Annotated in this window: 51 protein-coding genes, 1 tRNA gene and 1 pseudogene (1 of these 53 running past the window's edge); 32 read left to right on the top strand and 21 right to left on the bottom strand. The window is 72.2% G+C overall.

The window, feature by feature from the left end; genetic code table 11:
* Positions 1-291 precede the first annotated feature (291 nt).
* From ACZ4EF_RS30585 to ACZ4EF_RS30610, 6 genes are all read left to right on the top strand, one after another.
* Positions 292-1296 carry a helix-turn-helix domain-containing protein gene (locus ACZ4EF_RS30585; protein WP_391117364.1) on the top strand — a complete coding sequence of 335 codons (1005 nt, stop codon included), beginning with the start codon at positions 292-294 and terminating at the stop codon, positions 1294-1296.
* 490 nt (positions 1297-1786) lie between these two features.
* A complete protein-coding gene (locus ACZ4EF_RS30590; RefSeq protein ID WP_467507310.1) occupies positions 1787-3043 on the top strand; it encodes a uroporphyrinogen-III synthase in 1257 nt (418 codons plus the stop codon).
* A gap of 150 nt (positions 3044-3193) precedes the next feature.
* Positions 3194-3811, top strand: a complete 618-nt coding sequence (locus ACZ4EF_RS30595) for a CGNR zinc finger domain-containing protein (RefSeq protein WP_467507312.1) — start codon at positions 3194-3196, stop codon at positions 3809-3811.
* 161 nt (positions 3812-3972) lie between these two features.
* The gene (locus ACZ4EF_RS30600; RefSeq protein WP_391047162.1) at positions 3973-6237 is read left to right on the top strand and encodes a HelD family protein; all 2265 of its coding nucleotides are present in this window, start codon (positions 3973-3975) and stop codon (positions 6235-6237) included.
* A 430-nt stretch (positions 6238-6667) separates the two neighbouring features.
* Positions 6668-8113, top strand: a complete 1446-nt coding sequence (locus tag ACZ4EF_RS30605; protein ID WP_355342988.1) for an NAD-dependent malic enzyme — start codon at positions 6668-6670, stop codon at positions 8111-8113.
* A gap of 222 nt (positions 8114-8335) precedes the next feature.
* Positions 8336-8617 (top strand): HU family DNA-binding protein, encoded by a 282-nt coding sequence (locus tag ACZ4EF_RS30610; RefSeq protein WP_355342991.1) that lies wholly within the window; start codon positions 8336-8338, stop codon positions 8615-8617.
* 101 nt (positions 8618-8718) lie between these two features.
* Here ACZ4EF_RS30610 and murA read toward each other — a convergent pair whose 3' ends face one another.
* On the bottom strand, positions 8719-10068 hold the full coding sequence (gene murA, locus ACZ4EF_RS30615) for a UDP-N-acetylglucosamine 1-carboxyvinyltransferase (protein ID WP_355342994.1): 1350 nt from the start codon (positions 10066-10068) through the stop codon (positions 8719-8721).
* A 279-nt stretch (positions 10069-10347) separates the two neighbouring features.
* Between murA and ACZ4EF_RS30620 the strand changes: the two genes are divergently transcribed.
* The 7 genes from ACZ4EF_RS30620 to ACZ4EF_RS30650 all read left to right on the top strand — a co-directional run bounded on the left by ACZ4EF_RS30620 (position 10348) and on the right by ACZ4EF_RS30650 (position 19726).
* On the top strand, positions 10348-10926 hold the full coding sequence (locus ACZ4EF_RS30620) for a YqgE/AlgH family protein (RefSeq protein ID WP_188284071.1): 579 nt from the start codon (positions 10348-10350) through the stop codon (positions 10924-10926).
* A gap of 11 nt (positions 10927-10937) precedes the next feature.
* Positions 10938-11237 (top strand): DUF3039 domain-containing protein, encoded by a 300-nt coding sequence (locus tag ACZ4EF_RS30625; protein ID WP_093716639.1) that lies wholly within the window; start codon positions 10938-10940, stop codon positions 11235-11237.
* A gap of 36 nt (positions 11238-11273) precedes the next feature.
* Positions 11274-12545 (top strand): hypothetical protein, encoded by a 1272-nt coding sequence (locus ACZ4EF_RS30630; RefSeq protein ID WP_467507316.1) that lies wholly within the window; start codon positions 11274-11276, stop codon positions 12543-12545.
* A gap of 313 nt (positions 12546-12858) precedes the next feature.
* Complete coding sequence (locus ACZ4EF_RS30635; protein ID WP_401304942.1) at positions 12859-14490, top strand: beta-N-acetylhexosaminidase; 1632 nt, start codon at positions 12859-12861, stop codon at positions 14488-14490.
* 267 nt (positions 14491-14757) lie between these two features.
* Positions 14758-15630, top strand: a complete 873-nt coding sequence (locus ACZ4EF_RS30640; RefSeq protein ID WP_355343006.1) for an FAD binding domain-containing protein — start codon at positions 14758-14760, stop codon at positions 15628-15630.
* Positions 15627-17420 (top strand): (2Fe-2S)-binding protein, encoded by a 1794-nt coding sequence (locus tag ACZ4EF_RS30645; protein WP_467507319.1) that lies wholly within the window; start codon positions 15627-15629, stop codon positions 17418-17420. The genes ACZ4EF_RS30640 and ACZ4EF_RS30645 overlap by 4 nt, the downstream gene beginning before the upstream one ends.
* Positions 17417-19726, top strand: coding sequence for a xanthine dehydrogenase family protein molybdopterin-binding subunit (locus tag ACZ4EF_RS30650; protein WP_467507320.1), 2310 nt, complete (start codon positions 17417-17419; stop codon positions 19724-19726). Before ACZ4EF_RS30645 ends, ACZ4EF_RS30650 begins: the two co-directional genes overlap by 4 nt.
* Positions 19727-19920: 194 nt before the next feature.
* Here the strand turns inward: ACZ4EF_RS30650 and ACZ4EF_RS30655 are convergent, their stop codons facing one another.
* The 8 genes and pseudogenes from ACZ4EF_RS30655 to ACZ4EF_RS30690 all read right to left on the bottom strand — a co-directional run bounded on the left by ACZ4EF_RS30655 (position 19921) and on the right by ACZ4EF_RS30690 (position 25445).
* Positions 19921-20652 carry an isocitrate lyase/PEP mutase family protein gene (locus ACZ4EF_RS30655; RefSeq protein ID WP_391047149.1) on the bottom strand — a complete coding sequence of 244 codons (732 nt, stop codon included), beginning with the start codon at positions 20650-20652 and terminating at the stop codon, positions 19921-19923.
* 56 nt (positions 20653-20708) lie between these two features.
* Positions 20709-21155, bottom strand: coding sequence for a carboxymuconolactone decarboxylase family protein (locus tag ACZ4EF_RS30660; protein ID WP_402713181.1), 447 nt, complete (start codon positions 21153-21155; stop codon positions 20709-20711).
* Positions 21156-21264: 109 nt separating this feature from the next.
* Positions 21265-21948: an NADPH-dependent F420 reductase gene (locus ACZ4EF_RS30665; protein WP_467507323.1), complete on the bottom strand. Its 684-nt coding sequence runs from the start codon at positions 21946-21948 to the stop codon at positions 21265-21267.
* Positions 21949-22179: 231 nt separating this feature from the next.
* Positions 22180-23281, bottom strand: a pseudogene (locus ACZ4EF_RS30670) (methyltransferase domain-containing protein).
* Between the two features lie 226 nt (positions 23282-23507).
* A complete protein-coding gene (locus tag ACZ4EF_RS30675) occupies positions 23508-24383 on the bottom strand; it encodes a helix-turn-helix domain-containing protein (RefSeq protein ID WP_467507325.1) in 876 nt (291 codons plus the stop codon).
* Positions 24380-24907 carry a DUF6879 family protein gene (locus ACZ4EF_RS30680; protein ID WP_467507327.1) on the bottom strand — a complete coding sequence of 176 codons (528 nt, stop codon included), beginning with the start codon at positions 24905-24907 and terminating at the stop codon, positions 24380-24382. The genes ACZ4EF_RS30675 and ACZ4EF_RS30680 overlap by 4 nt, the downstream gene beginning before the upstream one ends.
* Entirely contained in the window at positions 24891-25082 is a 192-nt protein-coding gene (locus ACZ4EF_RS30685) for a hypothetical protein (RefSeq protein WP_355343280.1), read from the bottom strand. The genes ACZ4EF_RS30680 and ACZ4EF_RS30685 overlap by 17 nt, the downstream gene beginning before the upstream one ends.
* Before the next feature lie 288 nt (positions 25083-25370).
* A tRNA-Cys gene (locus tag ACZ4EF_RS30690) sits at positions 25371-25445 on the bottom strand.
* Positions 25446-25757: 312 nt separating this feature from the next.
* On the opposite strand from ACZ4EF_RS30690, the gene ACZ4EF_RS30695 reads away from it, so the two are divergent.
* The 4 genes from ACZ4EF_RS30695 to ACZ4EF_RS30710 all read left to right on the top strand — a co-directional run bounded on the left by ACZ4EF_RS30695 (position 25758) and on the right by ACZ4EF_RS30710 (position 31391).
* On the top strand, positions 25758-27170 hold the full coding sequence (locus ACZ4EF_RS30695; protein WP_467507361.1) for an MFS transporter: 1413 nt from the start codon (positions 25758-25760) through the stop codon (positions 27168-27170).
* A 180-nt stretch (positions 27171-27350) separates the two neighbouring features.
* Positions 27351-29141: a DEAD/DEAH box helicase gene (locus ACZ4EF_RS30700; RefSeq protein ID WP_467507329.1), complete on the top strand. Its 1791-nt coding sequence runs from the start codon at positions 27351-27353 to the stop codon at positions 29139-29141.
* Between the two features lie 242 nt (positions 29142-29383).
* Positions 29384-30124 (top strand): IclR family transcriptional regulator, encoded by a 741-nt coding sequence (locus ACZ4EF_RS30705; RefSeq protein WP_355343033.1) that lies wholly within the window; start codon positions 29384-29386, stop codon positions 30122-30124.
* 472 nt (positions 30125-30596) lie between these two features.
* Positions 30597-31391, top strand: coding sequence for a S16 family serine protease (locus tag ACZ4EF_RS30710; protein WP_355343036.1), 795 nt, complete (start codon positions 30597-30599; stop codon positions 31389-31391).
* A gap of 7 nt (positions 31392-31398) precedes the next feature.
* Here ACZ4EF_RS30710 and ACZ4EF_RS30715 read toward each other — a convergent pair whose 3' ends face one another.
* From ACZ4EF_RS30715 to ACZ4EF_RS30745, 7 genes are all read right to left on the bottom strand, one after another.
* Positions 31399-32724, bottom strand: coding sequence for an MFS transporter (locus tag ACZ4EF_RS30715; protein ID WP_355343039.1), 1326 nt, complete (start codon positions 32722-32724; stop codon positions 31399-31401).
* Positions 32725-32888: 164 nt separating this feature from the next.
* The gene (locus ACZ4EF_RS30720; RefSeq protein WP_188284047.1) at positions 32889-33500 is read right to left on the bottom strand and encodes a winged helix-turn-helix domain-containing protein; all 612 of its coding nucleotides are present in this window, start codon (positions 33498-33500) and stop codon (positions 32889-32891) included.
* Positions 33501-33645: 145 nt separating this feature from the next.
* A complete protein-coding gene (locus ACZ4EF_RS30725; protein WP_391163964.1) occupies positions 33646-34617 on the bottom strand; it encodes a glycine betaine ABC transporter substrate-binding protein in 972 nt (323 codons plus the stop codon).
* Positions 34614-35561 (bottom strand): ABC transporter permease, encoded by a 948-nt coding sequence (locus ACZ4EF_RS30730; RefSeq protein WP_391163963.1) that lies wholly within the window; start codon positions 35559-35561, stop codon positions 34614-34616. Before ACZ4EF_RS30730 ends, ACZ4EF_RS30725 begins: the two co-directional genes overlap by 4 nt.
* Positions 35558-36853 (bottom strand): betaine/proline/choline family ABC transporter ATP-binding protein, encoded by a 1296-nt coding sequence (locus tag ACZ4EF_RS30735; protein WP_467507333.1) that lies wholly within the window; start codon positions 36851-36853, stop codon positions 35558-35560. Before ACZ4EF_RS30735 ends, ACZ4EF_RS30730 begins: the two co-directional genes overlap by 4 nt.
* Positions 36846-37493: an ABC transporter permease gene (locus ACZ4EF_RS30740; protein ID WP_355343051.1), complete on the bottom strand. Its 648-nt coding sequence runs from the start codon at positions 37491-37493 to the stop codon at positions 36846-36848. The genes ACZ4EF_RS30735 and ACZ4EF_RS30740 overlap by 8 nt, the downstream gene beginning before the upstream one ends.
* A gap of 41 nt (positions 37494-37534) precedes the next feature.
* Positions 37535-38005: an Lrp/AsnC family transcriptional regulator gene (locus tag ACZ4EF_RS30745; protein WP_093716663.1), complete on the bottom strand. Its 471-nt coding sequence runs from the start codon at positions 38003-38005 to the stop codon at positions 37535-37537.
* A gap of 124 nt (positions 38006-38129) precedes the next feature.
* Here ACZ4EF_RS30745 and hppD point away from each other — a divergent pair, with 124 nt between their 5' ends.
* Both hppD and ACZ4EF_RS30755 read left to right on the top strand, forming a co-directional pair.
* Positions 38130-39245 (top strand): 4-hydroxyphenylpyruvate dioxygenase, encoded by a 1116-nt coding sequence (gene hppD, locus ACZ4EF_RS30750; protein WP_355343054.1) that lies wholly within the window; start codon positions 38130-38132, stop codon positions 39243-39245.
* Between the two features lie 67 nt (positions 39246-39312).
* Positions 39313-40683 (top strand): FAD-binding oxidoreductase, encoded by a 1371-nt coding sequence (locus ACZ4EF_RS30755; RefSeq protein WP_467507336.1) that lies wholly within the window; start codon positions 39313-39315, stop codon positions 40681-40683.
* A gap of 25 nt (positions 40684-40708) precedes the next feature.
* Here ACZ4EF_RS30755 and ACZ4EF_RS30760 read toward each other — a convergent pair whose 3' ends face one another.
* Positions 40709-41188, bottom strand: a complete 480-nt coding sequence (locus tag ACZ4EF_RS30760; protein ID WP_355343286.1) for an SsgA family sporulation/cell division regulator — start codon at positions 41186-41188, stop codon at positions 40709-40711.
* A 319-nt stretch (positions 41189-41507) separates the two neighbouring features.
* On the opposite strand from ACZ4EF_RS30760, the gene ACZ4EF_RS30765 reads away from it, so the two are divergent.
* From ACZ4EF_RS30765 to ACZ4EF_RS30775, 3 genes are all read left to right on the top strand, one after another.
* On the top strand, positions 41508-42695 hold the full coding sequence (locus ACZ4EF_RS30765) for an RDD family protein (RefSeq protein ID WP_467346901.1): 1188 nt from the start codon (positions 41508-41510) through the stop codon (positions 42693-42695).
* A gap of 114 nt (positions 42696-42809) precedes the next feature.
* Complete coding sequence (locus ACZ4EF_RS30770) at positions 42810-43562, top strand: RDD family protein (RefSeq protein ID WP_355343063.1); 753 nt, start codon at positions 42810-42812, stop codon at positions 43560-43562.
* Between the two features lie 74 nt (positions 43563-43636).
* Positions 43637-44110: an RDD family protein gene (locus ACZ4EF_RS30775; RefSeq protein WP_355343066.1), complete on the top strand. Its 474-nt coding sequence runs from the start codon at positions 43637-43639 to the stop codon at positions 44108-44110.
* Positions 44111-44277: 167 nt separating this feature from the next.
* Here the strand turns inward: ACZ4EF_RS30775 and ACZ4EF_RS30780 are convergent, their stop codons facing one another.
* The gene (locus tag ACZ4EF_RS30780) at positions 44278-44622 is read right to left on the bottom strand and encodes a hypothetical protein (RefSeq protein ID WP_467507339.1); all 345 of its coding nucleotides are present in this window, start codon (positions 44620-44622) and stop codon (positions 44278-44280) included.
* Positions 44623-44938: 316 nt separating this feature from the next.
* Between ACZ4EF_RS30780 and ACZ4EF_RS30785 the strand changes: the two genes are divergently transcribed.
* Positions 44939-47347: an immune inhibitor A domain-containing protein gene (locus tag ACZ4EF_RS30785; RefSeq protein ID WP_467507341.1), complete on the top strand. Its 2409-nt coding sequence runs from the start codon at positions 44939-44941 to the stop codon at positions 47345-47347.
* A 171-nt stretch (positions 47348-47518) separates the two neighbouring features.
* On the top strand, positions 47519-47842 hold the full coding sequence (locus ACZ4EF_RS30790) for a hypothetical protein (protein ID WP_355343075.1): 324 nt from the start codon (positions 47519-47521) through the stop codon (positions 47840-47842).
* Positions 47843-47859: 17 nt separating this feature from the next.
* On the opposite strand, the gene ACZ4EF_RS30795 is transcribed toward ACZ4EF_RS30790, so the two are convergent.
* Both ACZ4EF_RS30795 and ACZ4EF_RS30800 read right to left on the bottom strand, forming a co-directional pair.
* Positions 47860-48450: an isochorismatase family protein gene (locus ACZ4EF_RS30795; protein WP_355343078.1), complete on the bottom strand. Its 591-nt coding sequence runs from the start codon at positions 48448-48450 to the stop codon at positions 47860-47862.
* A gap of 163 nt (positions 48451-48613) precedes the next feature.
* Positions 48614-49942 (bottom strand): nicotinate phosphoribosyltransferase, encoded by a 1329-nt coding sequence (locus ACZ4EF_RS30800; protein WP_467507344.1) that lies wholly within the window; start codon positions 49940-49942, stop codon positions 48614-48616.
* A gap of 153 nt (positions 49943-50095) precedes the next feature.
* Here ACZ4EF_RS30800 and clpS point away from each other — a divergent pair, with 153 nt between their 5' ends.
* From clpS to ACZ4EF_RS30840, 8 genes are all read left to right on the top strand, one after another.
* Entirely contained in the window at positions 50096-50407 is a 312-nt protein-coding gene (gene clpS / locus ACZ4EF_RS30805; protein ID WP_391047118.1) for an ATP-dependent Clp protease adapter ClpS, read from the top strand.
* Complete coding sequence (locus ACZ4EF_RS30810; RefSeq protein WP_391047204.1) at positions 50407-50964, top strand: DUF2017 domain-containing protein; 558 nt, start codon at positions 50407-50409, stop codon at positions 50962-50964. Before clpS ends, ACZ4EF_RS30810 begins: the two co-directional genes overlap by 1 nt.
* Positions 50965-51121: 157 nt before the next feature.
* Positions 51122-52609, top strand: coding sequence for an amino acid permease (locus ACZ4EF_RS30815; protein ID WP_467507346.1), 1488 nt, complete (start codon positions 51122-51124; stop codon positions 52607-52609).
* 84 nt (positions 52610-52693) lie between these two features.
* Entirely contained in the window at positions 52694-53104 is a 411-nt protein-coding gene (locus ACZ4EF_RS30820) for a M67 family metallopeptidase (RefSeq protein WP_355343087.1), read from the top strand.
* Between the two features lie 59 nt (positions 53105-53163).
* Positions 53164-53268, top strand: coding sequence for a putative leader peptide (locus ACZ4EF_RS30825; RefSeq protein WP_467507348.1), 105 nt, complete (start codon positions 53164-53166; stop codon positions 53266-53268).
* Positions 53269-53369: 101 nt separating this feature from the next.
* On the top strand, positions 53370-53648 hold the full coding sequence (locus ACZ4EF_RS30830; RefSeq protein WP_188282154.1) for a MoaD/ThiS family protein: 279 nt from the start codon (positions 53370-53372) through the stop codon (positions 53646-53648).
* Positions 53648-54598 carry a PLP-dependent cysteine synthase family protein gene (locus ACZ4EF_RS30835; protein ID WP_467507350.1) on the top strand — a complete coding sequence of 317 codons (951 nt, stop codon included), beginning with the start codon at positions 53648-53650 and terminating at the stop codon, positions 54596-54598. The genes ACZ4EF_RS30830 and ACZ4EF_RS30835 overlap by 1 nt, the downstream gene beginning before the upstream one ends.
* 246 nt (positions 54599-54844) lie before the next feature.
* A complete protein-coding gene (locus ACZ4EF_RS30840; RefSeq protein WP_355343095.1) occupies positions 54845-55597 on the top strand; it encodes an MBL fold metallo-hydrolase in 753 nt (250 codons plus the stop codon).
* Positions 55598-55676: 79 nt separating this feature from the next.
* Here the strand turns inward: ACZ4EF_RS30840 and ACZ4EF_RS30845 are convergent, their stop codons facing one another.
* On the bottom strand, positions 55677-56735 hold the 3' portion of the coding sequence (locus tag ACZ4EF_RS30845; RefSeq protein ID WP_391117287.1) for a PTS transporter subunit EIIC. The gene runs 201 nt beyond the window's last position; 1059 of the gene's 1260 nt are visible here — the last part of the coding sequence; the start codon falls outside the window, past its right edge; the stop codon is at positions 55677-55679.

Genomic DNA, 56735 nt, shown 5'->3' on the forward strand with positions numbered 1-56735 from the left:
CTTTTCTCTCGCTCCTCGGACACCAATATCACTCTCCCCCCCCCCCCCCCCCCCCCCCCCCCCCCCCCCCCCCCCCCCCCCCCCCCCCCCCCCCCCCCCCCCCCCCCCGGCGCGTGGTTCCGGCGCGCGTGGTTCCGGTACGTGGTCCCGGCGCGCGTGGTCCCGGCGCGTGGTCCCGGCGCGTGGTTCCGGCGCGTGCTCCCGGCACGGGCTTCGCCGGGCCGCGGTGGTGATCTCCGCTCGTAGTACGGTGGCTGCTCACCCAGCCCCCGTACCCGCGAGGAGGGTGCCATGGCCCTGGAGGCCGCCGGGATCACCGACGCCGAAGAGGCCGCGTACCGGCTGCTGGTGACGATGGACAGCGCCTCGGCACGGGAGATCGCGGAGTACTCGGGCCTGAGCCCGGACACCGCGCTGTCGGCGCTGACCGGTCTCGTCGCCAAGGCCATGGCCAGCGCCTCCGACGGCCGGCCGCCGCGCTACCGTGCCTACCCGCCGGATGTGGCGCTGCTGCCGCAGCTCAAGCACCGGGCCGACGCCCTGGACCTGGCGCGCTCGGCGGCGGCCGACCTGCTGGAGAGCTACCGGGCCACCGCGCGCCGCCGGGACGCCGGGCTGCTGATCGAGGTCATCACCGGGGCGGAGGCGCTGCGCCAGCGGCTGCGGCAGATCCAGGCGGACGCGCGCGACGAGATGCTGTGGTTCTGCAAGGCGCAGTACGTGGCGATGCCGTCGGGCAGCAACACCGCCGAGTTCGACGCGCTGGAGCGCGGGGTCCGCTACCGGGTGCTCTACGAACGGGACTTCTTCGACGACGAGAGCGCCGTCGGCAACATCGCGGCGGCCGTGCGGAAGGGCGAGATCGCCCGCGCCGTCCCGCACCTCCCGCTGCGGCTGGCCGTCGCCGACCGCTCGGTGGCGATCTTCCCGCTGGTCCCCGGCGGCCCGCACGGCAGCCCCGAGGAACCGTCCACCGCGCTGGTCCGCGACAGCAGCCTCCTCGACGCGCTCATCGCGCTCTTCGAGCGCTACTGGGAGGACGCCGTACCGCTGCACGTCGACGCCTCGGGCGCGGTCACCGGCGCGGCCGACGTCGGCCCCGCGGACCCGTTGTCGTCCACCGACCGGCGGCTGCTGTCGCTGATGGTCGCCGGGGTCGCGGACAAGGCGATAGCCACCCAGATGAACCTCAGCCGCCGCACCCTCCAGCGGCGCGTGCAGAGCATGATGGAACTGGCGGGCGCCACCACCCGCACCCAGCTCGCCTGGCAGGCGGCCCGCCGCGGCTGGCTCTGAGACCCGGCCCCGGCACCAAGCCCTGGCACCCAGCCCCGACTCCCCCCACGAGGGCCGGCGCACAGCCGGGTGCGGGCGCGGGTGAGCGCATGGTTGCGCTCGTGTCACCTCAGGGCGCGGGGCGGTCATGCGGCCGTTTCCAGGGTCGGGCCCGACAGTCCACCCCCCGCCTTCGTCTCCTTCCCCGCCTTCGTTCTCCTTCCTCGCCTCCTCCGCGCTCTGTTACGCCGTCACGTGGGCCGTATACCTGCGGCGACCGGCGCGGGCGGCGGGCGGGGCCGGGCGGACGGCGCCTGCCGGGACCGCCGTCCGCGCGCGGGTGTGAGCGGCGGAGGCGTCCGTAACATCCGGGTCATCCCGGTGAATCGACCCCGTCACCCCGTCTTGGGACGATGCGGCTCCGGCGGGGTGGCCGGGAGGGCGGCGGCGGATCAGGGACGGTCCGCCCGCCGTCCGGCACGCGTAACTCCAGCAAAAGTGGGGCGGAGCCATGCAGGCGCAGGCGACCAGGAACAGCGATCCGGGCCGGGGCGGCGGGGTGCCGCCCCTGGCCGGGTTCACCGTCGGGGTGACGGCGGCCCGCAGAGCCGACGAGCTGGCCGCGCTGCTGGAGCGGCGCGGCGCGGTCGTGCTGCGGGCGCCCGTCCTGCGCATCCTGCCGCTGCCCGACGACACCGAACTGCTGGAGACCACCAGGCGACTCGTCGCCGACGCACCCGACATCGTGGTCGCCACCACCGCGATCGGCTTCCGCGGCTGGATCGAGGCCGCCGACGGCTGGGGTCTGGGCGAGGCGCTGCTGCGCAGGCTCGGTGCGGTCGAACTCCTCGCCCGCGGGCCCAAGGTGCGCGGCGCGGTGCGGGCGGCCGGGCTGCGCGAGGCGTGGTCACCGGCCTCGGAATCGATGGCCGAGGTCCTGGAACGCCTGCTGGAGCAGGGAGTCGAGGGCCGCACCGTCGCCGTCCAGCTGCACGGCGAGCCGCTGCCCGGCTTCATCGAGTCGCTGCGCGCGGCCGGGGCGACCGTCGTGGCGGTGCCGGTCTACCGCTGGATGCCGCCCGAAGACCTCGGGCCCGTCGACCGGTTGCTCGACGCCGTCCTTTCCCGGTCGGTCGACGCGCTGAGCTTCACCAGCGCCCCGGCCGCCGCCTCCTTCCTCGACCGGGCCCGGCAGCGCGGCCGTTGCGACGCACTCCTCGCGGCGCTCCGCCATGACGTCATGACCGCCTGCGTCGGCCCGGTCACCGCGCTGCCGCTCCAGGGCCACGACGTGCCCACCCGGCACCCCGAACGCTTCAGGCTCGGACCGCTGGTGCAGCTCATCGCCAGCGAACTGCCCGGCCGCGTAAGGCCGTTGCCCGTCGCCGGGCACCACGTCGAGATCCGCGGGCACGCCGTCGTCGTGGACGGGACGCTGCGGCCGGTGCCGCCCGCGGGCATGGCCCTGCTGCGGGCGCTGGCCCGCCGCCCCGGCTGGGTCGTCGCCCGCGGCGACCTGCTGCGCGCCCTGCCCGGCTCCGGCCGCGACGAACACGCCGTCGAGACCGCGATGGCCCGGCTCCGTACCGCACTCGGCGCCCCCCAGCTGATCCAGACCGTCGTCAAACGCGGCTACCGGCTCTCCCTCGACTCAGGCGAGCGCGGCCACAGCGGTCCTGACACGCCCGAGGGCCTGTCCGGCGGATCACGAACGGCCCCTTCGCCCCCTGGCACGCACGCCCGCCGCGTTGCCGGAATACCCGAATAGCTCCGCTATGAGGCCATCCCGGCGCCTTGCGCTCGCACGCACCAGGTGCCGCCTGGACCGCCCATGATCCGCCGGACACGCTCTAGACCCCGCGACGGCCGCCGGGCACCCTGGGGGGAAGGTGACGGGCGGGCGGGAAGGCGGCTGACCATGAGTGGAACGAGCCCGCTACGGTTCGACACCGGCCGGCTGTGTCTCGATCTCGTCGCCACCCGCACCGGCCGCCCCGAGCGGGAGCGGCTCGGCACGCCCGACCGGCTGGCGGCGTGGCTGTACGGGACCGGCCTGGTGCCGCGCGCGCCCGGGGAGGCGGCGCGGCCGGACCTCGCCGTGGACGACGGCTGGCTGAGCGGATTCCGCGGCCTGCGCGCCGTCGTCTGCCGGGTCGTGACCGCCGAGGTCGCCGGTGAGCGGCCCGCCGCCGCCGACATCGCCGAGCTGAACGCGACGGCGCTGGCCGCCCCGCCCGCCCCGCGCGCGGTCACCGGCGAGGGCGGCGCCCTGATCCGTACGCTGGCCGCGCCCCCGGAGCCCGCGGGACTGCTCGCGGCCGTCGCCCGCGACGCCGTCGCGCTGCTGACCGACCCGCTGGCCCGTACGCAACTGCGCCGCTGCGAGGGCGAGAACTGCTCGCTGGTCTACCTCGACACCTCCCGCGGCCGGCGCCGCCGCTGGTGCAGCAGCGAGATCTGCGGAAACCGCGAGCGCGTCGCCCGGCACCGCCGTCGCACCACCACGCGCGGGACTCTCGCCTCGCCCCAGGGCTGACCCGCCGGGGTCCCCGGCCCGCCGGAAAACTGACCGCGCCTCAGACCCGACCGCACGGCGGAGTGTGCAGAAGCCCGCAGGTCGCGTACGGTTGCAGGCTGCCCCACGTGCCCCGTCACGTACGTGGGCGGCGCATGACGCAATGAAGAAGGGGGTCCTGCGTGGCCGCGCAGACCACAGCCCACCTGGGGGTCCGGGATCAGGAGATCGCCGTCGAGCAGGCGCATCTGGACCGGGTGTACCACCGCCTCGAAGAGAAGATCGACGAAGCCGAGTTCCTGATGAAGGACGCCGCCCAGCGCGGCCACGTCGGCACGCCGGGCGCGCTCGCCGAACGCGACGCGCAGGTCTTCCGCGCGGGGGTTCACCTCAACCGGCTGAACAGCGAGTTCGAGGACTTCCTCTTCGGCCGGATCGACCTGCTGCGGGGCAAGGACGGCAAGAAGGGCGCCGACGGCGCCTTCACCTCCGTCGAACCCGCCGACGACGCCGTCCGCGAGGACCGGACCGCCGACATCGCCGAGACCCTGCACATCGGCCGGATCGGCGTCCTGGACAGCGAGTACGCGCCGCTGGTCATCGACTGGCGGGCCCCGGCCGCCGCGCCCTTCTACCGCTCCACCCCGGTCGCGCCGGGGCGGGTGGTGCGCCGCCGGGTGATCCGCTCCAAGGGCCGCAAGGTGCTCGGCGTCGAGGACGACCTGCTGCGCCCCGAGCTGACCACCGGGCTGCCGGTCGTCGGCGACGGCGCCCTGATGGCGGCCCTCGGCCAGGCCCGCAGCCACACCATGCGGGACATCGTGGCGAGCATCCAGGCCGAGCAGGACATGGTGATCAGGGCGCCCGCCGCGTCCGTCACCGAGGTGACCGGCGGCCCCGGCACCGGCAAGACCGCGGTCGCCCTGCACCGGGCCGCGTACCTGCTCTACCAGGACCGGCGGCGGTACGCGGGCGGCATCCTGTGCGTCAGCCCGACCCCGCTGCTGGTGTCGTACACCGAGGGCGTGCTGCCGTCGCTCGGCGAGGAGGGCCAGGTCGCGATCCGCGCCGTCGGCTCGCTGGTCGACGGCGTCTCCGCCGATCTGTACGACGAGCCCGCGGTCGCCCGGATCAAGGGCTCGCTGCGGATGCAGAAGGTGCTGCGCAACGCGGCCCGCGGCGCGCTCGACCTGACGCCCGGCCGCCCGGCGACGCTGCGCGTGGTCGCCTTCGGCCGCCGCGTGGAGCTGTCCGAGCAGGAACTGGCGGGCATCCGCCACAACACCCTCGGCGGCACCGCGCCCGTCAATCTGCTGCGCCCGCGCGCCCGCCGCCTGCTGCTGGACGCGCTGTGGCGCAAGACCGGCCGCCGCTTCGACGATCCGGAGCTGGCCGCGGAGGAACGCCAGGGCTTCGACGAGGACATCAGCACCGAGCAGGACTTCACCGACTTCCTCGACGCCTGGTGGCCGGTGCTCCAGCCGCGCGCCGTGCTGGCCGCGCTCGCCGACGAGAAGCGGCTGGCCCGCTGGGCGCGCCGGGTGCTGTCCCCGCCGGAGGTCCGCCGGGTGGCGCGCTCGCTGCGCAGGACCGGCGCCACCGCGCACGACGTGGCGCTGCTGGACGAACTCGACACGCTGCTCGGCCCGGTGCCGCGCCCCAAGCGCCGCGAGGCCGACCCGCTCGACCAGCTCACCGGCCTGGACGAGGTCACGACCTTCGCCGACCGGCACGACGCGGGCCGCCGCAGCCGGGCCGAGCGGCTGGACGAGGAGCGCACCGAGTACGCGCACGTCATCGTGGACGAGGCGCAGGACCTGACGCCGATGCAGTGGCGGATGGTCGGGCGCCGCGGCCGTACGGCCACCTGGACGATCGTCGGCGACCCGGCGCAGAGTTCCTGGACGGACGTGGACGAGGCGGCGCGGGCGCGCGACGAGGCGCTCGGCACCCGGCCCCGGCGGCGCTTCACCCTCACCGTCAACTACCGCAACCCCGCCGAGATCGCGGAGGTCGCCGCCACCGTGCTGGCGCTCGCCATGCCCGGCATGCAGTCGCCGCGCGCCGTGCGCTCCACCGGTGTCCTGCCGCAGTACGCGGTCGCGGGCGACGACCTCGGCGCGGACGTACGCCGGTGCGCCGCGCGGCTGTTGGAGGAGGTGGACGGCACGGTCGGCGTCGTCGTCGCCATGAACCGCCGCGCCCAGGCCCGCGGTTGGCTCGAAGGGCTCGGCGAGCGCGTCGTGGCGCTCGGCAGCCTGGAGGCCAAGGGCCTGGAGTACGACGCCACGCTCGTGGTGTCCCCCGCCGAGATCGCGGAGGAGTCGCCCGCGGGGCTGAGGGTGCTGTACGTGGCCCTGACGCGGGCGACGCAACGCCTGATGGTCCTCGCGGCCGAGGGCGATTTGCCGGACGCCGAGGGAGTGCCGGACCTGCTGCGCCCCTGACCGGGCGCCGGGGTCCGACAACGGGTCCGAGAAGCGGGTCCTGGCACGGGTCCGGGAACAGGTCCGGGAACGGTCCTGGCACGGTTCCGAAAACGCCGTGGGCGCCCCCTCCGGAAGAGGGGGCGCCCACGTGACGTTCACGACACCGGCCCGCCATGCTCGCCTCGCGGCAAGTGGGCGCTCGAAGCGCCTAAGGTTGGGCCCGGGGGCTTGGATCGAGCCGGTGCCGTACTCAGGCTAACAAACGGCTACGGGAACCTCTTCCCGGCGGACGAAAATCTCTTCTTCGGTCCACCCGGTTGCGCCGCTCCCGCATCGCGGAAGTATTCTTCCAATCTTCACCCCACGCGGGTTTACGCGTACCCGTCGGTAGGTGCAACGATCGACGGGCAGCACCACCAGCAGCAGAGGAACCGGAAGAAGGTCCGTCATGGCAACGGCGCCAAGCGTCTCGTACTCGATCACGGTACGGCTGGAGGTCCCCGCCAGCGGGACCGCGGTCAGCCAGCTCACCACCGCGGTGGAGTCCTCGGGCGGTTCGGTCACCGGCCTGGACGTCACCGCGTCGGGCCACGACATGCTCCGCATCGACGTCACCGTCGCCGCCAGCTCCACCGCGCACGCCGACGAGATCGTCGGCAAGCTCCGCGGCATCGAGGGCGTCGCCGTGAGCAAGGTCTCCGACCGTACGTTCCTCATGCACCTCGGCGGCAAGATCGAGATGCAGTCCAAGCACCCGATCCGCAACCGTGACGACCTCTCCATGATCTACACCCCCGGCGTCGCCCGGGTCTGCATGGCCATCGCGGAGAACCCCGAGGACGCGCGCCGCCTGACCATCAAGCGCAACAGCGTGGCCGTCGTCACCGACGGCTCCGCCGTCCTCGGCCTCGGCAACATCGGCCCGAAGGCCGCGCTGCCGGTCATGGAGGGCAAGGCGGCCCTCTTCAAGCGCTTCGCCGGTATCGACGCCTGGCCGCTGTGCCTCGACACCCAGGACACCGACGAGATCGTGGCGATCGTCAAGGCCATCGCCCCCGGCTTCGCGGGCATCAACCTGGAGGACATCTCCGCGCCGCGCTGCTTCGAGATCGAGGCCCGGCTGCGCGAGGCGCTGGACATCCCGGTCTTCCACGACGACCAGCACGGCACCGCCATCGTGGTGCTCGCCGCGCTCACCAACGCGCTGCGCGTGGTCGGCAAGCAGATCGGCGACGTACGCGTCGTCATGTCCGGCGCGGGCGCGGCCGGTACGGCCATCCTCAAGCTGCTGCTGGCCGCCGGAGTGAAGCACGCGGTGGTCGCCGACATCCACGGCGTGGTGCACTGCGACCGCGACGACCTGGTGGAGGCGTCGCCGGACTCGCCGCTGCGCTGGATCGCCGACAACACCAACCCCGAGGGCGTCAGCGGCACCCTGAAGGAGGCCGTGACCGGCGCCGACGTCTTCATCGGCGTCTCCGCGCCCAACGTCCTGGACGGTACGGACGTGGCGCGGATGGCGGACGGCGCGATCGTCTTCGCGCTCGCCAACCCCGACCCCGAGGTGGACCCGGGCGTGGCCCGCGAGACCGCCGCCGTGGTCGCCACCGGGCGCAGCGACTTCCCCAACCAGATCAACAACGTCCTGGTCTTCCCCGGCGTCTTCCGCGGCCTGCTGGACGCCCAGTCCCGCACCGTGAACACCGAGATGATGCTGGCCGCCGCGCACGCCCTCGCGGACGTGGTGGGGGAGGGCGAGCTGAACGCCAACTACATCGTCCCCAGCGTCTTCAACGACAAGGTCGCGGGCGCGGTCGCCGACGCCGTACGCGACGCGGCCAAGGCGCAGGGACCGGCGGTGGCCGCCGCGGCGACCGCGCGGGGGGCGGTCTGACAATCCGTCCGACAAACGGATTCGATGCGTCGACCATGTGACGACAATCCGTCATCCCCGTGGTGTCCCCGTGCAATCGCATCGTTTTTTGTGCGACTCGCGCGGTCGGTGGATTGGCTTTCCCCCCATATATGGGGGCAGGATGCACACCTGGGCAGTGAGGCACACAGCAACAGCTTCGAGCTCGCGCCCCCATGGCAGAAAGAACACGGGAGTACAGATATGAACCGCAGTGAGCTGGTGGCCGCTCTGTCCGAGCGCGCCGAGGTGACCCGCAAGGACGCCGACGCCGTACTGGCCGCGTTCGCTGAGACCGTCGGTGAGATCGTGGCCAAGGGCGACGAGAAGGTCACCATCCCCGGCTTCCTGACCTTCGAGCGCACCCACCGTGCCGCTCGGACCGCGCGTAACCCGCAGACCGGTGAGCCGATCAACATCGCGGCCGGCTACAGCGTGAAGGTTTCGGCGGGCTCCAAGCTCAAGGAAGCCGCCAAGGGCAAGTAATCACATCGCCAAAGGGCGGCTTCTCCCGGGGGAGAAGCCGCCCTTTCGCATGGGGCGGGCCGCACGGCGGGCGTACGGCTGCCGTACTCCCGCCGTACCGCTCAGGAAGCGACCGCGCCCGCGGGCTGGGGCAGCTCGATGTGGGCGCCCAGGCCCTCCAGCTTGGCGAGGAAGTTCTCGTAGCCCCGGTTGATCAGGTCGATGCCGTGCACGCGCGAGGTGCCCTGCGCGGCCAGCGCCGCGATCAGGTACGAGAAGCCGCCGCGCAGGTCGGGGATGACCAGGTCGGAGCCCTGGAGCTTGGTCGGGCCCGACACGACCGCGGAGTGCAGGAAATTGCGCTGCCCGAAGCGGCAGGCGGAACCGCCCAGGCACTCGCGGTAGAGCTGGATGTGCGCGCCCATCTGGTTGAGCGCGGAGGTGAAGCCGAGCCGGGACTCGTACACCGTCTCGTGCACGATGGACAGCCCCGACGCCTGGGTGAGCGCCACCACCAGCGGCTGCTGCCAGTCGGTCTGGAAACCGGGGTGCACGTCGGTCTCCAGCGCGATGGCGTTGAGCGGGCCGCCCGGGTGCCAGAAGCGGATGCCGTCGTCGTCCACCTCGAAGGCCCCGCCGACCCGGCGGAAGGTGTTGAGGAAGGTCATCATCGACCGCTGCTGGGCGCCGCGGACGTAGATGTTGCCCTCGGTGGCCAGCGCCGCGCTCGCCCAGGAGGCGGCTTCGAGGCGGTCGGGGAGGGCCCGGTGGTTGTAGCCGCCGAGCTTGTCGACGCCGGTGATCCGGATCGTCCGGTCGGTGTCCATCGAGATGATCGCGCCCATTTTCTGCAGGACGCAGATCAGGTCCTCGATCTCCGGCTCGACCGCCGCGTTGGACAGCTCCGTGACGCCCTCGGCCAGCACCGCGGTGAGCAGCACCTGTTCGGTCGAGCCGACCGACGGGTACGGCAGCCGGATCTTGCAGCCGCGCAGCCGCTGCGGCGCCTCCAGGTACTGGCCGTCGGCGCGCTTCTCGATCGTGGCGCCGAACTGCCGCAGCACGTCGAAGTGGAAGTCGATCGGCCGGCCGCCGATGTCGCAGCCGCCCAGGCCCGGGATGAAGGCGTGGCCGAGCCGGTGCAGCAGCGGGCCGCAGAACAGGATCGGGATCCGGGAGGAGCCCGCGTGGGCGTCGATGTCGGCCACGTTGGCGCTCTCGACGCGCGTCGGGTCGAGGACCAGCTCGCCCGGTTCCTCACCGCTCTGCACCGTCACGCCGTGGAGCTGGAGCAGCCCGCGTACGACGCGTACGTCACGGATGTCGGGGACATTGCGGAGTCTGCTCGGTCCGCTGCCGAGCAGGGCGGCGACCATGGCCTTGGGCACGAGGTTCTTCGCACCGCGGACACGGATCTCGCCCTCGAGGGGGGTTCCGCCATGAACAAGCAGTACATCGGCGATGTCGGTCATGGATCTCGCGATCTTCGGAACGGTTGGTACGGGGGAGGCCGGGCGCGGCCGGGGTGCTCGCCGCGCGGAGCGCAGGAAGAAATGGTAATGCGCCTACTGACCCGTCCCGGCTGCCGTGAACCTCGGCCAGTGTCATGACTTCGCTACAGCGCGGTGCGTGGCGGACCGCACACCGTCCGCTGCCGCGCGCGCCGTACCGCGTGTCGCGCCGTAGCGGCGGATGTCCGGGAGTGGCGGTTGCCGCTCCGCCCAGCGGGTTTGTGCGGGATCATGTCTCCCATGACCGAGGTGTCCTCGCTCACCGGAAGACTGCTCGTCGCCACGCCGGCGCTCGCCGACCCCAACTTCGACCGGGCGGTGGTGCTCCTCCTCGACCACGACGCGGAGGGGTCGCTCGGCGTCGTCCTGAACCGGCCCACGCCGGTCGGCGTCGGCGACGTCCTGCTGCCCTGGGCGCCGCTGGCGGGCGCGCCCCCGGTGGTCTTCCAGGGCGGCCCGGTCTCGCTGGACTCCGCGCTGGGCCTGGCCGTGGTGCCGGGCGACGTCCGCGAGGGCGAGGACGCGGACCCGCTGGGCTGGCGGCGGGTGCACGGCGCGATCGGCCTGGTCGACCTGGAGGCGCCGCCCGAACTGCTCGCCGCCGAGCTGGGCTCGCTGCGGATCTTCGCCGGATACTCCGGCTGGGGGCCCGGCCAGCTGGAGAAGGAACTGGTCGACGGCGCCTGGTACGTGATCGAGTCCGAGCCGGGCGACGTGTCCTCGCCCGATCCCGAACAACTGTGGCGCTCGGTGCTGCGCAGGCAGCGCAATGAGCTGGCCATGGTGGCCACGTATCCCGACGATCCGTCTCTCAACTAGTCTTGAGTCTTATGAGCACTCTTGAGCCCGAGCGCGGGGCGGGCACCGGCACTCTGGTCGAGCCGACCCCGCAGCTCTCCCATGGTGACGGCGACCACGAGCGCTACGCGCACTATGTCCAGAAGGACAAGATCATGGCGAGCGCGCTGGAAGGCACGCCCGTCGTCGCGCTCTGCGGCAAGGTCTGGGTCCCGGGACGCGATCCGAAGAAGTACCCGGTCTGCCCGATGTGCAAGGAGATCTACGAGGGCATGCCGCTGGGCGGCGGGGACAAGGACAAGTCCGGCAAGGGCAGCGGCGGCAAGAGCTGACGTCCGCGCTCCTCGCCGGCGGAAACAGGGGCGGACGTGGACAGCGGTCAGGGTGACGACGGCGCGTTCGGCGCGGCGGACGCGCCCGGCGACGACGACGCGAGCGACGGCGAGCGGGTGCACTCGCTCGTCGCGGAGAGCCGGTTCGCCGAGGCGCACGCCCTCGTCAGCGATGCCTTCGTGGAGCGCAACGGCAGCGCGGGCTACCTGCTGCGCGCCTGGATCCTCGCGCAGGAGAAGCGGCGCCCCGAGGCCCGTGAGTCGGTCGACTGGGCACTGGCGCTCGCCGGGCCCGCGGAGGCGGCCGACGTCTTCGTGCTGGCCGGGGTCGTGCTGCTCTCGCTGGACGAGCCGCACGCGGCGCTGACCGTCGCGCTGCGGGCCACCGGCGCCGACCCCGACGGCTGGGAGCCGTCGGTGCTGCTCTCCGACGTCTACCGGCGGCTCGGCCGGGTGCCCGACGCGGTGGCCGCCGCCCGCCGCGCGGTCGCGCTCGCCCCGCAGGAGGCCGAGGCGCAGGTCGCGCTGGCCCGTTCGCTGACCTCGGGGCGCGGGCTGCTCGGCCGGGTGCCCAAGCGGCACCGCGCCGAGCACCAGAGCGCGGTGGAGCGGGCGCTGATGCTCGGCGCCGACCCCAGCCAGCTCACCGCACCGCGCGGCGGGGCACTGGCCGGGATCATCGCCGTGGCCCTGCTGGTGGGCGTGCAGCTCTTCCGGATCGCGACCGGTGACGTGTGGCAGATCATCGCCACCGCCGCCGGGGCCGCGGCGGCCCTGGTCCTGATCGTGGTCCTGCTGACGGTGGCCGGGCGCCGCTCCGGTACGCCGCTGCCCGCCCGGCTGCGGGGCATCCGTGCCACCGTCCGTACGGAGCTGGCCGCCGATCCCTGGCTGCGGCGGGTCCGGGAGATCAACGCCGTCGCCGTACTCCCGCTGGTGCCGCTGGTCACCACCGTGCTGCCCTGCGACAAGGAACGGCAGCGCGCGCCGTGGCCGCTGTGGGCGGTCTCCGCCGTGACCGCGGCCGGTCTGGCCGCCGTGGTCGTCGTCGGCCTCGCCGTCCGCTGGTGGTACGGCGGGCCCTTCGCCGAGCGCGCGTTCCTGCGGAGCTGGAACGGGCGTGTGCAGCTCGCGGCCGTGTTCGCCCTGCTGGGCGCCACCCTCGCCCTGGCCTCCGCCCCCGACGTGCCCCACTCCGCGTGGCAGGCCCTCACCATCGCCCACTTGGCGTGGCTGCTCCTCGGTGTGACCCTCACCGTGCTGCTGGCCGTGCGCGCCCAACGCGAGAGGGCGGCTGCCGCCTTCTAGTCTTTCCCGGGCCGGGTACGCGGTGCCCCGCTCCGGCAGCCCCCCGCACTCCCGCCCGGTGGGGGCTGGCCGCGCAGTTCCTCCGCCAGCTACCGCTGGGAGGTGCCCCCGGCGCCCCTTCGGGGCCCGTGCCCGTCGTCTTTGCCCGCGCCTTGGCGGGGCAAGTCTGCCGCGAGCGGGTGAGCCGGGCCCTTCGGGGGCGCGGGAACTGCGCGACCAGGCATGACGCTTCCGCGGTCGGAGAACGGTCCTCGGCCAGGCAGCTGCGGGATTGGTCTATGCCAATCGCGGATTACGGGTCAGGATGGCCCCCATGGACCTCATTCCGGCCCCGCGCCATCAGACCCCGTACGGCACCGACGACGCCTTCGTCCTCGGGCCCGAGACGACCCTCACCGCGACCCCCGGCGCCGAAGGCGCCGCGCGCTGGCTGCGCGGAGTGCTCGCGGCAGCGACGGGCCTGCCGCTGGCGCCGGTGGAGCCGTCCGGGAAGGACGTGATCCGGCTGGCGGTGGACGACGCGGTGGCCAGGGAGCTGGGCCCCGAGGGCTACCGCATCATGGCCGCGCCCAACTCCGGCGTGCACGTCTTCGGCGGGAGCCCCGCCGGCGTCTTCTGGGGCGCGCAGACCCTGCGCCAGCTCCTGGGGGCCGACGCCTTCCGCCGGGCGCCCCTGGGGGAGCGCGAGTGGCGCGTGCCGACCTGCCAGATACAGGACGCCCCCCGCTTCGCCTGGCGCGGCTTCATGCTCGACGTGGCACGGCACTTCATGCCGAAGGACGTCGTGTTCAAGTACCTCGACCTGATGGCCGCCCACAAGCTGAACGTGCTGCACTTCCACCTCACCGACGACCAGGGCTGGCGGGTGGAGATCAAGCGCTACCCGAAGCTGACCGAGGTCGGCGCGTGGCGCGAGCGCACGAAGGTCGGGCTGCGCGAGTCGCCGCTGTGGGACGAGCGCCCGCACGGCGGTTACTACACCCAGGACGACATCCGCGAGATCGTCGCGTACGCCGCCGAGCGGCACATCACCGTCGTCCCCGAGGTCGACATCCCCGGCCACTCGCAGGCCGCCATCGCCGCGTACCCGGAGCTCGGCAACACCGACGTCGTCGACACCTCGGCCCTCTCCGTGCTGACCACGTGGGGCGTCAACCCCAATGTGCTCTCGCCCGCCGAGAGCACCCTGCGCTTCTACGAGAACGTCTTCGCCGAGCTGCTGGAGCTGTTCCCCGGCGAGTTCTTCCACGTCGGCGGCGACGAGTGCCCCAAGGACCAGTGGCGCGCCTCGCGTTCGGCGCAGGAGCGGATGCAGGAGCTGGGCCTGGAGGACGAGGACGAGCTGCAGAGCTGGATGATCGGCCACTTCGACCACTGGCTGACCGAGCGCGGCCGGCGGCTGATCGGCTGGGACGAGATCCTGGAGGGCGGCCTCGCCGAGGGCGCCGCCGTGTCGTCGTGGCAGGGATACGCCGGCGGCATCGCGGCGGCCAAGGCCGGGCACGACGTGGTGATGTGCCCCCAGACCCATGTCTACCTGGACTGGCGGCAGTCGGAGGACCCCGAGGAGCCGGTGCCGATCGCGCACGCCCGCGGCCTGGAGGACGTCTTCCGCTTCGAGCCGGTTCCGCCGCAGCTCACCGAGAAGGAGGCGGCGCACGTCATCGGCACCCAGGCCAACATCTGGACCGAAGTCATGGACTCCGTACGGGTGCTGGACTACATGGCCTTCCCGCGGCTCGCCGCCTTCGCCGAGGTCGCCTGGTCGGACCTGCCCGCCGCCGACGAGCGCGACTGGCCGGAATTCGAAGCCCGGATGCGGACCCACTACGCCCGACTGGACGCCCTGGGCGTGGAGTACCGGCCGCCGGGCGGCCCGCTGCCGTGGCAGCGCCGCCCCGGCGTCCTCGGCCGTCCCAAGGACGGTCCGCCCCCGATCGTGTGACTGATTCCGCAACTTCCGCACCCGGCGCGGGCGGAGCTGGCACGGTGGAGTGGCGTACCGTCGCAACACACCCGAAGGATGGCAATTCCGGCACAGCGGTTGATTCCGTCAGAGCCGTACGATCGCGCCCGTGACGGACGGATCGGTACTTCGTGGACCCTCGCGTTGACCACCGTGGAACATGTGCCAGAGTTGCCACGTCCAGGCTGTGAGCACGTACGGTACGGCTACCGCGCGACGGAGGAAGGCCGGGAAGGGGCAGGCTGCGTGAGCACGTATGCACGGCGGACGGCGGAGAACGTGACGCTGCCGTCCTCGCTCGACGAGGCGGTGGAGGCGCTCGCCGCCATGCCCAGCGCCGTGCCCGTCGCAGGCGGCACCGACCTGATGGCGGCGGTGAACTCCGGGCTGCTGCGCCCGGACGCGCTGGTCGGCCTCGGCCGGATCAGTGAGATCCGCGGCTGGCAGTACGCGGACGGCGCGGCGCTGCTCGGCGCCGGACTGACCCACGCGCGGATGGGGCGGCCGGACTTCGCCGCCCTCATCCCCGCGCTCGCCGCCGCCGCCCGCTCCGCGGGACCGCCGCAGATCCGCAACGCGGGCACCCTCGGCGGCAACATCGCGACCGCGGCCCCGACCGGCGACGCCCTCCCGGTGCTCGCCGCGCTGGAGGCCAGCGTCATCGTCGCCGGACCCGAGGGCGACCGCGAACTCCCGGTCAGCCACCTGCTCACCGGCATGGACCCGCTGCGCCCCGGCGAACTCCTCGCCTTCGTGAGGATTCCGCTGCTGCACGCGCCGCAGACCTTCCTCAAGGCCACCGGGCGCACCGGGCCGGGGCGCGCGGTGGCCTCCGTCGCGCTCGTGGTCGACCCCGCGCGCCGCCAGGTGCGCTGTTCGGTGGGCGCGGTCGCGCCGGTGCCGCTGCGGCCCCTGGAGGCCGAGCAGTGGGTCGCGGGCCTCATCGACTGGGACGGCGACCGCAATCTCGCCCCCGAGGCGTGCACGGCCTTCGGCGAGTACGTGGCCGCCGCGTGCATCCCGGACCAGGAAGGTGTCGAACTGCCGCCCGCCGCCGTCCAGCTACGCCGTACCGTGGCCGCACTGTCCCGTCGAGCGCTCGGGAGGGCACTGGCATGACCGACCAGCCGCAGCCGCAGCCGGGCGCACCCGGCACCGACGACAGGTCGGGCACGTCCGGCGGGTCCGGCACGTCGCCCGGCACGTCGGGGACCTGGCAGCCGGTGCCCGGCGGCGGGGACTACGACCCCGACCAGACCATGCACGTCTCCTTCGCGGCCCAACTGCCGCCGGAGCCGCGGCCGGGCGAGGACCCGCTCGGCGCGCACGGCCCGGCGGGGCCGCCCGTCACCGGTGAGGGCGACCCGGTCACCCAGTGGTCGATCCCGGTCATAAAGGACGACGCGGACGGCGACTCGGGGGAGTTCTCCGTCGGCTCCTTCGCCTCGCCGTGGGACCAGGCGCCGTCACCCGCGCCCACGCAGTCCTTCCCCGCCGGGATGTTCGGGCAGGGCGCGGCGGCCGCAGCGCAGGCCCAGGCGGCCGCTCAGGCCGCCGCCCAGGCGCAGGCCGGGCAGGGCGCACCGCAGGACCAGCTCACCGGGCAGTGGGACTTCAGCGGCGTCGGCACCGGCATCGACCCCGGCACGGGCCTGGGCACCGGCCTGGGCGCGGGAGTTGACGAGGGGCTGCCCTGGCCGCCCACCCAGGCCGCCTGGTCCGCCGCCGTCGACGACCCGGAGGGCCCGCCGCCCGGCGCGGGACACCAGGCCACCGCCGACAGCGCGTTCACGCACACCGGCCACGACGCCGACTACGGCACCGGCCACGACGCCGACTACGGCACCGGCCACGACCCGGCGGCCAGGACGCGCGCCCCCGGCGACCCCGAGAGCCCCGGCAGCGCGGGCGCGCTGCACGACCCCGAGGGCCTGTCGGACGGCCTCACCCCGCTCACCGGGATCGGCGCGCTCGACGGCGTCGACGGCCTGTCCGCGCTCGACGGTCTCAGCGGCCTCGACGCCCTGCCGGGCGGCCTGGGCGGCCTGTCCGCGCTGCCCGCGCTCGACGGCGGCGAGGAACTGGTGGCGGACGGCCACGTCCCGGACGGCCTCGCGCCGGTCGGCCACGTACCGGACGGACTCGTACCGGACGGACTCGCGCCGGGCGAACTGCCCCCGGCCGGGCCGCTCCCCGACGCCGTGGACGGGCCCGCGCCCGACGGCCTCGCCCCCGACCCCCTCGCCCCGGATTCCGGTACGGCGGAGGCGGACGGCGACCTCGCGGCCGACGAGGCCGAGCGGGAGCCGGAGCCGGAACCCGTCGAGGAGACCCACAGCGAACACCCCCTCGCCTCCTACGTCCTGCGCGTCAATGGCGCCGACCGCCCGGTGACCGACGCCTGGCTCGGCGAGTCGCTGCTCTACGTGCTGCGCGAACGCCTCGGCCTCGCCGGCGCCAAGGACGGCTGCGAACAGGGCGAGTGCGGGGCCTGCTCCGTCCAGGTCGACGGCCGTCTGGTCGCCTCCTGCCTGGTGCCCGCGGCCACCGCGGCGGGCAGCGAGGTCCGTACCGTCGAGGGCCTGACCGTGGACGGCCGCCCCTCCGACGTCCAGCGCGCGCTCGCCGAATCCGGCGCCGTACAGTGCGGCTTCTGCATCCCCGGCATGGCGATGACGGTGCACGACCTGCTGGAGGGCAACCACAAACCCACCGACCTGGAGACCCGCCAGGCGCTGTGCGGCAACCTCTGCCGCTGCTCCGGCTACCGCGGCGTCCTCGACGCCGTCGACCAGGTCATCGCCGCCCGCGAGGCCGCCGCCGACGACCCCGACAACCCGGCGTCCGCGGCCTCCTCCACCGCCGCCCGCGTCCCGCACCAGGGCGGCCCCTCGGGAGGCGCCGTATGACCGGCATCATCGACGGACCGGGGCCCGTCGCGGAGACCCTGGCGGGCGCCGGGGCGGTACGGGGGATCGGCGCGTCGCTGCCCTCGGCCGACGCGCTCCAGAAGGCGCAGGGCACCTACCCGTACGCGGCCGATCTGTGGGCCGAGGGGCTGCTGTGGGCGGCCGTGCTGCGCTCGCCGTACCCGCACGCGCGGATCACCCGGATCGACACCAGCGAGGCCGTCGCGATGCCCGGCGTGCGGGCCGTCGTCACGCACGAGGACGTGCCGGGCGACGCGATGCACGGCCGCCGGGTCGCGGACCGCCCGGTCTTCGCCGAGGACCTGGTGCGGCACCACGGCGAGCCGATCGCCGCCGTCGCCGCCGACCACCCCGACACCGCCCGGCTCGCCGCCGCCGCGATCCTCGTCGAGTACGAGGTGCTGGAGCCGGTCACCGACCCCGAGAAGGCGTTCGCCGCCGAGCCGCTGCACCCCGACGGCAATCTGATCCGGCACATCCCGCTGCGCTTCGGCGACCCCGACGCGATCGGCGACATCATCGTGGAGGGCCTGTACCGGGTCGGCCGCCAGGACCCGGCCCCGATCGGCGCCGAGGCCGGACTCGCCGTCCCGCGCCCGGACGGCGGCGTCGAGCTGTACGTCGCCTCCACCGACCCGCACGCCGACCGCGACCTGGCCGCCGCCTGCTTCGGCCTCGAACCCGACCGCGTCAAGGTCGTCGTCACCGGCGTGCCCGGCGCGATGGGCGACCGCGAGGACTCCGGCGTCCAGCTCCCGCTCGGCCTGCTCGCGCTCAAGACCGGCTGCCCGGTCAAATTCGTGGCCACCCGCGAGGAGTCCTTCCTCGGCCACGCCCACCGCCACCCCACCCTGCTGCGCTACCGGCACCACGCCGACGCCGAGGGCCGCCTGGTCAAGGTCGAGGCGCAGATCCTGCTCGACGCGGGCGCGTACGCCGACGCCTCCTCCGACGCGCTCGCCGCCGCCGTGGCCTTCGCGGCCGGTCCCTACGTCGTCCCGCACGTCTTCGTCGAGGGCTGGGCCGTACGCACCAACAACCCGCCGTCCGGCCACGTACGCGGCGAGGGCGCGCTCCAGGTCTGCGCCGCGTACGAGGGCCAGATGGACAAGCTCGCCGCGAAGGTCGGTCTGGATCCGGCCGAGATCCGGATGCGCAACGTCCTGGCCACCGGCGACCTGCTGCCCACCGGCCAGACCGTCACCTGCCCCGCGCCCGTCGGCGAGCTGCTGAAGGCCGTACGCGACGCCGAACTGCCGCCCCTGCCCGACGGCGACGACGAGTCGCAGTGGCTGCTGCCCGGCGGCACCTCGGGCGCGGGCGAGCCGGGCGCGGTACGGCGCGGGGTCGGCTACGCGCTCGGCATGGTCCACGTGCTCGGCGCCGAGGGCGCCGACGAGGTGTCGACCGCGACCGTACGCGTCCACGACGGCCGCGCCACCGTCATCTGCGCCGCCGTCGAGACCGGCCAGGGATTCACCACGCTGGCGCGGCAGATCGTCCAGGAAGTCCTCGGCATCGACGACGTCCAGGTGCTGCCGTCCGACACCGACCAGCCGCCGTCGGGACCCTCCGCGCGCGGACGCCACACCTGGGTGTCCGGCGGCGCGGTCGAGCGCGCGGCCAAGATGGTCCGCACCCAGCTGCTCCAGCCGCTCGCCGCCAAATTCGGCATGTCCGTGGAGCTGCTGTCCATCGCCGACGGCAAGATCACCTCGTACGACGGTGTGCTGTCCACCACCGTCGCCGAGACCCTCGACGGCAAGGAGCTGTGGGCCACCGCGCAGTGCCGCCCGCACCCGACCGACCGGCTCGACGACACCGGCCAGGGCGACGCCTTCGTCGGCCTCACCTTCTGCGCGATTCGCGCCGTGGTCGACGTCGACATCGAACTGGGCGCCGTGCGCGTGGTCGAGATGGCCGTCGCCCAGGACGTCGGCCGCATCCTCAACCCCCGCCAGCTCGCCGCCCGCATCGAGGCCGGGATCACCCAGGGCGTCGGCCTCGCCCTGATGGAGGACCTCCGCGCGCCCCGAGGCATCGTCAAACGCCCCAGCCTCACCGGATACTCCCTGCCGACCGCCCTCGACGCCCCCACGGTCCGCATCATCCGGCTCGTCGAGGAGCGCGACGTCCTCGCCCCCTTCGGCGCCAAGGCCGTCTCCGCGGTCCCCGTCGTCACCGCCCCCGCCGCGGTGGCCGCCGCCGTCCGCGCCGCCACCGCCCGCCCCATCCCCCGCCTCCCCATCCGCCCCCAGGCCGCGGTGGTCAAACCCCAGAACTAGCGCCTGTCCGGCGGATCATGGGCGGTCCAGGCGGCGCCTGGTACGTGCGAGCGCAAGGCGCCGGGGCGGCCTCGTAGCGGAGCTAGCCCGGGCGGGTTGAGCTTGTCAGGGGCGCGGCCGCGGCTGAGCGTGCCGGTCCACCGCGCCCCTGGACAACGTGGCCCGGCGCCTTTACGCGGCGCGCGCCCGGCGGGTCACAGGCGCATGCCGGTCGCCATGTCGCGGACGGCTTCCAGGGCTTGTTGCTGGAGGCCGCCGCCGAAGGTGACGCGGGTGGCGCCGAGGAAGGCCAGCTCGCGGGGGGAGGGCCCGCCGGGACGGCAGAGGGCGTTGAGGGGGAGCGGGACGGCTTCGGCGATCTCGGCGAGGAGGGCGGGCGGGGCGAGGATCGGGTAGACGCAGTCGGCTCCGGCGGCGGCGTAGAGCAGCCCGCGCTCGACGGCGGCGCCGGTCGTACGGTCGCCGCGCAGAAACGTGTCGATGCGCGCGTTGACGACCAACGCGTCCCCGGCGGCGGCGCGTACGGCCGCGAGCCGGTCCGCCTGCCGCCGGGGCTCGACCAGCCCCCTGGACCCCGGCTCGGAGTCCTCCAGATTGCACCCGACGGCCCCGGCCTCCAGCAGCCGCTCGACCAACTCCTCGGGCGCCAGCCCGTATCCGGCCTCGACGTCGGCCGACACGGGGACGTCCACGGCGCGGGTGATCCGCCGGATCGCGGCGAACATCTCGTCGGCGGGCGCCTCGCCGTCCTCGTACCCCAGCGACGCCGACACCCCGGCGCTGGGCGTCGCCAGCGCCGGGAAGCCCGCGTCCGCGAACACCCGCGCGCTGGCCGCGTCCCACGGCCCGGGCAGCACCAACGGATCGGCGGCGTCCCGCCCGTGATGCAGCGCCAGCAGCGCCTTCGCGCCCCCCGCCCCGGCCACGCCTCCCGCCCCGGCCACGCCTCCCGCCCCGACCTCGGCCCCGGCCCCCGCGCCGCTCACGCGCTCGCCGCCGGCTGCGTCCTGAACGTCACGTTGAACCGGTTCCACGCGTTGATCGCCACGATCGCGGCCCCCAGGCGCGCCAACTCGTCCGCGTCGAAGTGCTCCGCCGCCCGCGCGTACACCTCGTCCGGCACGAACCCGTCCGTCAGCAGCGTCACCGCCTCCGTCAGCGCCAGCGCCGCCCGTTCCTTCTCGCTGTAGACGCCGTCGACCTCTTCCCACGCGCTCAGCAGGAAGATCCGCCGGTCGCTCTCCCCGGCCTTCCGCGCGTCCTTGATGTGCATGTCCAGGCAGAACGCGCACCGGTTGATCTGCGACGCCCTGATCTTCACCAGCTCCGCGACCACGGGGTCGAGCCCCTTCGCCGCCGCCTGGCTGAACCCCAGCATCGCCCGGAACGCGTCCGGCGCGTGCTTCGCGTAATCCACTCGCTCACTCATACCGACGACGCTACGGCCTGATCGCCCCGCGCCGTTGTACCACTCCCGCCCCAAATCCCTGGGCCAATCGCGGCGGGAGCGGACGGGCGGCCCGGCTTCGGGCCCGGCTTCAGCTCTCCGCCGCCGCCAGGGCCGCCTCGATGTCGGCGACGGAGGCCGGCGCGGGGGGCTCGGCCATGAAGTCGGCGACCGACTTGTCCGCGTAGGGCAGCCCGTACGCCGCCGTGCCGGGCTGGAACCGCCGGCCCTCGGCGAGCGGCCCGGCGTCCACGGTGTCGAAGCCGAGCAGATCGAGCAGCTCAGCGGCGTGCGCCTTCGCGTCGGCGTCGTCACCGGCGATGGGCAGGGCGCTGCGGTCGGCCGCTCCCGCCGGACGCGGCAGCGCCGCCAGGTGCTTGAAGAAGATGTTGTTGAACGCCTTCACCACGTGGGCACCGTCCAGATACCCCTGGAGCAGCCCGCTGTCGGTGGTCTTCTTCTCGACCAGCTCGGCGATGTCGCCGTCGCGCTGCGGGTAGTAGTTGCCGGTGTCGATCACGGTCTTGCCCGCCAGCGGCTCCCGCGGAATCCGCGGGTACGCCTTGACCGGGACCGTCACCACCACCCAGTCCCCGGCGGCGGCGGCCTCCGCCCCCGTGCCCGCGCGGGCTCGTGGACCGAGCTCCGCGACGAGGTCCGCGAGGGTTTCCGGCCCCCGGGAGTTGCTGAGCACCACATCGAGCCCGCTGTCGACCGCCAGCCGGGCCAGGGTGCCGCCGATGTTTCCGCTGCCGATCAGTCCCAAAGTCGCCATGCCGGCGGCAACCGCCACGGCCACGTCAGTATTTCCGCCGGTCCGGTCGTTCACCCTGTCAGCGGCGCCGGTGCGGCCCGAGTGCGAGGAGCACGTCGCCGAGCTGGGCGGCGGTCAGGGGTGGCGCGGGCAGGGTTTTCGCCTTCGGCGGCGTCTCCGGCAGGGGCTCCGGCCCGGCCCGGAAGCCGTCCAGGAGCCTCTCCCCGCTTCGTGCCTGGAGAGTGATGTCGCTCAGATACCCCAGGACTCGGCCGGATCGTCCAGCCACACGTACTGCCCGTCGACGTCGACCGTCAGCCCGAAGCGCTCGACCCCCGGGCTTTCCCCGGCCCGTCCACCAGCGGAAGGCGGCCTCCACCTCGTCCCACAGCCGACGCGGTCCGTACTGGTGGGTGGACGCGGGCCGGCCGTCGCGGAAGGTCACGACGGCCCACGACGTGTCGGTGAGACCGTAGAACCAGACCGGCCGCGTGTCCCCGCGCTTCTCGGCCGCGGCCTGCACGCACCCGGGCACCCGCAGCCCCAACGCGAAGGGGCCCGCGGTGTACCGCCCGGTGAGGAATTCCGCCTCGGTGACGGTGGTCGTGGACGCGTCGGCGCCGTCCGTGCCCTCCTTCGATACGTCATCGCCGTGCCGTACGGCAGCCCTCCGCTGGGCGCGGAGCTTCATGAACTCCACCAGCCGCGTGAACCGCCCCGACGCCACCCCGTCCCCGACGACCAGCCGTGCCACGGCGTCACCGTTCCCGTAATGCGTCCCCCACGGCGCCACGACGATCCCGCCGGGTGCCGTCTGCTCGACCCAGGCGTACGGGATCTCGCGCATCCCGCACGTGGCGATGACCCGGTCGTACGGCGCGCCCGGCAGGTGCCCGCCGTATCCGTCCCCCGTCACCACCGTCGGGCCGAGCCCCGCCCTTCGCAGCGACTCCCGGGCCGCTGCCGCCACCGCCGCGTCCACCTCGACGGTCGTCACCTTCTCGCCGCCGAGCCGGTGCGTCAGCAGCCCCGCGTTCCACCCCGTCCCGGTGCCGATCTCCAGCACCGCGTGCCCGGGCCGCACCTCCAGGTCGCCGAGCATGGCGAACACGACGGACGGCATCGACGCGGACGACGTCGACACCTTCCCCGGCGCCGTCCCGCTGTGCCGCCCGTCGTCCCACTGCGTCACGATCGGCACATCGGCCTCGGCGTACCCCAGCCACGCCGCCGGGTCCTCCGCCCTGCTCACGGCCACACTGACCTGTGCGCTGAGGTCGAACGGCCACATCACCTCGGGCAGAAACGCCGCCCGCGGCACCGCCGCGAAAGCCGCCGCCCAATCGTCCGTCATGACCCCCGCCGCGAGAAGCGACCGCCCCAACTCGGCCCAGCCCCGGCCCCGTTCGATCGATGTCACTTCCGATGCGTCCCGTCCCCGGGCGGCGTGGACCCATCCGGATTCGGCGGCTCCTCCGGCGGCGTCCACGGCGTCCCCGGCTGCCCGTCTCCCTCTCCACCGGCACGAATTCCTCGCGGAGTCTTCTCCACGGCACATCTCCTTTGCTCGGCCTTCCGCCCTATTCGCTGTCGTGTCCAGAATCCTGGGAGGCGGAGTGCGGTGTCCAGGGCGTTTCCTGTTCGCGCAAGAATTCGTCGCGAACAGCCGTGAGGAAGTCGCGCATGGCGTCGTCGGCGAGGGCGCCCGAGGAGAAGTGCTCGAATTTCTTCACGTAAAGAGCGACGTCCCTGGGATCGGTCACCGCCATTTCGGCGTGCAGCGTCTCGACCGTGACCATACGGTTGTCGCGGATGACGAAGGAGTGACCGGGTGCGTATTTTTGTGCTGCGGTGAGCGGGACGACGCGGATGTCGAGGTTGGGAAGCCCGGACAGGAAGATGAGCCTGTCCAGTTGGCCGGCCATCACCGGTGGCGGAACGAGCAGCCAGCGCAGTACGGGCTCGGTGACGACGAACCGCAGGGTCTTCGTCCTGTCGTACAGCACGCTCTGGCGATCGAGTCGCGCGGCGACCGTACGTGCCAACTGTTCGTCGCCCAGCTCCTTGCGGGAGAGCACCGCCCGCCCGTACTCGGGTGTCTGCAACAGGCCCGGAATCAGCGACGGTTGGAACAGCCGCAGCAGCGTCATCGAGTTTTCCAACGCCTTGATCTGCTGCTGCTTGCGGTGATATCCGAGACGGCGGTAGAGGCGCCAGGCGACGGCCTCTGTGGCCTCGGCCCGCGCAACGGCGAGGTACTCCGCCTTGACCTCTTCGGACACGCCCAATGCCGTGAGGATGCGCTCCACGTCGATGACGCCGGGCGCGGTGCGGCCGTTCTCGATCTTGCTCAGCTTACTGGTGGACATGACGGCGCCGCGGGCCACAGCCTTCGCTTCCTGCCCGGAGGCCTGCCGCAACGCCCGCAGCGCGGCGCCCAGTTCTGATCTGTTCACTCGCCGAACTCGGCCCACCAGTCGGTGAAGGGCCTCGCGTGTGCGAGCGCCACATCGCGGTACGCCCCGAACTCGTCGGCATCCGCCGCCTCGTGGACGTCCACGCCGAGGAACTTCCCAGCGCCGTCGTACGTCATGGCCGCCGCCGTCCTGCCGTCGAACAGCCAGAAGTCAGGGGCCTGCGGCAGCGGGTTCTCCGTCTCGGTGGTGTCGAGGATGAAGAATTCCTCACCGGCCGTCATGTTCCGCTGGTATCCCCAGCCCAGTTCGAATCGCAGGTACGGTGTGAGAGGCCGTGACAAGATGTGTACCCGATAGATGCGTTTCCCGGCCCGGGTGATCTCGCGGACCGTCGTGACCCAGTCAGCGTCTCGGTAGTCCTCCGGCTGATTCTCCCCTGCGAGGAAGGCGTGATAGGCGGTCACACCACCGGACTTGCTGTAGTCGCCCAGCGTTTCCAGCCGGAACGCTTCCCGCTCGAACTGCGAGAACATCTCGCCGAGCGTTTTAGAGGAGCCCGTCACGGATGGCCTTTCTGATCAGTTCCACAGGGATTTCGACCATGCCTTCGTGAGCGGGGATGCTCCGACCGTGCTCGGTGATGTGCGGCCCCTGCACTGCGAGGGTGCCCCGGTCGGTCACGTACAGCGTCGGACAATCGCCGTCGTCGCACGATCCGACGAGTCGTGTCAGCTCCACTGCTGCCCCCAGGGAAGAGACGGTGTCGTGTTCGATGCTCCCGAGTGACCGTCCCCCGGCGCAAGGGATGCGGGTTTCCACAACAGGAAACCCGCATGGACCGAATCACAGTCCTCCGGTTTCGCCTCGCTGGACGCTCATGTCGGCGACCTCCCGGCCACGAGCACTGAGGCCCGCTCTCTCAAGCTCGAGTGCTCCGGATCGTGCACGTCGCAGGAGACGACAGCACACAAGAAGAGGGCGGCACCCCGTACGGGTGCCGCCCTCTTCTTTCGCCATATCAGGCAATGGAGGCCGTGACCGGAATCGAACCGGCGTAACTCGCTTTGCAGGCGAGTCCCTCAACCACTCGGGCACACGGCCAGGTGTGTGTGCGGTGTGGTTCGACCTTCGCGGGTGGGGCGGGGGTGGGTCAAGGGTGGGGGAGGGGGTGCAACGGGACTGCCATACGGCGTTCATGAACGGGGGCGCGGGCCGGGGCGGGAAGGCGGCCGGGACGGAGGTGGGACGAGGGCGGGGCGTAGGGCGAAAGGCGGAGGGAAAGGGGGTCGCAGGGCAGGGGTGAAAGGGGCTGATGCCCCTTACCCTTGGCTGGTGACTGCCTCCGACACTCGCCGTGACCAGCGGCTTCCTGGAATCGACCCCGAGACCGCCCCGGCCGCGCCGGAAGGCGTGATGGGGCGGTCGTACCGCGCGCTGACCCTGGGCATCGTGTCGGTGGTGCTGATGATCGCGTTCGAGGCGACCGCGGTGGGGACGGCGATGCCGATCGCGGCGCGGGAGCTGGACGGTCTCGGGCTGTACGCGTTCGCGTTCTCGGGGTATTTCACGACGTCGCTGCTCGCGATGGTGGTCAGCGGGCAGTGGTGCGACCGGTCGGGGCCGCTGCCGCCGCTGGCGGCGGGCATCGGCGGCTTCGCGGCGGGACTGGTGATCAGCGGGACCGCGCAGTCGATGTGGCCGTTCGTGCTCGGCCGGGCCGTGCAGGGGCTCGGCGGCGGGCTCGTGATCGTCGCGCTGTACGTGGTGGTCGGCCGGGCGTATCCGGAACGGCTGCGGCCCTCGGTGATGGCCGCCTTCGCGGCGTCGTGGGTGGTGCCGTCGATCGTCGGGCCGCTGGTGTCGGGGACGGTCACCGAACACCTCGGCTGGCGCTGGGTGTTCCTGGCCATCCCGGTCCTGGTGGCGCTGCCGCTCGCCGTCATGCTGCCGCCCCTGCGGCGGGCCGCGCACGCCCCCGACCCGGCCCCCGAGACGCTGCCCGAGGCCCCCGAGCCGGTCGCGCCGCCCGTACGGGACGGGCGGCGGATCTGGTACGCGGTGGCGCTCGCGACGGGCGCGGCGCTGTTGCAGTACGCGGGCCAGGACATCAGCCCGCTCTCGGTGATACCGGCCGTCGCGGGCATCGTGCTGCTCGTACCGTCCGCGCTGCGGCTGCTGCCGCCCGGCACCTTCCGCGCGGTGCGCGGGCTGCCCACGGTGATCCTGATGCGCGGGATCGCGGCGGGCACCTTCATCGCCGCCGAGAGCTTCATCCCGCTGATGCTGGTCACCCAGCGCGGCCTGTCCGCGACCATGGCGGGTCTGTCGCTGGCGGGCGCCGGGCTCACCTGGGCGCTCGGCTCGTACGTCCAGGCCCGCCCGCGCCTGGCACCGGTCCGCGAACGCCTCGCGCAGTTCGGCATGGTGCTGTCCGCCGCCGCCATCTGCGGCGCCTCCCTCGCGCTCGTCCAGTCCGTACCGGTGTGGATCGTGGCCGTCGCCTGGTGCGCGGGCGGCCTCGGCATGGGCCTGGTCATCTCCACCCTCAGCGTGCTGATGCTGGAGCAGTCCGCCCCCGCGGAGGCCGGTGCCAACTCCGCCGCCCTCCAGGTCTCCGACGCCCTCTCCAACGTCCTCCTGGTCGCCGCCGCCGGCACCGTCTTCGCCGCCCTCGGCGGCGGCACGGTCGGCGCCACCGCCGACGCGAGCACCACCACGACGGCACACCCCGCGGCCTTCGCCGCCGTCTTCCTCCCCGCCGCCGCCCTGGCCCTCGTGGGCGCCTTCGTAGCGGCCCGCCTGCGCCCCCACCCGAAATCGGCGTGAGACCGACCGCCTGCGCCCGGGACGGCGTATCACCGTACGAGACGGCGTCCGCGCGCCCGTATGTGAGCTGAGTCGCACACGGGCGGCGCGGTGGCGTCGGGACGGGGGTGAGGGGGTGCGGCCGGTAGGCTGAGGCGGTTTTCGTACCGACCCGCCGCGAGACGAACCTCAACGGAGACCGTGACTACCACCGCCGCATCGCACCCGCACCATCTGTCTCCCGCCTTCCCCGGGCGCGCGCCCTGGGGGACGGCGAACAAGCTTCGGGCCTGGCAGCAGGGGGCCATCGACGCGTACGTCGCCAAGCAGCCGCGGGACTTCCTCGCGGTGGCGACACCCGGCGCCGGGAAGACCACCTTCGCGCTGTCGCTGGCGTCGTATCTGCTCCACAACCACCTGGTGCAGCAGATCACGGTGGTGGCGCCCACCGAGCACCTGAAGACGCAGTGGGCGGACGCGGCGGCGCGGATAGGGATCAAGCTGGACCCGGAGTACAGCGCGGGCCCCGTCGGCAAGGAGTACCACGGCGTCGCCGTGACGTACGCGGGCGTCGGGGTGCGGCCGATGCTGCACCGCAACCGCTGCGAACAGCGCAAGACGCTGGTGATCCTGGACGAGATCCACCACGCGGGCGACAGCAAGTCGTGGGGCGAAGCGTGCCTGGAGGCGTTCGACCCGGCGACGCGGCGGCTGGCGCTGACCGGGACGCCGTTCAGGTCGGACACCAACCCGATCCCCTTCGTGGTGTACGAGGAGGGCAACGACGGCATCCGCCGCAGCGCCGCCGACTACACGTACGGGTACGGCAACGCGCTCAACGACGGCGTCGTGCGCCCGGTGATCTTCCTCAGCTACAGCGGCAACATGCGCTGGCGCACCAAGGCGGGCGACGAGATCGCGGCGCGCCTGGGCGAGCCGATGACGAAGGACGCCATCGGGCAGGCGTGGCGGACCGCGCTCGCGCCGACCGGCGACTGGATCCCGAACGTGCTGAAGGCCGCCGACCAGCGGCTGACCGAGGTCCGCAAGGGCATCCCGGACGCGGGCGGCCTGGTGATCGCCACCGACCAGGACTCGGCCCGCGCCTACGCCAAGCTGCTCAAGGAGATCTCCGGGCACAAGCCGACCGTCGTGCTCTCCGACGACCCCGGCTCCTCCAAGCGGATCGAGAAGTTCAGCGAGTCCGAGGACCGGTGGATGGTCGCGGTCCGGATGGTGTCGGAGGGCGTCGACGTGCCCCGCCTCGCGGTCGGCGTGTACGCCACGACGATCTCGACGCCGCTGTTCTTCGCGCAGGCCGTGGGCCGTTTCGTACGGTCGCGGCGGCGCGGCGAGACGGCGTCGGTGTTCGTTCCGACCATCCCGATGCTGCTGGAATTCGCCAACGAGATGGAGGTCGAGCGCGACCACGTGCTCGACAAGCCCAAGAAGCAGGGCGAGGAGGACCCCTTCGCGGAGGAGGACAAGCTCCTCGCGGACGCGGAGAAGGCCGAGGACGAGGCCACCGAGGAGGACATGCTGCCCTTCGAGGCGCTGGAGTCCGACGCGGTCTTCGACCGGGTGCTGTACGACGGGGCCGAGTTCGGCATGCAGGCGCATCCGGGCAGCGAGGAGGAGCAGGACTACCTCGGCATCCCCGGACTCCTCGAACCGGACCAGGTCCAGATACTGCTGCAGAAGCGGCAGGCCCGGCAGATCGCCCACAGCCGGAAGAAGCCGGACGAAGAGGCCGATCTGCTCGAACTCCCCGCCGAGCGGCGCCCGATCGTCACCCACCGCCAACTGCTCGAACTGCGCAAGCAGTTGAACACGCTCGTGGCCGCGTACAACCATCAGAGCGGTAAGCCGCACGGGGTGATTCACACCGAATTGCGCCGTGTGTGCGGCGGGCCGCCGAGCGCCGAGGCGACGGCGGGACAGCTCGGCGAGCGGATCAAGAAGGTGCAGGAGTGGGCGACCCGAATGCGATGATGTCGGCCGTATTGTAGAGGGTGGATCTCCAAAGTCGGGTCAAGCCGACGCCCGGATTGTGGACGACCCCTTCCGCTGAGCGGTACCCGCTCGCTACGGTGCCGGTCACGCACGCGCCGTGGCAGTGCAGCCGCGGAGCGCAGCCGGTATGACGACTACCGGCGGCCTCTCCGCGCACTGCCGCGGGACCGGCAGTGCGTTACCGCCGTGGAGATGGCCGCCGCCTACGAGGAGGGGGCGTCGTGACCGCGGAGACGTCTCAAACGCTTGACCGGGGCCTGCGGGTTCTCAAGCTGCTCGCCGACACCGACCACGGCCTGACGGTGACCGAGCTGGCCGCCAAACTCGGTGTGAACCGGACGGTGGTCTACCGCTTGCTGGCCACGCTGGAGCAGCATTCGCTGGTCCGCCGTGACCTCGGCGGCCGGGCGCGCGTCGGACTGGGCGTGCTCGGTCTGGCCCACCAGGTGCACCCGCTGCTGCGCGAGGCCGCACTGCCCGCGTTGCGCTCGCTCGCCGAGGAGATCGGGGCGACCGCCCACCTGACCCTCGTCGACGGCAGTGAGGCGTTGGCCGTCGCCGTCGTGGAGCCGACCTGGACCGACTACCACGTGGCCTATCGCACCGGCTTCCGGCACCCGCTGGACCGCGGGGCCGCGGGGCGCGCCATCCTCGCCGGGCGGGGCATGCAGCCGACGCCCGACGGGTCGCGCTGGGAGCGGTTCGTCGAGGAGGAGTCCCTGGGCGCCCGCCCGGCCGAGGGGCCGCCCGCCGCCCACACCGTCACCGCCACCGAGCCGGTCCGGTACGTCCTCACCCACGGCGAGCTGGAGGCCGGCGCCAGCGGGGCCGCCGCGCCCCTCCTGGGCGTCCCCGGCATCGAGGGGAGCGTCGGCGTCGTCATGCTCGCCGACTCGGTCCCCGAGAGGGTCGGTGCGCGCGTCGTGGAGGCCGCCACGGAGGTCGCCGACGCCCTGCGCTAGGGCGCTGAGCCTCCCCACAAGGGTGCGCCCCCAGGCCCCCGGGCCCGTGCCGGGTCCTTTGCCGGGACGTCGGCTACGCGTCTTCACGGGCCCGGCCCAAGGGCGGCTCCTTTGCTGGGACGCCAGCTACGCGTTTTGGGCCGCTGCCCCGGGGCGCGGGGGACTGCGCGGGGTGCCGCGGGTCACCACCCGCCCCGGTGGGGCGGTTCGGTTGTGTCCGGGCCACCGGCCGGTGGTGGGTTGCTCGCGCAGTTCCTCGCGCCCCTGGCGGGGCGCTGGTCGTGCGTGCGTGCGGGCAGCGGGGGCCCGGCCCCGGGGCGGTTGCTTTGCCGGTCCCGGCGGGGCTGTTCGGTTGGGTCCGGGCCACCGGCCGGTGGTGGGTTGCTCGCGCAGTTCCTCGCGCCCCTGGCGGGGCGCTGGTCGTACGGGGGCGTGGCCGCGAGGGCGGGGGGTGTGAAATAGGGTCGGCGGCATGCGTAGAAGCAGCGTCTCCCGGCGGACCGTGACTCTGGCCGTCTGCGGAGCAGTCACGGCCGGGCTGCTGGCCGTCGCGGCCCTCGCCCCGCTCCCGATCTCGATCGTGGAGCCGGGGCTGACGGCGAACGTGCTGGGGGCGGACCAGGGGACTCAGGTGATCACGGTGAGCGGGACACCGGTGCGTAGGACGAGCGGGCAACTGCGGATGGTGACGATCCAGGCGACGTCACCGGACGCCTCGGTGCACGTCACCGACGTGCTGAAGGCGTGGTTCAAGAAGGACCAGGCGGCGATGCCGCGCGACTCGGTCTATCCCACCGGCGGCTCGGTGAAGGAGATCGAGAAGGCGAACCGCAAGGAGATGACCGACTCGCAGGACGCGGCGACGACGGCCGCGCTCAAGCACCTCGGGCTCTCACCGTCCAAGGTGAAGGTCGATCTCCAGCTCGCCGACGTCGGCGGCCCCAGCGCCGGGCTGCTCTTCGCACTCGGCATCATCGACAAGATCAACGGCGACGGCCACGGCGGCGACCTCACCGGCGGCCGGACCATCGCGGGCACCGGGACCATCGACGCCTCGGGCAAGGTCGGCGCGGTCGGCGGGGTGCCGCTGAAGGAGCAGGCCGCCCGCCGCGACGGCGCGACCGTCTTCCTCGTACCGCGCGGTGAGTGCTCCGACGCCAAGGCGGAGCTGCCCGACGGGCTCAGGCTGGTCCCGGTCAACGACCTGGACGGCGCGCTGGCGGCCCTGGCCGCCCTGGACAAGGGCGGAAAGCTGCCGACCTGCTAGACGGCGGCTAGACCGACGCCCGCGCGGCGCCCGGCGACACGGCGGGCTCGTCGCCGGGCTCGTCGTTCCAGTGCCGGAAGGCGGGCAGGACGAGCGGGCTCAGCGTCGTGAGCAGATAGACGGCGCTGACGGTGGCCATGGCGGTGCGCAGGCCCGCGTACTGGACGAGGAAGCCGCCGAGCAGGCCGCCCAGCGGCACGGCGACCAGGACGCCGGAGGTGACGGCGCCGAAGACGCGGCTGCGCAGCCGCTCGGGGACCAGGCGGACCATCTCGGTGCCGATCATCGGGTTCAGGACCCCGGCGGCCAGCCCGCACACCGCGCAGGTGACCAGGAGCGGGGTCAGACCGGGCACGAAGGCGGCCACGGCCGTCCGGGGGAAGCCGCTGATGAGGAACGCGCCGATGTAGAGGCCGCGTTGCGACACCCGGTGGCCGACGACGCCGTACGTCAGCGAGCCGATCAGCGCGCCGCCGCCGAAGGTCCCGGCGACCAGGCCGACGCTCACCGAACCGCCCAGGTGCTCGCGGGCGTCCACCGGCAGCAGCACCGCCGACCACGCCTGGTCCAGCGCGTTGGTCACCATCACCATCACCACGATGGCGAACAGCAGCCGCGCGGCCACCAAGTAGGCGAATCCCTCGCGCAGTTCGGCCCGGTAACTGCCGGCGGACTCCTTCGGCGGCTCCGGCGCCTCCGCCGGCGTCCGGTCCCGTACCCCGATCCCGATCAGCACCGCGGACACCGCGAAGGTCGCCGCGTCGACCAGCAGCGTATTGGTGGCGCCCATCACCGAGATGAGCACGCCAGCCAGCGGGGCGCCGAGCATACGGGCGCCGCGCGACGCGCCCTCGTACGCGCTCGACGCCCGCGCCACGGTGGTGTCGGCGCGTGCGGCGAGCCGGGGCATCAGCACCTCGCGGGCGGTCTCGCCGGGGGCGTGGAAGAGGCCGCTGACGCCGACCAGCGCGAGCAGTTCCCAGTAGCGCAGCCCGACGGTCAGATGCAGCAGCGGTACGGCCGCCATGGCCGCCGCGCACACCACGTCCGACACGACGCTCGTGACCGCGTAGCCGAGCCGGTCGATCAGCGGGCCGCCCAGGATCGCGGCGAGCACGACCGGCAGGGTGGCCGCGAAGGCGACCAGACCGGCCCGCGCCGGGCTCCCGGTGGTCTCCAGCACGAACCACGGGACGGCGACGACGGTGAGCATGTTCCCGGCGATCGAGACCACGTTGGCGGCCAGCAGCACCCCCAGCGGGCGCCGGTCGCGGGCCGGTCCCGACCCGTCGGGCCGGTGGTGGGCGTGCGGTATCGCGGTGCGTGCGGGCATGGCGAATTCCCCCGTGACGATGGGTCGTTGATACGGAGTGACGGAGCTACGGAATTACGGGCCGGTACGGACAGGGAGCCGGTACGGACAGGGAGCCGGTACGGATACGGGTACGGATACGGCTGCGCGTGCGGTGACGGCGCGCGCGGCGCGGGGGAGCGGGGTCAGTCGGACGCGATCGGGAACTCGTGGAACTGCACCCGGACCCGCTCACCCTCCGGCCCGTCCGTCTCCCGCTCGCGGAAGGACTCCACGAGCGCGTGCACCCGCTCGCTCAGCTCCACCGCGTCCTGCGGCGTGAGGCGCAGCGTGAAGCGGCTGGAGTCCCACGCCTCCTGCCAGACCTTCGGCCAGGTGTGCATCGTGCTCATCCAGGTCGCCACCTGCTCGGCGCTGCTGGTGGCGTGCTCGACCAGGAAGGTGCTCATCGCGGCGCGCACCTCGGGGTCGGGGTGCCGGACGAACTCCCCGATGCTGTCGAAGCGTTGGCCCCGGTGCACCGCCTTCCACCAGCGCTCGCGCGCGGTGCCGCGGCCGGGGTCGTCCTCGACCAGGCCGAACGAGGCGAGCTGGCGCAGGTGGTAGCTGGTCGCACCGCTGGACTCGCCGAGCCGGTCGGCCAGTTGGGAGGCCGTGGCGGGTCCTCGGTCGCGCAGCGCGGCCAGCAGCCGCATCCGCAGCGGGTGGGCGAGGCCGCGCAGCGACCTGGCGTCGAGGGTCAGCAGATCCTCGTCCGAGATCGGGCCGATCGGCACCGCGTCCTTCTTGTCCGTCATGGACACCACCTTAAGCGCGTGCAAAGCACCTTTGCAACGCTCTTTTGCAAAATAGCTTTGCATCCACCCCGGAGCCGTACCCCCGAGCCGTACCCCCGGCCCGTACCCCGCGAGCCGTACCCCCCCCGAGCCCCGCAGGGCCCCCTCACCCGTTCTTGATGAAGCCCTCCGCGATCAGCCACTTCTTCGCCACGTCGTGCGGGTCCTGCCCGTCCACGTCCACCTGGGCGTTCAGCTTCTGCGCGACCGCCGTGTCCAGCTTGGCGCTGATCGGGTCGAGGAGCTTGGCGATGGCCGGGTACTTCTTGAACGCCTTGCTGTAGATGACGGGCGCCGCGTTGTAGTTGGGGAAGAAGTGCTTGTCGTCCTCCATGACGGTCAGGTGCATCGACTGGATGCGGCCGTCGGTGGTGTACACCTCGCCCAGCAGGCAGGAACCGCTCTTGTTCACCTGGGTGTAGATGATCCCCGCGTCCATCTTCTGGATCCGCGAGCTGGGGATGTCCATGTCGTACGCCTTCATCATGCCGGGCAGCCCGTCCTGCCGGGAGGCGAACTCGTTCTCCACGCACAGCGTCACGGCCTTGGGGTCCTTCTTCGCCAGCGCGGCCACGTCGGAGAGCGTCTTGAGGTGGTACTTCGCGTTGTTGCGCTGGCTGACGGCGAGCGAGTACGTGTTGTTCAGCGTGGACGGCGGCAGCCAGGTCAGGCCGTTCTTCAGGTCCGCGTCGTGCACGGCCTGCCACTGCGCCTGGGGGTTCTTGATGGGTTCCGTGTGCCCCAGATACGTGATCCAGGCGGTGCCGGTGTACTCGTACATCGCGTCCGCCTGACCGGACTTGACCGCCTCGCGGGCGCCGATCGAGCCGGTGATGTTCGTCCGGTCCAGCACGCTCGCGCCCGCCGCCTTGAAGGCGAGGCCGATCATCTCGCCCAGGATGATGTTCTCGCTGAAGTTCTTGGACGTGATCACCAGGTGGGCGCCCTTGAGGGGTTCGCCCTGCCCGATCGAGCCCGGCTTGACGTTGTCCACCAGCGGGCTGCCGCTGGTCAGCCCGCAGGACGCCAGCAGGGCGGCGCCGCAGAGCGCCACGAGCCCCGTACGCCGCCGCGTCACGCCGTCACCTCCAGGCCGCGGGGGCGCATCAACTGCTCGGCGACCGAGGCCAGCCAGTCCACGAACAGCGCGAGCACCACCGTCAGCACCGAGCCGAGGATCAGCACCGGCATCCGCTGGTTGACGATGCCGGAGGTGATCAGGTCGCCGAGGCCGCCGCCCCCGCCGAAGGTGGCCAGCGTGGCGGTGCCGACGTTGAGCACCAGCGCGGTCCGCACGCCCGCGAGGATCAGCGGTACGGCGAGCGGCAGTTCGACCTTGGCGAGCACGCCGGGCGCCGACATGCCGATGCCGCGCGCGGCCTCCACCAGCGTCGGGTCGATGGCCTTGAGCCCCGCGACGGTGTTGGAGAGCACCGGCAGCACCGCGTAGGCCACGATGCCGATGATCGCGGTGCGGGCGCCGATGCCCAGCCAGATCACCAGCAGCGCCAGCAGGCCGATCGCCGGGGTGGCCTGGCCGATGTTGGCGAGCGCGGTCACGAACGGCGCGACCCTGCGCAGCCGCCGCCGGGTCAGCGCGATGCCGACGGGGATGGCGATCACCAGCACCCAGAAGGTGGAGATCGCGGTCAGCTTCACGTGCTGCCAGAGCCGGAGCTGCACATTGCCGTCGTCGAGCGAATTCTTCTCGATCGCGTCCAGGTGGATGTTGGTGATCCACAGATACGTGGCGAGCAGCACGGCGGCCAGCACGACCGGGGTGAACACCAGCTTCCGCCACGTCAGTTTGGGCTTCGGCCTGGTCGCGGCGGGCGCGGGCCCGCCCTCGTGCTCCTCGTGCTCCGTACCGCCGTCGTCGTCGCGGAAGGCCAGGCCGCGCACGTCGTGCTCGCCGGGGGGACGGCGCTCCCCGGCGTCGCGGGTGTCCCGGCCCGACGGGTGGGACCGGCCGCCGTCGGCGCGGCTGGCCCCCGTCGCGCGGTCCGGGCTGTCCGGGCTCATGACGCCGGCTCCGCGCCCGCCGCGCCCTCCTGCTCGGCGCGTGCCCGCTCCTCCTCGTGCCCCTGCCCGGCCTGCGACTCGGCCAGTTCGTGCTGGTGCTCCATCGCGGTCAGCCGGTCGGCCTCCAGCATCTCCTGCACCGAGTTCATCAGCGTCTCCATGTCGACCACGCCCACGAATTCGCCGCGTCGCCCGGTCACCGCCACCCGCCCGCCGCTGTCGGTCAGCACCGCCTCCAGCGCGTCCCGCAGCGTCGCGTCCCGCGTCACCGTGTCGTGCACGACCGTGCCCGCCCGCGCCAACGACCCCTTGGCGCGCATCAGATCGCCGCGCCGCAGCCACTTGTACGGGCGGCGCCGCCGGTCGAGCAGCAGCAGTTCGTTGTGCTGGCTGGTGCGCAGCCGCTCGAAGATCGACTGCAACGGCTCGTCGACGCCCACCGCGGGGAATTCGGCGATGCCGACATCGCGCACGCGGGTGAGATTGAGCCGCTTGAGCGCCGCGCCGGCGCCGACGAAGCCGGACACGAAGTCGTCGGCCGGGTTGGTGAGAATGGCCTCCGGCGTGTCGAACTGGGCGATGTGCGAGTGCTCGCGGAGCACCGCGATCCGGTCACCGAGCTTGATGGCCTCGTCGAAGTCGTGCGTGACGAAGACGATCGTCTTGTGCAACTCGTGCTGGAGCCTGATCAGTTCGTCCTGGAGGTGGTCGCGGGTGATCGGGTCGACCGCGCCGAACGGCTCGTCCATCAGCAGCACCGGCGGGTCGGCCGCCAACGCCCGTGCCACGCCCACGCGTTGCTGCTGTCCGCCGGAGAGCTGGCGCGGGTAGCGGCCGTGGAACTCCCGCGGGTCCAGGCCCACCAGGTCGAGCATCTCCTCGACCCGGTCCTTGACCCGCGACTTGCTCCAGCCGACCATCTTCGGCACCAGCGCGATGTTCTCCGCGACCGTCATGTGCGGGAAGAGACCGGACGACTGGATGGCGTACCCGACCTTGCGGCGCAGCTTGACCGGGTCGATCGCGGTGACGTCCTCGTCGTTGATCCTGATCCGCCCGGACGACGGCTCGATCAGCCGGTTGATCATCTTCAGCGTGGTGGACTTGCCGCAGCCGGAAGGGCCCACGAAGATCACCGTCTCACCGGCCTTGATCTCCATGCTGACGCTGTCCACGGCCGGGTCCTGGCTGCCCGGATAGCGCTTGGTCAGGTTCTCCAGCTCGATGGTGGCGCCCGCCACCCCGGCGGGCGCCGGCTGCTCCCGGTCCTGCGGTGACCACTGCTCAGACACGGATCCCCCTCGGAATGGTCAGACGGCCGATGCCCACGTACGCGGCGTCGAAGAGCAGCGCGAGGACGATGATGCCGAGCGTGCCGGACAGCACCTCGTTGAGCGCGTTGGCGCTGCCCAGCGACGCGATGCCGCGGAAGATCTCGTTGCCGAGGCCGGGGCCCGAGGCGTACGCGGCCACCGCCGCGATACCCATCAGCATCTGGGTGGCGACCCGGATACCGGTCAGGATCGGCGGCCAGGCCAGCGGCAGCTCCACCCGCAGCAGCCGGGCCACCCGCGACATGCCGATGCCCTTGGCCGCGTCCACCAGCGCCGGGTCCACACCGCGCAGCCCGACGATGGAGTTGCGGACGACCGGCAGCAGCCCGTACAGCGTCAGCGCGGTCACCGTCGGCGGCACGCCCAGGCCCAGGACCGGGATCAGCAGACCGATCAGTGCCAGCGACGGGATGGTGAGGATGGTCGCGGTCGAGGTGACCGCGAGATTGCCCGCCCAGTCGCTGCGGTAGGTCAGGACACCGATCAGGACGCCGATCACGGTCGCGAGCACCATGCACTGGAACACCGCGCTGGCGTGCTGGAAGGCGTCGGTGAGCAGTTGCTGGTGCCGGTTGGAGAGGTACTGCCAGAAGCTCACCGCGCCGCCACCTCCCCGTCTCCTTCGACCGCGTGGCGCGTCTACGTGTCGCGCGCCGCCTGCTCCACCAGCGGGATGATCCGCAGCGGGACCGGGTTCTCCATGACGATGGCCGTGGCGGCCCGGACAATCCCATCAAAGCCGACAACGCGGTCGATCACCCGCTGGAGATCGGCGTTGGAACGGGCCACCAGACGGCAGAGCATGTCGCCCTGACCGGTCGTGGTGTGCAGCTCCAGCACCTCCGGCACGGTGGTCAAGTGCGCCCGTACGTCGGCCCCTTGGCCCTGCTTGATCTCCAGCGTGGCGAACGCCGTCACCGGATAGCCGAGCGCCGCCGGGTCCACCTGCGGGCCGAAGCCGCGGATCACCCCATTGGCCCTCAGCCGGTCGAGCCGCGCCTGCACCGTGCCGCGCGCCACCCCCAGCCGCCGGGACGCCTCCAGCACGCCGATCCGCGGCTCCCGGTCCAGCAGCGTGATCAGCCGCCCGTCCAGCGCGTCGATCCCCATACCCCGCCGCCTTCCGTGGTCATGCTGCACAGATTGACCCGTCGATCCTCGCTTCCGCTGTACAGACTGTCCACTGAAATCCGGAACTATTGCGCACCCTGACAAGCGGCGGGACGCTTTTGTCATGACTGAGACCCAGGATGCTTTCCCGGTAAAGGGCATGGACGCCGTCGTCTTCGCCGTGGGCAACGCCAAACAGGCCGCGCACTACTACTCCACCGCTTTCGGCATGCGCCGCGTCGCCTACTCGGGACCCGAGAACGGCAGCCGCGAGACCGCCTCCTACGTCCTGGAGTCGGGCGGCGCGCGCTTCGTGTTCACCTCCGTCATCAAGCCCGCCACCGACCACGGCCGCTTCCTGGCCGACCACGTCGCCGCCCACGGCGACGGCGTCGTCGACCTCGCCCTGGAGGTCCCCGACGCGCGCGCCGCGTACGCGTACGCCGTCGAGCACGGCGCCACCGGCCTCACCGAGCCGTACGAGCTGAAGGACGACCACGGCACCGTCGTGCTCGCCGCCATCGCCACGTACGGCCAGACCCGGCACACCCTGGTCGACCGCACCGGCTACGACGGCCCCTACATGCCGGGCTTCGTCGCCGCCGAGCCGGTGGTCGAGCCCCCGGCGCGGCGCTTCTTCCAGGCCATCGACCACTGCGTCGGCAATGTCGAACTCGGCCGGATGAACGAGTGGGTGGCCTTCTACAACCGGGTCATGGGCTTCACCAACATGAAGGAATTCGTCGGCGACGACATCGCCACCGAGTACTCGGCGCTGATGTCCAAGGTCGTGGCCGACGGCACGCTCAAGGTGAAGTTCCCGCTCAACGAGCCGGCCGTCGCCAAGAAGAAGTCCCAGATCGACGAGTACCTGGAGTTCTACGGCGGCCCCGGCGTCCAGCACATCGCGCTGGCCACCAATGACATCGTCGCCTCCGTACGCGCCATGCGCGCCGCCGGTGTCGAATTCCTCGACACCCCCGACTCCTACTACGACACCCTCGGCGAGTGGGCGGGCGAGACCCGCGTCCCCGTCGAGACACTGCGCGAACTCAAGCTCCTCGTGGACCGCGACGAGGACGGCTACCTGCTCCAGATCTTCACCAAGCCGGTCCAGGACCGCCCGACCGTCTTCTTCGAGATGATCGAGCGCCACGGCTCCATGGGCTTCGGCAAGGGCAACTTCAAGGCCCTGTTCGAGGCGATCGAGCGGGAGCAGGAGCTGCGCGGCAACCTCTGATCTCACCCTGTGGTCTCGTGGGGGTCCCGCCCTTGAGGGCGGGGCCCCGGCCTGTCAGGGTGAACACATGCACGATGAACTGATCACCGCACTGCGCGGCGGCCTGCCGCCGGAGGCGGTACTGACCGACCCCGACGTCGTCGCGGCGTACTCCCAGGACATGGCGAGCTTCTCCGCCGTCGGCACCCCGGCGGCGGTCGTGCTGCCCCGCAGCACCGAGGACGTGCAGCACGTCATGCGGACCGCGACCGCGCACCGGGCGCCGGTCGTACCGCAGGGGGCGCGGACCGGGCTGTCCGGCGGCGCCAACGCCATGGACGGCTGCATCGTGCTCTCGATGGTGAAGATGGACCGCATCCTGGAGATCGACACGGTCGACCGGATCGCCGTGGTCGAACCGGGCGTCGTCAACGCCGTGCTGTCCCGGGCGGTCGGCGAGCACGGCCTGTCCTACCCGCCGGACCCGTCGAGCTGGGAACAGTGCACGATCGGCGGCAACATCGGCACCGGCGCGGGCGGCCTGTGCTGCGTGAAGTACGGGGTGACGGCCGAGTACGTCCTCGGCCTCGAGGTGGTGCTGGCCGACGGGCGGCTGCTGACCACCGGGCGGCGCACCGCCAAGGGCGTGGCGGGATACGACCTCACGCGGCTCTTCGTCGGCTCCGAGGGCACCCTCGGCATCGTCGTGAAGGCGGTCCTCGCGCTGCGGCCCGCGCCGCCGCGCCAGCTCGCCATGGTCGCCGAATTCCCGTCGGCCGCCGCGGCCTGCGCCGCCGTCTGCTCGATCATGGAGAGCGGCCATGTGCCGTCGCTGCTGGAGCTGATGGACGGCACGACCATCCGCGCGGTCAACGCGATGGCGAACATGGGCCTGCCCGAGACCACCGAGGCCATGCTGCTCGCCGCCTTCGACACCGCGGACCCGGCCGCCGACCTCGCCGCGGTCGGCGAGCTGTGCACGGCGGCGGGCGCCACCGACGTGGTGCCCGCGGAGGACAGCGCCGAGTCCGAGATGCTGCTCCAGGCGCGCCGCCTGTCGCTGACGGCGCTGGAGACGATCTCGACGGCCATGATGATCGACGACGTGTGCGTACCGCGCGCGAAGCTCGGCGAGATGCTGGACGGCGTCGCGGACATCTCGGCCAAGTTCGGCCTGACGATCGGGGTGTGCGCGCACGCGGGCGACGGCAACACCCACCCCGTGGTCTGCTTCGACGCGCACGACCCCGACGAGGCCCTGCGGGCCCGCGAGTCCTTCGACGAGATCATGGCGCTCGGTCTCGCGCTCGGCGGCACCATCACCGGCGAGCACGGCGTCGGCCTGCTCAAAAAGGACTGGCTGGCCCGCGAACTCGGCCCCACCGGCGTCGAGTTGCAGCGCGGCGTGAAGGCCGTCTTCGACCCGCTCGGGCTGCTGAATCCGGGCAAGCTGTTCTGAGGGCCGCGCCGGGCGTGCCCGGCCCTCACGCCCCCGCGTCCGGCGTCTCGTCCTTCCCCGACCACGGATCGCTCAGCCACAGCTCGTCCCGCGTGGTCGGGGCGAGCAACCGGCTGAGGCCGTCGTCCATGCCGAGCTGCTCGTGCTCGGTGCCCGGCGGCACCACCCGCAGCGTCCGCTCCAGCCAGGCCGCGACCGGCGACGAGGGCGCCTCCAGCAGCGCGTTGCCGTCGGGGGAGCTGAGGGCCAGACAGATCACGCTGCGGCCGTTGACCTTCGTCGGCCAGATCCGCACGTCACCGTGACCGCACGGCCTGAACACCCCCTCCACGATCAGCTCGCGGGCGAAGGTCCAGTTCACGGGGGCGTCGGAGCCCACGTGGAAAGTGATGTGCACGGCAAAGGGATCATCCGTGCGATAGGCCAGCCTGGCGGGTACGGGGATGCTCCGCTCCGGCGACAGCACTAGCTGCATTTCCAGTTCGCGTTCCACCACGGTGTGCATCGACTCGACATCCTTTCCTCGGCGCGGCAGCCCCATTTCGCGTTCCGCGTGTTCCGCGGTGTCTTCGGTGACGCGCAGCGGGTGCTGCGCCGGGGCCTGCACCAGGAGAGAGCGCGTACCACTCCAACCATTACGCGGGTTCGCGGGATTCGGTTCAAATTTCCTGAAGCACGGGCACGAGGGGGCGCGTACGGGTAAAGACAAGTACGCCCTCCGAAGCCGGGCGGTGCGGGGAACGGCGGTCACGCCGGGCCCGCGCGTCTGGTAGATGTGGACGTCACAAACCCCCCAGACCGAGCAGATACGGATTCCGTGAACCATGAGCGCACCCACTTCTGGCTCCTCCGGTTCCTCCTCCGCGTCCCCGGCCCCGGGCTACTACCCTGACCCCTCGGTCCCGAACTACATCCGCTACTGGAACGGCTCCACCTGGGTGCCGGGTACGAGCCGGCCCGCGCCCGCCGCGGGTGAGGCGCCGGTTCCGTCCCCGTCCCCTTCTTCTTCCCCTCCGCCCGCCCCGGCGATGGACGAGTCCGGGCCAATGTTCCTCGACGAGGACCCGGGGGCGCCGCACTCCGACTTCGGTACGCCGGCGCCCGCTGCGGCCCCGGCGTCCGCCCCGGAGCCCGCTCCTTCCTGGCCCCGGCCCGCCGGGCAGGAGCCCGGCGCCGAGCCGCCGCGGATCTCCTGGGGCGCCGCGGGCACGGCCGCCGCGCCGGGCGTGCCCGCGCAGCAGCCTCCGCCCGCCGCCGAGCGGCCCCAGCCGCGGACACCGCCCCACCAGCCGCAGGTCCACGCCCAGCCTCAACCGCACGCCCAGCCGCAGCCGCAGGCCGCCCCCCAGCCCCAGCCGCAGCCGCAGGCCCAGCCGCAGCCTCAACCGCAGGCCGCGCCCTGGGCGCAGCAGGTGCACCATCTGGCCCGGCAGTCTGCGGGGGAGCAGGAGCGGCCCGCGGGCGAGGAGCGCCCGGCGCCGTGGCGGCCCCCGGCCGGTGACCCGTTCCTGAGCATGATCTCGGCGCAGGGTCGGCCGGGCGCGCTGGTGCGGCGGTTCGCGGCGCGCGTGCTCGACACGGTGCTGTTCTGCGCGGTGACCGCCGCCGCGGCCGTACCGCTGGGCACGGCCGCGTACCACCACATCCACACGAAGGTGGACGACGCGAAGCAGAGCGGCGAGACCGTGAAGGTGTGGCTGATCGACGGCACGACGGGCCTGGAGCTGGCCGTGGTGCTGCTGGTGGCGGTCCTGGCGGGCCTGCTGCTCGAAGTGCTGCCGACCGTCAAGTGGGGGCGCACGCTGGGCAAGAAGCTGGTGGGCCTGCGGGTGCTGGACGTCGAGGCGCAGATCCCGCCGGCCTTCGGCCCGAGCCTTCGCCGCTGGCTGACCCACACCGTGCTGGACGTCCTGGTCGTCGGCGTCGTCGGCCTCGCCTGGTGCCTCTTCGACCGCCCGTGGCGCCAGTGCTGGCACGACAAGGCCGCGCGGACGTTCGTGGCGGCCGACTGAGGTCACGTCCGTGGGGGCGTACGTCCGCGCCGATGCCGTACGTCCGGGGCGGCGCCGTACTCCGAACGGAGTCCGCAGCGGGCGGGCGGCCGGTGTCCGGGTTTGACTCGGGACATGAGTACCGATCAGCCAGCGCCCGGTTCCCCCCAGGACCCCTTCGCCAAGCCGCCAGGCGACCAGGCAGGCGGCCCGTACAACGGCGCCCAGGGCACCCCGCCGCCGGGCAATCCGTACGGCGGCGACCCGTACGGCGGCGGTCCCGCCACTCCGGGCGGCCCCGGCGGCTCCGACAACCCCTACGGCGGCGGTCCCGGCGGTCCGGCGAATCCGTACGGCGGGGGCGGTCCCGGCGGTCCGGGAAACCCGTACGGCGGCGGTCCCGGCGGGCCCGGGGACCCCAACAACCCCTACGGCGGCGCCCCGCAGGACCCGCTGGCCGGGATGCCGCCGCTGGCGGACGGCGGCAAGCGCGTGCTGGCCCGCGTCATCGACGTGATCATCGTGCTGATCCCGGCCGGTCTGCTGGACTGGGCGGCGGGCGGCACCGACAACTTCAGCAGCGGCAAGTCGGCGGTCGGCGGCGCCTTCTTCGCGGTGCTCGGCTTCCTCTACGAGTGGTTCATGACCCGGTCCACCGGCCAGACGGTGGGCAAGAAGCTGATGAAGCTGCGCGTGGCGATGCTGGAGAACGGCAGCGTGCCCACCTCCGCGGCGGCGGGGCTGCGCGCGCTCGTGCTGTGGCTGCCCGCCTTCTGCTGCAGCTGCGTCTGGTTCGTGATCCTCGGCATCACGGTGCTGTTCGACAAGCCGTACAAGCAGGGGCTCCATGACAAGGCCGCCAAGACGGTGGTCGTCCAGACCGCCTGACGGGCCGGCGGCCGGGCGGAAGGGCGCCGCACACGCCCTGTACCGCCACCCGGATGGCTGATTGACTGAGCGTCATGAGTGCAGACCAGCCGTCCGGGATGGCCCCGCTCGCCTCCCTCGGCCAGCGGTTCCTGGCCCGGGTCGTCGACACCGCGATCCTGATCGTCCTCGACGTGCTGCTCAGCGCGGCGGTGTTCGGCGGTGATCTGTCCAATCCAGGTGACGCGGGCCGCGGCAAGGAGATCCTCGCGGGGGCGGCGACCTTCATCGCGTACTTCCTCTACGAGGGCGCCATGACGGCCGCCCGCGGGCAGACCCTCGGCAAGATGCTGCTGCGGATACGCGCGGCGCGCCTGGAGGACGGCGCGGTCCCCGGCGGCGTCGGCTGGACGCGGGCCGCGGTCTACGCGCTGCCCGGCGTCCTCGTCACGATCCTGATCGGCCCGCTCTTCTGGCTGCTCAACTCCCTGTGGTGCACCTGGGACAAGCCGTTCCGGCAGTGCCTGCACGACAAGGCGGCCAGGACCGTGGTCGTGGCCGCCGTCTGACGCGGTGCAGCGGTGCAGCGGTGAAGCGGTGCAGCGGTGCAGCGGACGAGTGCTGGAGCGATGAAGCGGTGGCGCCGTGAAGGCCGAAGCGCCGAAGGGCCGAAGCGCCGAAGTGCCTTCAGCGGTGACATGCGGTGCGGGTCTTCCGCGCGAGTCCGCGCCGGGCCTCAGCGTCGTAGTGACGCCTCGCTGACCCGCGACGACTCGCGTACGCCGCGACCGCCGGCGGCCCGTGGGAGCGGGCGCTGTGCGGGGGACGGTTGGGCGCCGGACTCGGCGGCGGGAACGGTGGAACCGGTAGAGGCGCTGGGCCGGGCCTGGGCGGACCGCACCCGGGCGGCGAAGGGCAGGGTGACGGTCACCGCGACGAGCAGGCCCAGGATCAGTCCCGCCGCGCAAATGACGGCGACTCCCACGCCGGACCGTGCGTCCGACAGCAGGAGCATCGCGAAGGTGGACAGGACAACGGTCAGGGAACCGTAGGCGAGTTGCGCGGTCGTAGGACGTGGCATTGGGGGAATCCGTCCTCGGTAGCGGGCTGGCTCTACGCTTCGGCATGCCCGGCCCGAACATGGGGTAAGCGTGACCTAACCCACGGTGCGGAGCACGAGGGGGCGCACGGGGTCGCAAGCGTGTCAGGCGTCTCATCCTGCGGACGCCGGTGTCCGTCAACGCCCGGACGGCGGCGGCCGGTTGGTGTGACCTGTGGGTCCGCTGAGCGGTGCCGGGAAACCGGTAAACGTACTGGCCTGCCATGCTCAAGTCAAGATCTGTTTTTTCTCCCGTCACTCCGATGCAATGGCCTTTCTCAAGGGGAGGTCAAAAATCTTGAAAACGCAGCGGAGGATCACCACACCCGCCGCCCTGGCCCTCGCGATAGCCGTGTTGGGCGTCACCGCGGTCACCACCGCGGGGGCGTACGCGGCTCCCGCCGAGAAGGGGCAGCCCGCACCCGTGGCCAGCCACGATCCGGCGGAGAACCAGGCCCACGATCTGCCGGGCCCGTTCAGCGAGAAGCAGTCGGCCGAGCGTACGGCCGCGCTTCAGCAGGTCGTGAACGGCGACGCGACCGTGCAGCAGCGCGGCGGCTCGAAGGTCGTCCAACTCGGCTCCGGCAAGGGCAAGAAGAGCAAGTACGTCGAGCTGGGCCGCGAGCAGACCGACAAGATCTTCACGATTCTTGTCGAGTTCGGCGACCAGGTCGACAACACCACGACGTACGACCCGGACGGCCCCGACGGCCCGCAGCCGCCGGTCGTGAAGTACGGCGGCGACCCGGGCCCCGCGCACAACACCATCGCCAAGCCGGACCCGAAGAACGACAACAGCACGGCCTGGCAGGCGGATTACAACCAGCAGCACTTCAACGACCTCTACTTCTCGCACGACGCGAAGAAGGAGTCGCTGGCGAAGTACTACGAGAAGCAGTCCTCGGGCCGCTACTCGGTGGAGGGCGAGGTCTCCTCCTGGGTCAAGGTGCCCTGGAACGAGGCCCGTTACGGCTCCAACTACTGCGGCGCCAGCACCTGCTCCAGCGCCTGGGACCTGATCCGCGACGCCACCACCGCGTACGTCGCCGACCAGAAGGCCCAGGGCCGCACCGACGCGCAGATCAAGGCGGACCTGGCCCAGTACGACCAGTGGGACCGCTACGACTACGACGGCGACGGCAACTTCAACGAGCCCGACGGCTACATCGACCACTTCCAGATCGTGCACGCGGGCGAGGACGAGTCCGCGGGCGGCGGCGCCCAGGGCACGGACGCGCTGTGGGCGCACCGCTGGTACGCCTACGGCACCGACGCGGGCCGCACGGGCCCGGCCGACAACAAGTCCGGCGGCACCCAGATCGGCAACACCGGCGTCTGGATCGGTGATTACACCCTCCAGCCGGAGAACGGCGGACTCGGCGTCTTCGCGCACGAGTACGGCCACGACCTCGGCCTGCCCGACGAGTACGACACCACGTACGTCGGCGAGTCCAGCGTCGGCTTCTGGTCGCTGATGTCCTCCGGCTCCTGGATGGGCACCGGCAAGGACTCGATCGGCGACCTCCCGGACGACATGAGCGCCTGGGACAAGCTCCAGCTCGGCTGGCTCAACTACGGTACGGCCAAGGCCGCTTCGCGCTCGACGACCAAGCTGGGCGTCGCCGAGTACAACACCAAGGACAAGCAGGCGCTGATCGTCTCGCTGCCCGACAAGGCGGTCACCACCGCCATCACCGCGCCCGCCGAGGGCAGCAAGCAGTGGTGGAGCGGCAGCGGCGACAACCTGTCCAACACCCTGACCCGCTCGGTCGACCTGACCGGCAAGTCCTCGGCGTCGCTGGCCCTCAAGGGCTGGTGGGACATCGAGGAGGGGTACGACTACCTCTACACCGAGGCGTCCGCCGACGGCGGGGCCACCTGGACCGCGCTCGACGGCACCGCCAACGGCAAGTCCATCCCGCGCGACGGCGGCGGCACCCCGGCGCTGACCGGCACCAACGGCGCGTACCAGGACCTGTCCTTCCCGCTGAACGCCTACGCGGGCAAGCAGATCCAGCTCCGCTTCCGCTACCTGACCGACGGTGGCGTGGCCCAGCAGGGCTTCGCGGCCGACGCGATCTCGGTCACCGCGGACGGCGCGACCGTCTTCACCGACGGCGCCGAGACGGACGACAACGGCTGGACCGCCAAGGGCTTCTCCCGGATCGGGGCGTCGTTCACCAACGACTACCCGCAGTACTACATCGCGGAGAACCGGCAGTACGTCTCGTACGACAAGACGCTGAAGACCGGCCCGTACAACTTCGGCTGGACGAGCACCCGGCCGGACTGGGTCGAGCACTACCCGTACCAGAACGGTCTGCTGGTCTGGCTGTGGGACACCTCGCAGGCCGACAACAACGTCGGCATCCACCCCGGCACGGGCCAGATCCTGCCGATCGACGCCCACGCCAAGGCGGAGAAGTGGTCGGACGGCAGCGTGATGCGCAACCGCATCCAGGCGTACGACTCGCCGTTCAGTTGGTTCCCGACCGACGGCTTCACCGTGCACACCAACGGTGTCGCCACCAAGGTCAAGGCGAAGCTCGGCAACCCGGTCTTCGACGACCACTACGGCTCCTACTGGGACGCCGCGAACCCGACCGGCGGGGTGAAGGTGCAGGACACCAACACCCGGATCACCATCGTCGGTGAGGTGCTCGACGGCAGCACGATGACCCTCCAGGTCGGGCCGGCGCACCGCTGATCACCGGGCCGATCACCGGGCTGATCACCGCGCTGATCACCGGGACGGTCACCGCACGAAGATCGTCCTGATCGGGTCGCACCCGCTGTGACCTGCTGTTTCATCCGGGTTCATCCCGCGTTCGGCCGTCGTCCTCTGGTGGGCGGCGGCCGAACGGCTGATGATGTGACCATGGCGGTCGGTGGATTCACCAAGCTCCCGGGCGGCACGGTCGTCGTCGCACTCGGCCTGCCGCATCCGGCGTGCCCCGAACGCACGGTACGGGTCGTGGTGCACGCCCAGAACCGGCAGCGCGCCCTCACCCGGCTCAGCAACCTCGGCTTCCGCGGCGCCCGGCTCACCGGCAACGCCGAGCCGCCCACGCCCGACGAGGTCACCGCGGTCCTGCACCACCCGGACGGCCTGGTCTGGCGCGAATACCGCGGCAAGGGGGACGTCGGCGCCAGCACCGAGCTGTGGCACCCGATCTCGGCGCTGAACCGTACTCCGCGCTAGTTGAACCGTACTCCGCGCTAGCCGGCGACCACCGGGGCGCCGGTCAGCTCCACGCCCGCCTCGCGCAGCTCCACCAGCGCCCGGTCGGTCGTCGTGGGCGCCACGCCCGCGGTCAGCGAGAGCAGCACACGGGTCGTGAAGCCGTCGCGTACGGAGTCCAGCGCGGTCGCCCGCACGCAGTGGTCGGTGGCGATGCCCACCACGTCCACCTCCGTGACGCCGCGCTCGCGCAGCCAGCCGGTCAGCGCCGCGCCGTTCTCGTCCAGGCCCTCGAAGCCGCTGTACGCCGCCGCGTACGCCCCCTTGTCGAAGACCGCGTCCACCGCGCCGGAGGCGACCGCGGGCGCGAAGTTCGGGTGGAACCCCGCGCCCTCCGTGCCCGCGACGCAGTGCACCGGCCACGACGTCACGAAGTCCGGCCGGTCCGAGAAGTGCGAGCCCGGGTCGATGTGGTGGTCCCTGGTGGCGACGACGTGCCGGTAGCTGCCCGCCGACTCCCCGATCAGGTCCGTGATCGCCGCGGCCACGTCGGCCCCGCCGGTCACCGCGAGGCTGCCGCCCTCGCAGAAGTCGTTCTGCACGTCGACGACGATCAATGCGCGGTGCATTTTGCCCTTCCGGCGGAAAGTGTGGAAACGGTCCCGAGCCTAGGGGTGCGCTCCCCCCAACGTAAGACGTTGCCCTCCCCGCTGCGCGGGGAACCGCGCGCTCAGCCGTCGACGGGCCGCTCGCGCGGTTCCTCGCGCCCCTGAGGGGGCGCCCCCGCGGGGGTCACATCAGTTCGGTGGGGAGGACGGGCTCGCCGCGGGAGAGCTGGGTCGCGGAGAGGGGAAGGCCCGCGCGAGCGGTGATGTGGCGGGCGCGGGCGGAGTCGAGGGGCTCGCGGCCGATGACCTCGCCGTGGCGGACGAGGGGGACGAGGAGCTGGCGGTCGGCGAGCTCGGGCGGCACGGCCCCGGTGCCGACCACCTCGGCGGCGGCGACGCCGTCCTCGTCGAGCCGCCGGGCGGCCCACTTGCGGCCGCCGACGCTCGTCTTGCCGCCGAGGGACTTCTTGGCGACGGAGACCAGCGGCTCGTCGGGGTCGTCGGAGGTGGCGCGGGCCACGAGCTTGTAGACCATCGAGCAGGTGGGGTGCCCGCTGCCGGTGACCAGGGAGGTGCCGACCCCGTAGGCGTCCACGGGCGCGGCGGCCATCGAGGCGATGGCGTACTCGTCCAGATCGGAGGTCACGATGATCTTCGTGTCCTTGGCGCCGAGGTTGTCGAGCTGCTGGCGCACCCGGTAGGCGAGCAGCAGCAGGTCGCCGGAGTCGATCCGGACCGCTCCCAGCTCGGGCCCGGCGATCTCCACGGCGGTGCGCACGGCGCTGGTGAGGTCGTACGTGTCCACCAGCAGCGTCGTGCCGCGGCCGAGCGCGTCCACCTGGGCGGTGAACGCGTCGCGCTCGGTGTCGTGCAGCAGCGTGAAGGCGTGCGCGCTGGTGCCGATGGTCGGGATGCCGTACCGGAAACCGGCGGCGAGGTTGGAGGAGGAGCCGAAGCCGCCGATGTACGCGGCCCGCGAGGCGGCCACCGCGGCCAGCTCGTGGGCGCGCCTGGCGCCCATCTCCATCAGCGGACGGCCGCCCGCGGCCACCGCCATCCGGGAGGCCGCCGCGGCGATCGCCGAGTCGTGGTTGAGGATCGACAGGATGACCGTCTCCAGCAGCACGGCCTCGGCGAAGGTGCCCTCGACGCGCAGGATCGGCGAGCCGGGGAAGTACACCTCGCCCTCCGGGTATCCCCAGATGTCGCCGGTGAAGCGGTAGCCCGCCAGCCAGTCGAGGGTCGCGGAGTCCACCACGCCCTCGCGCTCGAGGAATTCCAGCACGGGTTCGTCGAAGCGGAAGTTCTCCACCGCGTCGAGGACCCGGCCGGTGCCGGCGACCACTCCGTAGCGGCGCCCCTCGGGCAGCCTGCGGGTGAACGCCTCGAAGACCGAGCGGCGCTGCGCGGCGCCGCTGCGCAGGGCGGCCCGCAGCATCGTCAGCTCGTACCGGTCGGTGAACAGGGCGGTGGACGGCACGTCCACCGGCAGTCCCAGGTCTGCTGTGCTCATGGCGAGGATGCTACCCCCAATACTCGTCAGAGTGACGATTTCTCGGGGCAAGTGTGCGGCGCCGCACACCGGCGGATTCCGCGCGGGCGCAAAACCCCCCATTCGGCGGTGCCGCGCACGCCCATTTGTGCGAGGCACCACAGGAGCGGCAGCATGGAACCTGTGAGTGTCGCGCCAGTAGAAGTCGAGCGTCCCGAAGCGAGCGAAGCGCCTTTCGAGGTTCCCGCGCCGGACGTGCCGTGGGTGACCCTCGTCCACAACGACCCCGTCAACCTCATGAGCTACGTGACGTATGTCTTCCAGACCTACTTCGGGTACTCGAAGGGCAAGGCCAAGAAGCTGATGGAAGACGTCCATTACAAGGGCCGCGCCGTGGTGTCGACCGGCACCCGCGAGGAGATGGAACGCGACGTGCAGGCGATGCACGGATACGGCCTGTGGGCCACCTTGACGCAGGACCGCTGATGGGCCGCCGCGCCCGTGCGGGCTACTTCGAGCGGGTCCGCGGCGGCGGCGCCGCGATCGAGCTGGACACGGTGGAGATCTCCATCCTCCGCAGCCTCACGGCGCAGTTGCTCGAACTCGTCGGTCCGGGCAGCCAGCCCGCGGAGGCCGACGACGACCCGCTGGCCGCGCTCTTCGCCGACGGCCCCACCAAGCCCCCGGAGGACCCGGCGCTGGCCCGGCTCTTCCCGAGCGCGTACGAGGAGACCGCCGACGCCGCCGAATTCCGCCGCTTCACCGAGAACGACCTGCGCGCCCGCAAGCGCGAGGACGCCCTCGCCGTGCTGCGCGCGCTGGACGCGGGCGGCCCGCTGATCCGGCTCAGCGCCGACGAGGCCCGCCAGTGGCTCGGCACGCTCAACGACCTGCGGCTGTCCATCGGCGCCCGGCTGGAGGTCAGCGAGGACGAGCGCAGCGAGCTGTACCACCTGCCGGACGAGGACCCGCGCAAGCCGCTGATGCTCGCCTTCCAGTGGTTCGGCCTGCTCCAGGAGACCCTGCTCGAAGCCCTCACCTGAGCCGCGCCCGGCCCTCGCCTGAGCCGCGCCCGAGCCGGGCCCGAGCCGCGCCCACCCGCCCCCGGCCCGTATCCGCCCCTCATCCGGCCCGCACCCGACCTGACGGACCGTCGGCCGCCGACGGGCGGCGCCGTACCGCACGTGGTACGAATCCGGCATGACGGACGTGTCGGACGTGACGGGTGGAACGGACGGGCGGGACGGGGCGGGCGAGGCCCCGGCGGGGGACGAGGGGTACGCGCGCGGCCTCGGCAGCCGCCAGATCCAGATGATCGCCATCGGCGGCGCGATCGGCACCGGCCTGTTCCTCGGCGCGGGCCGCGCGATCCACCAGGCGGGCCCCGGCCTGGTCCTGATGTACGCCGTCGCGGGCGTCGCCATCTTCGTCATCATGCGCGCGCTCGGCGAACTCCTCACCTACCGCCCGGTGTCCGGCTCCTTCGCCGACTACGCCCGCGAATTCCTCGGCCCCTTCGCGGGCTTCGTCACCGGCTGGACGTACTGGCTGATGTGGGTGGTCACCGGCATGGCCGAGGTCACCGCCGCCGCCACCTACCTCGCGTACTGGTGGCCCTGGATTCCGCAGTGGACCGCCGCCCTCGGCTTCCTCGTCCTGCTCTTCGCGGCCAACCTGATCTCCGTGCGGCTCTTCGGCGAGGTCGAGTTCTGGCTGTCGATGGTGAAGGTCACCGCCATCGCGGGCATGATCCTCATCGGCGTCGGCGTCCTCACCCTCGGGGTGTCCGCGGCCGGTGACACCGCCTCGGTCGGCCACCTGTGGCGCGACGGCGGCGTCTTCCCCAACGGCGTCGGCTCCTCGCTGCTCACCCTCCAGATCGTCATGTTCGCCTATCTGGCCGTCGAACTCGTCGGCGTCACCGCGGGCGAGGCCGAGAACCCCCGCGAGACGCTGCCCAAGGCCATCAACACCCTTCCCTGGCGCATCGGCCTGTTCTACGTCGGCGCGCTCGCCGTCATCCTCTGTGTCGTCCCCTGGACCGAATTCCGGCCCGGCGTCAGCCCGTTCGTGGCCGCCTTCGCCCGGATCGGCATCCCCTTCGGCGCGGGCATCGTCAACTTCGTGGTGCTCACCGCCGCCCTGTCGTCCTGCAACTCCGGGATGTACTCCACCGGGCGCATGCTCCGCGACCTCGCCGTCAACGGCCAGGGCCCGCGGGTCTTCACCCGCCTCACCGCCCGCCGCACCCCGGCCACCGGCACCCTGGTCTCCGTCGCCCTGATGGGCACCGGCGTGTGGCTCAACTACGTCGACCCCGCAGGCGCGTTCACGTACATCACCGCCTTCGCGACCGTCGCCGCCGTCTGGACCTGGGGGGTGATCCTCGCCTCGCACATCCGCTACCGCGCCGCGGTCAAGGACGGGCGCGCGGCGGCGGCCTGGTTCACCGCGCCCGGCGGCGCCGTCGCCAGCTGGCTCGCGCTCGCCTTCCTCGTCCTGGTGCTGGTGCTGATCGGCGCCGACGCCGAGGCCCGGATCTCGCTGTACGGCGTCCCGCTGTGGCTCGCGCTCCTGGCCGGCGGCTACGCGCTGCTCAAGCGGCGCAATCCGGCCGCCTTCGCCCGCAGGGCCCACCTGGCGCCCGCCCCCACCCCCGCCGCCGCGACCGCGACCACCGGGCCGTGAGCGCCGCGACCGCGACCACCGGGCCGTGAGCGCCGGGCCCCGACCACCGGCCCGTGACCGCGCGGCCCCTGTTATTTTTCCCGCATGCTCACCATCACCCAGGACCTGTACGACCGGATCGTCGCGCACGCCGAGGCCGACGCCCCCGACGAGGCGTGCGGGGTCGTCGCGGGCCCCGAGGACAGCGACCGCCCCGAGCGGTTCGTGCCCATGCTGAACGCGGCCCGCTCACCCACCTTCTACGAGTTCGACTCGATGGAGCAGCTCCGGCTCGACAAGGAGATGCGGCAGCGCGGCGAGGAGCAGGTGGTGATCTACCACTCGCACACCGCGACCGAGGCGTACCCCTCCCGTACCGACATCTCGCTCGCCCAGGAACCCGGCGCGCACTACGTGCTGGTCTCGCTCGCGGAGGAGTTCCAGTTCCGCTCGTTTCGCATCGTGGACGGTGTCGTCACCGAAGAACCCGTACAGGTCGTGGACTCCTACGTCTGACGGTCCGGATCGTGGGACGGCCGTCTCGGCCCACCAGGGGGAATCGATACGATGACCCCATGGTTCTCTTCGACGTGAGTGACAAGGCGCCGGGCACGCTGCTCGTGGCGCGGCTGCACGTCGACCTGTGCCGCCGCACCAGTGCGGCGTGTCAGGGCGTCTGACCACCCGCGCCCGCTTCCGCACGCACCCCGCACGACCGCTGAAGCACCGCAGCCCCGCCCCGCCCCTGTCGTCGTACGCACGCACTCACTGGAGCGCAGTCATGGCCATCGAGGTCCGCATCCCGACCATCCTCCGCACCTACACCGACGGCCAGAAGGCCGTCGAAGGCGCCGGGACCACCCTGGACGAGCTGTTCGCGGACCTCGACACCCGGCACGCGGGCCTGCGCGACCGCGTCGTGGACGGCGGCGAGCTGCGCCGCTTCGTGAACGTCTACCTCAACGACGAGGACGTCCGCTTCCTCGACGGCATCTCCACCAAGGTCGCCGACGGCGACAGCGTGACGATCCTCCCGGCAGTGGCCGGCGGCGCGCGCTGATGCGTTACGACAGTTCGCTGGCGGCGGTCGGCAACACCCCGCTGGTCCGCCTGCCGCGCCTGTCGCCGTCCGACGAGGTGAGCGTCTGGGCGAAGCTGGAGGACCGCAATCCGACCGGCTCGGTCAAGGACCGCCCGGCCCTGCACATGATCGAGCAGGCCGAGGCGGACGGCCGCCTCACGCCCGGCTGCACCATCCTGGAGCCCACCTCAGGCAACACCGGCATCTCGCTGGCCATGGCCGCCCGCCTCAAGGGCTACCGGATCGTCTGCGTCATGCCGGAGAACACCTCCTCCGAGCGGCGCGAGCTGCTGGCCATGTGGGGCGCGGAGATCATCTCCTCACCGGCCGCGGGCGGCTCCAACACCGCGGTCCGGGTCGCCAAGGAACTGGCCGCCGAGCACCCCGACTGGGTGATGCTCTACCAGTACGGCAACCCCGCCAACCCGGCCGCGCACTACGCCACCACCGGCCCGGAGATCCTCACCGACCTCCCCACCATCACCCACTTCGTCGCCGGTCTCGGCACCACCGGCACCCTCATGGGCGTCGGCCGCTTCCTGCGCGAGAAGGTGCCGGGAGTCTCCGTCGTCGCCGCCGAGCCGCGCTACGACGACGTCGTCTACGGCCTGCGCAACCTCGACGAGGGCTTCGTGCCCGAGCTGTACGACGAGTCCGTGCTCACCACCCGCTTCTCCGTCGGCTCCGAGGACGCGGTCCGCCGCACCCGCGAACTCCTGTCGCAGGAAGGCATCTTCGCCGGGGTCTCCACCGGCGCGGCGCTGCACGCCGCCCTCGGCGTGGCCGCCAAGGCGCACCGCGCCGCCCAGCGCGCCGACATCGTCTTCATCGTCGCCGACGGCGGCTGGAAGTACCTCTCGACCGGCATCTACACCGCCGAGTCCACCGAGGCCGCCGTCGCGGCCCTGCACGGCCAGCTCTGGGCCTGACCGCTCGTCGGCCGGCCCGTCCGGCGTTCCAGGACACCCCCCGGTGCGCGGGGGCCCGCGTTGGTGTTCGGCAACCGGCCCCGCGGCCCCCCGTACTGGTGATTCCGCCCACAACGAGGTGCGGGAGAGGCGCGTGAGGACCCCCCGCGCCTTACCCTCTCAAGACATGGCGGACCGTCCCGCCAATCCCCCCACTCCAGCCGGAATGGGGTGATCTGTGGCGCGCCCACGGAGGTGTTTCCAGGAATGAAGCTCACCGTCGTCGGCTGCTCGGGGTCGTTCCCGTCCGCGGAATCGGCTTGTTCGAGCTACCTCGTCGAGGCCGACGGCTTCCGGCTGCTGATCGACATGGGCAACGGCGCCCTCGGCGAACTGCAGCGTCACTGCGGCCTGTACGACCTGGACGCCGTACTGCTCAGCCATCTGCACGCCGACCACTGCATCGACATGTGCGGCTACTTCGTGGCCCGCTACTACCGGCACGACGGCGGCCCCGCCGCCCCGATCCCGGTCTACGGCCCCGAGGGCACCGAGCGCCGTCTGAGCATCGCCTACGGCGACGTGCCGGACGAGAAGTGCATGAGCGAGGTCTTCGACTTCCGCACCCTGGAGCCCGGCGCCTTCCGCCTGGGCCCGTTCGGCATCACCACGGACCTGGTCAGCCACCCGGTCGAGGCGTACGGGTTCCGTATCGAGTACGAGGGCAGCACGCTGGCGTACTCCGGCGACACCGGCCCCTGCGCCGCCCTGGACGGGCTCGCGGACGGCGCCGACCTCTTCTTGTGCGAGGCGTCCTTCACGCACGGCAAGGAGGACATCCCCGAGCTGCACCTCAACGGCCGCGAGGCCGGGGAGGCCGCCGCCCGCGCCCGCGCCGGACGCCTGGTCCTCACCCACATCCCGCCGTGGACCAACCCCTCGGTCAACCTGCGTGACGCCAAGTCCGCCTTCGAAGGTCCGGTCGAACTCGCCGTCTCCGGCGCGGTCTACGAACTCTGACCGGAACGCGGACGGCGGGCCCGTAACCGTATCCGGTCCCGGACCCGCCGCGGGTGGCTGAACTGTCAGCGCCCGTAAGTCACTTGGTGATGTCCTCGATCTCCTCCTCGGGCTCGCGGCCCGGGGTGGGGATGTTGAACTTGACGATCGCGAACCGGAAGACGAAGTAGTAGATCGCTCCGAAGACCAGGCCGATCGGGATGATCAGATACGGCTTGGTGGCGAGGTTCCAGTTCAGCGCGTAGTCGATGAAGCCCGCGGAGAAGGTGAAGCCCGCGTGCACGCCCAGCGCCCAGGTGATGGCCATCGACGCTGCGGTCAGCACGGCGTGGATCGCGTACAGCAGCGGCGCGATGAACATGAACGAGAACTCGATCGGCTCGGTGACGCCGGTCACGAACGAGGTCAGGGCGAGCGAGAGCATCATGCCCATGACGGCCTTGCGGCGCTCGGGGCGCGCGGTGTGCGCCATGGCCAGCGCGGCGGCGGGCAGGCCGAACATCATGATCGGGAAGAAGCCCGCCATGAACTGGCCCGCGGTCGGGTCGTGGGCGAAGAACCGGGTCAGGTCGCCGTGCACGATCGTGCCGGAGGCGTCCTTGAAGTCGCCGATCTGGAACCAGGCGACGGAGTTCACGAACTGGTGCATGCCGACCGGGATCAGACCGCGGTTGATCAGGCCGAACAGGCCGGCGCCGACCGCGCCGAGGCCGGTCATCCACTCGCCGAAGTTGCTGATGCCCTCGCCGATCGGCTTCCAGACCAGGCCGAAGAAGACACCCATGCCGGTGCCGACGAAGGCCATGATGATCGGGACGAGGCGGCGGCCGTTGAAGAAGCCGAGCCAGTCGACCAGCTTGGTGCGGTGGAAGCGCTGCCACAGCACGGCGGCCAGCAGACCCATCAGGATGCCGCCGAGGACACCGGGGTTGTTGTACGTGGCCGCAACGTCGACGCCCTTGTTGGCGGTGGTGTTGACGACCGCGTCGGTGACCGGGAACGCCTGGAGGACCCGGCTGTAGACCAGGAAGCCGACCAGGGCGGCCAGCGCGGTGGAGCCGTCGGACTTCTTCGCGAAGCCGATGGCGACGCCTATGCAGAACAGCAGCGGCAGGTTGTCGAAGACCGCGCCGCCGGC

The organism is Streptomyces sp. NPDC025721 (assembly GCF_055558595.1).

Bases quoted from the DNA above. Each gene is read 5' to 3' on its own strand.
- ACZ4EF_RS30585 (WP_391117364.1), top strand. From the start codon at position 292: ATGGCCCTGGAGGCCGCCGGGATCACCGACGCCGAAGAGGCCGCGTAC.
- ACZ4EF_RS30590 (WP_467507310.1), top strand. From the start codon at position 1,787: ATGCAGGCGCAGGCGACCAGGAACAGCGATCCGGGCCGGGGCGGCGGG.
- ACZ4EF_RS30595 (WP_467507312.1), top strand. From the start codon at position 3,194: ATGAGTGGAACGAGCCCGCTACGGTTCGACACCGGCCGGCTGTGTCTC.
- ACZ4EF_RS30605 (WP_355342988.1), top strand. From the start codon at position 6,668: ATGGCAACGGCGCCAAGCGTCTCGTACTCGATCACGGTACGGCTGGAG.
- ACZ4EF_RS30610 (WP_355342991.1), top strand. From the start codon at position 8,336: ATGAACCGCAGTGAGCTGGTGGCCGCTCTGTCCGAGCGCGCCGAGGTG.
- murA (WP_355342994.1), bottom strand. From the start codon at position 10,068: ATGACCGACATCGCCGATGTACTGCTTGTTCATGGCGGAACCCCCCTC.
- ACZ4EF_RS30620 (WP_188284071.1), top strand. From the start codon at position 10,348: ATGACCGAGGTGTCCTCGCTCACCGGAAGACTGCTCGTCGCCACGCCG.
- ACZ4EF_RS30625 (WP_093716639.1), top strand. From the start codon at position 10,938: ATGAGCACTCTTGAGCCCGAGCGCGGGGCGGGCACCGGCACTCTGGTC.
- ACZ4EF_RS30635 (WP_401304942.1), top strand. From the start codon at position 12,859: ATGGACCTCATTCCGGCCCCGCGCCATCAGACCCCGTACGGCACCGAC.
- ACZ4EF_RS30645 (WP_467507319.1), top strand. From the start codon at position 15,627: ATGACCGACCAGCCGCAGCCGCAGCCGGGCGCACCCGGCACCGACGAC.
- ACZ4EF_RS30650 (WP_467507320.1), top strand. From the start codon at position 17,417: ATGACCGGCATCATCGACGGACCGGGGCCCGTCGCGGAGACCCTGGCG.
- ACZ4EF_RS30660 (WP_402713181.1), bottom strand. From the start codon at position 21,155: ATGAGTGAGCGAGTGGATTACGCGAAGCACGCGCCGGACGCGTTCCGG.
- ACZ4EF_RS30665 (WP_467507323.1), bottom strand. From the start codon at position 21,948: ATGGCGACTTTGGGACTGATCGGCAGCGGAAACATCGGCGGCACCCTG.
- ACZ4EF_RS30695 (WP_467507361.1), top strand. From the start codon at position 25,758: ATGGGGCGGTCGTACCGCGCGCTGACCCTGGGCATCGTGTCGGTGGTG.
- ACZ4EF_RS30710 (WP_355343036.1), top strand. From the start codon at position 30,597: ATGCGTAGAAGCAGCGTCTCCCGGCGGACCGTGACTCTGGCCGTCTGC.
- ACZ4EF_RS30715 (WP_355343039.1), bottom strand. From the start codon at position 32,724: ATGCCCGCACGCACCGCGATACCGCACGCCCACCACCGGCCCGACGGG.
- ACZ4EF_RS30720 (WP_188284047.1), bottom strand. From the start codon at position 33,500: ATGACGGACAAGAAGGACGCGGTGCCGATCGGCCCGATCTCGGACGAG.
- ACZ4EF_RS30730 (WP_391163963.1), bottom strand. From the start codon at position 35,561: ATGAGCCCGGACAGCCCGGACCGCGCGACGGGGGCCAGCCGCGCCGAC.
- ACZ4EF_RS30745 (WP_093716663.1), bottom strand. From the start codon at position 38,005: ATGGGGATCGACGCGCTGGACGGGCGGCTGATCACGCTGCTGGACCGG.
- hppD (WP_355343054.1), top strand. From the start codon at position 38,130: ATGACTGAGACCCAGGATGCTTTCCCGGTAAAGGGCATGGACGCCGTC.
- ACZ4EF_RS30755 (WP_467507336.1), top strand. From the start codon at position 39,313: ATGCACGATGAACTGATCACCGCACTGCGCGGCGGCCTGCCGCCGGAG.
- ACZ4EF_RS30760 (WP_355343286.1), bottom strand. From the start codon at position 41,188: ATGCACACCGTGGTGGAACGCGAACTGGAAATGCAGCTAGTGCTGTCG.
- ACZ4EF_RS30765 (WP_467346901.1), top strand. From the start codon at position 41,508: ATGAGCGCACCCACTTCTGGCTCCTCCGGTTCCTCCTCCGCGTCCCCG.
- ACZ4EF_RS30770 (WP_355343063.1), top strand. From the start codon at position 42,810: ATGAGTACCGATCAGCCAGCGCCCGGTTCCCCCCAGGACCCCTTCGCC.
- ACZ4EF_RS30775 (WP_355343066.1), top strand. From the start codon at position 43,637: ATGAGTGCAGACCAGCCGTCCGGGATGGCCCCGCTCGCCTCCCTCGGC.
- ACZ4EF_RS30780 (WP_467507339.1), bottom strand. From the start codon at position 44,622: ATGCCACGTCCTACGACCGCGCAACTCGCCTACGGTTCCCTGACCGTT.
- ACZ4EF_RS30790 (WP_355343075.1), top strand. From the start codon at position 47,519: ATGGCGGTCGGTGGATTCACCAAGCTCCCGGGCGGCACGGTCGTCGTC.
- ACZ4EF_RS30795 (WP_355343078.1), bottom strand. From the start codon at position 48,450: ATGCACCGCGCATTGATCGTCGTCGACGTGCAGAACGACTTCTGCGAG.
- ACZ4EF_RS30800 (WP_467507344.1), bottom strand. From the start codon at position 49,942: ATGAGCACAGCAGACCTGGGACTGCCGGTGGACGTGCCGTCCACCGCC.
- clpS (WP_391047118.1), top strand. From the start codon at position 50,096: ATGGAACCTGTGAGTGTCGCGCCAGTAGAAGTCGAGCGTCCCGAAGCG.
- ACZ4EF_RS30810 (WP_391047204.1), top strand. From the start codon at position 50,407: ATGGGCCGCCGCGCCCGTGCGGGCTACTTCGAGCGGGTCCGCGGCGGC.
- ACZ4EF_RS30815 (WP_467507346.1), top strand. From the start codon at position 51,122: ATGACGGACGTGTCGGACGTGACGGGTGGAACGGACGGGCGGGACGGG.
- ACZ4EF_RS30820 (WP_355343087.1), top strand. From the start codon at position 52,694: ATGCTCACCATCACCCAGGACCTGTACGACCGGATCGTCGCGCACGCC.
- ACZ4EF_RS30825 (WP_467507348.1), top strand. From the start codon at position 53,164: ATGGTTCTCTTCGACGTGAGTGACAAGGCGCCGGGCACGCTGCTCGTG.
- ACZ4EF_RS30830 (WP_188282154.1), top strand. From the start codon at position 53,370: ATGGCCATCGAGGTCCGCATCCCGACCATCCTCCGCACCTACACCGAC.
- ACZ4EF_RS30835 (WP_467507350.1), top strand. From the start codon at position 53,648: ATGCGTTACGACAGTTCGCTGGCGGCGGTCGGCAACACCCCGCTGGTC.
- ACZ4EF_RS30840 (WP_355343095.1), top strand. From the start codon at position 54,845: ATGAAGCTCACCGTCGTCGGCTGCTCGGGGTCGTTCCCGTCCGCGGAA.